The organism is Flavobacterium sp. CG_9.1 (genome assembly GCF_015751645.1).
Lineage (GTDB): Bacteria > Bacteroidota > Bacteroidia > Flavobacteriales > Flavobacteriaceae > Flavobacterium > Flavobacterium xanthum.
The window spans coordinates 1-44799 of record NZ_JADOVC010000031.1; the positions used below are offsets into that span (position 1 = coordinate 1).

Sequence of the window (44799 nt, forward strand, 5' to 3'; positions counted from 1 at the left end):
TCTGATCTAAAGTCCATTTCTTGTATTTCATGTTTCAAATATATAAGTTTGAAATTTAAAATAACACTCCGAACTTATCGGGGGCTAAAATAGGTTCGAACCCTATATTTACTTAATTTTTCCTAAAAATTAGACATAAAAAAAGAGACACATTTCTGTATCTCTTTTAGAGGCATCGTCCGGATTCGAACTATAACTTTACTTCATTTTTATTAAAAATTAGATATAAAATAAGAGACACATTTCTGTATCTCTTTTAGAGGTATCGTCCGGGTTCGAACCCTATATTTACTTAATTTTTCCTAAAAATTTTTCCTAAAAAAAAAGAGACACATTGCTGTATCTCTTTTAGAGGCATCGTCCGGATTCGAACCGGAGTAGGAGCTTTTGCAGAGCCCAGCCTAGCCACTCGGCCACGACGCCATCGTTGAATGGACGGCAAAAGTACTCAAAAAGTTTAGAGTTTTAAAGATTAAAGTTTAAAAATTTTAAAAAATATTTTTAATCTAACTTCTATACTCCTCCATTTCTATAGTAACTGCTTCAACATCACCACCAATAGGTGGGTTCAGTTTAGAAACTGCTACAATAATTCTGGAAATTTCAGGAATTTCTTCAAAAATCCGAGTCACAATTCGGTGTCCTACATGTTCTAATAAATCAGAACGAATAGCCATTTCTTCTACAACAATGGTATTCAAAAGCACATAATCCACTGTATCTTTTAAATCATCCGAAAGGCTGGATTTTCTCAGATCGGTCTTAACTTCTAAATTTACGGTGTAGTCAGAACCAATTTTACCTTCTTCAATTAAACAACCGTGATAGGAGTAGGTTCTGATATTTTTAAGTTTTATAATGCCCATTTCTTAACTGTTTTAGTGAGAGTAATCATTTACTGAATTCAGTTCTAAAGAAAACTGTAAACTGTAAACTGAAAACTGTAAACTTTTTTATCTTTGCTAAAATAAAACAAAAAAATGTCAACTGAAGAAAAATCACTCCATTTTATAGAACAAATTATTGAGGACAGTTTATCCAATGGATTTCCGCAAGATAAATTACGTTTTCGTTTTCCGCCAGAGCCTAATGGGTATTTACACATTGGACATGCTAAATCGATTTGTTTAAATTTTGGTTTAGGATTAAAATACAATGCGCCAGTAAACCTTCGTTTTGATGATACTAATCCAGCGAAAGAAGAGCAGGAATATGTAGACGCAATTAAAGAAGATTTAAAATGGTTGGGTTTTAATTGGACCGAAGAATTGTACTCTTCTGATTATTTTCAACAATTATACGATTGGGCTCTTGCCATGATTAAGAACGGTAAGGCCTACATTGATAGTCAATCGTCAGAAGATATGGCTGTTCAAAAAGGAACACCAACACAACCTGGAGTTGACGGTCCTTATAGAAACCGGTCAGTGGAAGAAAACCTTACCTTGTTCGAAGGAATGAAAAATGGTGATTTTCCGGAAGGAAGTCATGTCTTACGTGCCAAAATTGATATGACTTCGACTAATATGTTGATGCGTGATCCATTGATGTACCGTATTTTACATCGTCATCATCACAGGACAGGCAATCAATGGAATATTTATCCAATGTATGATTATGCACACGGTGAAAGTGATTATATCGAGCAAATTTCACATTCTATTTGTACATTAGAATTTGTAATGCACAGAGAATTGTACAACTGGTTTTTGGACCAAATTTATGATGATTCAAAAGTGAGACCACATCAATACGAATTTGCCCGTTTGAACTTGAATTACACCGTAATGAGCAAGCGAAAACTATTGCAATTGGTTCAAGAAAAAATTGTAAATGGTTGGGATGATCCAAGAATGCCCACAATTTCAGGATTGAGAAGAAGAGGGTATACAGCGAATTCTATTCGTAAATTTTGTGATATTATTGGTGTTGCTAAAAGAGAAAATATCATTGATTTCTCGCTATTGGAATTTTGTTTGCGTGAAGACTTGAATAAAACTGCTCCAAGAGTAATGGCGGTGTTAGATCCAATAAAATTAGTAATCACGAATTATCCTGAAGGTAAAGAAGAATGGCTGGAAGCCGAAAATAATCAGGAAGATGAAAGTGCCGGATTTAGAAAAGTTCCTTTTTCAAGAGAATTATACATTGAAAGAGAAGATTTTTTAGAAGAAGCTCCTCCTAAATTTTTTCGACTGAGTTTAGGACGTGAAGTACGACTTAAAAATGCTTATATAATCAAAGGAGAAAGTGTTATAAAAGATGCTGCGGGAACGATTACGGAGATTCATGTAACCTATGACGAAGACAGTCAAAGTGGGAGTGGGAGTGAAGCGAGTCAACGAAAAGTGGCTGGAACCCTGCATTGGGTTTCAATTCAACACGCTTTAGAAGCCGAAGTGCGTCTTTATGATCGCTTGTTTATTGATGAAGCACCAGACAGTCATAAGGAAAAAAATTTCTTGGAATTTATGAATCCTAACTCGTTACAGATTGTAAATGGATTTGTAGAACCAAGTTTATTTTCGGTACAACCGGGAGACAAATTCCAGTTTCAACGTTTGGGTTACTTCAGTGTGGATAAAGATTCAGCTGAAGGCAAAATTGTCTTTAATAAAACTGTTGGATTGAAAGATGCGTGGGAAGAAAAAGGTAAAAAAGAAGAAAATTTATTGATGAACACTCAAAAAGAAATCAATAAATATGTAAAAGAAAAGGATGAAAACAATGCTAATTTGATTCTCAACAGCATTGTTGCTAACATAAAAAGTATCGACAATTATAGTTTAATTATTCACACCATCGTCAAAAATGTTAAGAATGACAATAACTCCTTGTTGTTTTCTAATTTGATTTTGCATTATTCTGATAAAGTAAAAGTAAAAGATATTGAAGAAGAGGCGTTGACTAAATTATATTCTATGTCATTGAAAAGTCAATTGGCTGCCGTTAGAATTTTGGCCATTGAAAATTTACAAAATGACTTGAATCATTTTAGTCTTTTAGAGCATCAGCTTATAGAGTTAAAAACAAAGGAAAAAAATGAAAAAGTACTGCAATTATTAAACAATCTTAAAATATAAGTTATATGAATAAGTATAGGTTTTATCAATTAAAAGCTCTCTTTTTAGAGGGCTTTTTCTATTATTTAAAATTCTTATAACAATTGGGTTTTTCATATTATTTTCCAATTAAAAACGAAGCGCATAAGTTGGTTTTAAGCTTACTTTTTTGAATTTATATAAGTAAGTATAAAATTAAAATATAGGTTGTTTAGCACGCTTTTATTTGATTTTTGACCTATAAATTTGCACTTTAACGAGTTGTTAACGGGATGTTGTTAATAAATCTGTATCTTTATGAAACAAACTTTTAAACTTTAGAATTATGTCGAATAGTACAGGTAATACATTAGTGGCCGTTTTAACTGGAGTAGTTATTGGAGCTGGATTGGGAATTTTGTATGCACCAGATAAAGGTTCTAAAACCAGAGAAAAAATAAAAGATGGGTATGATGATGCCAAAAACGATTTGCAAAATAAATTTGACACGGTCTCTTCACAATTTAATGATAAGTTGACATCTGCTAAATTTGATTTAGAAGAAACATATGAGGATATGATTTCCAATATGAGTCACAAAACCGAAGAGGTAATTTCTTTTTTAGAAGAAAAATTAGCGGAGTTAAAAAGGCAAAATGCTAAACTTCAAAAATAATATGGTTTAACCCATCTACTAAATCTTAAAACAAACTACATGGCTTTTGAAGAATTAAAAGAGAATACAGAGGAAATTCAAGACCAGATTCATGCTTATATACAAAGTAATGTATCTTATTATAAATTATGGGGTTTTAAAGTGGCGATGAAATCGACCACTATGATTTTCAAATTTTCTTTGATTTTTTTGTGTTTGGGTATGGTTATATTATTTTGCTCCATCGCTGGAGCCATGGCTATAGGTCAATCTTTAGAAAGTTATCCCTTGGGATTTTTAATAATGGGTGGAATCTACTTCGTGGTTACAAGCCTCTTGTTTTTAATCAAAGATAAAGTTATTGAAGGACCAATACTCGAGAAATTTTCTGAAATATTTTTTAACGAATAAATTATGGAAACCAAAAAATATTCCTCTTATGCTCAAATAGATAGAGAATTAGAAATTTTAAAAATTGAAAAAGAGATTAGTTATCAAAAATTAGTTTTTAGTGTAAAGAAAACAAAAGAAAGTTTTACACCTCAAAATATTGTAAGTGACTTAATAGGCAGTTATAGTGCTGCAATTCCTTATGGAGCTCTCGTTTCTACAGCGGTGCCTTTTCTACTAAACAAAGCAGTTCCATTTGTCAAAAATTGGTTTGCAAAAAGAAAAAGAGGCGTTTAAGCCTCTTTTTTTATGATTATTAAAGTATTTATTCCTCATTATCTGGAGTTTCTGGGGTTTGTGGCAATTGATAATCGGTTGTATCTTCTTTTCTAGTACTTCTTTTCCCATTTTTATTTTTCATCATTTCACCTACTTGGTTGGAAGCGCTAAAGGATGCAATCATATTGTTGAGCATGTCACTTCCGGCTTGTGGCGAATTAGGTAACAAAATTAGATTAGAATTGGCATCAGCACCAATAGCTTGTAACGTATCATAATGTTGTGTTACTACAATTAATGCTGAAGCTTCTTGGGAGTTTATACCCACTCTGTTCAAAACATCAACACTTTCTACTAAACCTTTAGCTATTTCTCTTCTTTGGTTCGCAATTCCTTGTCCTTGTAAACGCTTGCTTTCTGCTTCAGCTTCAGCTTTTGCTACAATTCTAATTCGCGATGCTTCTGCTTCAAATTCAGCTACTGTTTTTTCTCTATCAGCAGCATTAATTCTATTCATCGCATTTTTTACTTGAATATCCGGATCGATATCTGTTACCAAAGTATTGATAATCGTGTAGCCATAAGTGGTCATAGCCTCATTTAATTCTCTTTTTACTGCGATGGCTATATCATCTTTTCGTTCAAAGACATCATCTAGTTTTAATTTTGGAACTTCAGCACGTACAACATCAAATACATATGAAGTAATTTGATCGTGTGGATATTCTAATTTATAAAAGGCATCATAAACGGTTTCTTTGATAACCATAAATTGAACGGAAACCTTAAGTTTTACAAAAACATTGTCTTTGGTTTTTGTCTCAATGATAACATCTAATTGTTGGATTTTTAGATTGACGCGCCCAGCAATTCTGTCAATTAAAGGAATCTTTAGATGCAAGCCTGATTGTCTGATACTTAAAAATTTACCAAATCGTTCTACAACTACAGCCGTTTGCTGTTTTACTGTAAAAAAGGAGGATAGTAAGATAAAGAATCCAAAGACCAGTAGGATAATTAACGTAATATTCATAATTTTTTTTGTTTTTAGTTAAAATTTATCTCACAATTTACAAAAAAACTTTAGGTTTGTCTTCGTAAATCTTAATTATATGAGAAAGTTAACACTTGTCTTATTTCTTATTTTAGTATCTGTATCCGCCTTTTCCCAATACACATATAGGGATTCAAATAGGATTGGAATTAGTTTTGGAGGCAATCAATTTTCCTTAAATACTAACAATTTTGAGGCAAAACCAGACTTGGGTTGGAATGCGGGACTTTCTATGCGGGGAAATTTCTATAACAATTTGGAAATGGTTTATTCGATGCAATTTAGTGAGAATAATTTTTCTGTTGCCACAATTAATTCGTCCAGCGGTAGAGAAGATGTTGCTTATAAATTGGCTTCAGGACAAGTAGCTTTATTGGTCAGTTATGTTATTATCCAAAGTCATTTGAGTATTGAGTTTGGACCTATTGTTCAAGTCAATGGCAAATTAAATTTGGATAGTAGTAAAGAGAACAACGTCATTGCTGGAACAACTTTGCTAGCCAAAGATATTAAAGCTATTTCTAATTTTAATTTTTATCCAACAATTGGAATCACATTTGGAGTTCGTCATTTTAGAGCCAATGTTTCGTATCAATATGGAGTCAATAACATGCTGGAAAATTTGAACAAAAAGAATTTAGGAGTCAATTTTAAAGGAAATCCTGGAATACTAAACGGAAATTTGATTATTTATTTATAACCAATCACATAATGAATAAAGTTAGAAGGCTCAAAGTTCACTAAATTTAGTGAACTTTGAGCTTTCTTTGTGAACTTTGTGTTTAAAAACTATAAAGTAGCTATTGCTTTTTGAATTCTGCTAATGGTTTCGTCTTTTCCAATTACTTCAACGATATCAAATAGGTGAGGACCTTTCAGTGCACCAACTAAACTCAAGCGAAAGGGTTGCATTACTTTTCCCATTCCAATTTCGTTTTTTGTCATCCAGTCTTTGACTATCATTTCAATGTTGACAGAAGTAAAATCACTAATTTCCTCCACAACAGAAATTAATTCTTGCATCAAGGCTGGAGTTTCTGCTTTCCAGTTTTTAGTGGCTTTTTCATCGTAAGCGCTTGGAGCTACAAAAAAGAAATCACTCATTTCCCAAAATTCAGAAACAAAATGCGCTCGTTCTTTAATCAAGGAAACGATTTTTATAAGTTTTTCATCTGTCATATCGAGCGCAGTCGAGATACCTTTTTCAGTCAAAATAGGAGCATAGGCTTTCGCCAAAGTGGCGTCTTCTTGCTTGATCAAATACTGATGATTGAACCATTTGTTTTTTTCAGGATCAAATTTGGCTCCAGATTTATGCACTCTATCTAGATCAAATGCTTCCACTAATTCTTCTAATGAAAATATTTCTTTGTCCGTGCCATCATTCCAGCCCAATAAAGCCAAAAAGTTGATCACGGCTTCCGGGAAAAACCCTTTTTCTCTATAGCCTGATGAAACTCCTTCGGCCGTATTCCAATCCAATGGAAATACTGGAAATCCCATTTTATCTCCGTCACGTTTGGATAATTTTCCGTTTCCAACAGGTTTCATAATCAATGGTAAATGTGCAAATTCCGGCGCTTCCCAACCAAATGCTCGGTACAATAAAACGTGCAAAGGCATCGATGGTAACCATTCTTCACCACGAATTACATGAGACGTTTCCATTAAATGATCGTCCACGATATTAGCCAAATGATAGGTTGGCATTCCGTCACTTTTGAATAATACTTTATCATCTAAAAGGCTCGTTTCAAATTTTACATCGCCACGAATGATGTCATGCAAATGCAAGGTTTCGTTCACCGGAGTTTTAAAACGGATTACATAATGTTCTCCAGCAGCTATTCTTTTGGCCGTTTCAGCCTCTGAAACCACTAATGAAGTGTCCAGTTTTTCTCTGTTGGTATGATTGTAAATAAAAGTTTTTCCTTGTTCTTCTTCTAATTTTCTTGCTGCATCTAGATCTTCAGCGGTATCAAATGCATAATAAGCATTACCGGAATTGATTAATTCGGCTGCATATTGTTGGTACAACTCTTTTCTTTCGCTTTGACGGTAGGGACCAAATTTTTCGTTTTTTCCAATGGTTTCATCTGGCGCAATGCCTAACCATTCGAGTGCTTCCATGATGTATGCTTCGGCACCAGGAACAAAACGGTTTTGATCTGTATCTTCAATTCTCAGGAAGAAAACCCCATTGTTTTTTTTGGCAAATAAATAATTGAATAAAGCGGTACGAACGCCGCCAATATGTAAAGGTCCAGTTGGACTTGGTGCAAAACGCACCCGAACTTGTTTAGACATTATTGTTGATTTTTGGCAAATATAATTCTATTTCTATAGATTACTTCATATTTACAGGTATTCGTTTATTCATCACAGCAAACCAAAGGGGTGGAAAAAACGATAAAACCATTGACGTAGGATATCCATAAGGCATTTGGGGTGACACATCATGGTATTCTAGAATTTGGTATTTTTTTTGAGATTTAAAGTGGTGATCGCTATGTCTGGTAAGTTCATATAGTATAATTCGGCCAAGGACATGGTTTGAATTCCAAGAATGTTTTTCGGTCACCCGTTCATATCTACCGGAGGCAAGTTGATTTCTTTTCAAGCCATAATGCTCAATATAATTGATGGTTTCCAGCAGCAGAAATCCCACGATTCCTGAAAATATAGCAAAGAATAATCCAGTAAAGCCGAAGAAATAATAAATAGTAAGTAGGTAAGTTACTTGAATGACAGTAAACCAAAACATATCATTTTTAATAGAAAGTAAAGAGCGATTCTCTATTTTATTTAATTTTTTTTGTATTTGCCATGCTTTTGAATAAGTGCCAGTCACGGTTTGAAACCAAAAAGAATACAGGCTCTGATTGAATTTCGCTGTTGATGGATCTTCGGGGGTGGAAACGTGCAAATGGTGTCCATGATTGTGTTCAATAAAAAAGTGGGTGTAATGACTGGGAATTAAAAGTATTTTCCCCATTATCTTTTCAAACATTGTATTTCTGTGACCTAATTCATGGGCAACATTTATTCCATTTGCGCCCAAAATAATTCCTAAGCTAAGGGTCATTCCTATAATTTCATAAATAGGCAGTTGGTTTTGCGTAATGCGATACAAACTAAAAAGTATCGCTCCATAAACTATAGGGACGTTTAGTAATAGTAAAACGTCAAAAAATTTATTGTGTAAACGTTTTGAGATGGTCTCGGTATCATAATTTCTTTCATCAATGGGCAATATTAATTCTAATAGTGGGATCATGACAAAGGCAAACAATAAGGCAGCATAGGTCCAGAAACCTCCAAAATATATTCCTATCATACCAATAACAGGAATACTATAGGCAAATAAATATTTCATAGTCAGTGTTTTTCCATAAAATTAGTAAAAGGTTTTACATTTCTAATCATAAATAATAACAACATTTATTTAACAAGTAGCACTAAATATAAATTAGTACATTTATTGGTTATTAAAAAGATTTAAAATTTTGGAAAACCAACAGCTTATTTATCAAAAACTAGAAGCGTTTATCAGGAAGTTTTACATTAATGAATTGATTCGGGGAACTATGTTCTTTATCGGTTTAGGATTATTGTATTTTCTTCTAACGCTTTTTGTTGAATATTTTCTTTGGCTCAAGCCAATTGGTAGAACTATTTTATTCTGGACTTTCATTGGAGTAGAAGTATATCTTTTGTTTCGTTTTATTTTGTTTCCATTGTTTAAGATATTTAAGCTGCAAAAAGGAATTGGTTATAATCAAGCATCAGCGATTATAGGAAGTCATTTTGCTGAAGTGAGTGATAAGCTGACTAACTTTTTACAATTAGCTAATTTGAATGAACAGCAAGTCAAATCAGAATTATTAGTGGCATCCATTGAACAAAAAGCTAATACGTTGCAGCCAATCCCTTTTGGAAATGCTATCAATTACACGGGTAACAAAAAGTATTTTCCTTTAGCAGTTATTCCAATACTGCTGTTGGTGTTTTTCTTTGTTTCGGGAAACAGTACTATAATTTCTCAAAGTTTGAATAGGGTAGTACATTTCAATTCTGCTTTTTTGCCACCAGCTCCTTTTAAATTTGTTGTTTTGAATACCAATTTACAAACCGAGCAAAAAGAGGACTTTATTGTACGAATCAAAACCGAAGGTAAAATAGTTCCTGAGAATGCCATGATATTTATTGACAACGAAAGTTACTTTATGGAATCTTCTAAGGTTGGAGAATTTCAATTTAAGATGGTTAAACCAGCTGGAAATATTTTGTTCCACGTGGAGGGGAATTCTATCACTTCGCCAGAGTATGAATTGAAAGTGATTATCGTTCCAACTATTGCTAATTTTGTAATGCAATTGAATTTCCCATCGTATTTGAATAAAAATCCGGAAAGTATCAAAGGAACAGGAAATGCAGTTATTCCAGAAGGAACGCTTGTAACATGGAAAATGAGTACGCAAGCGACTCAAAATGTAATGTGGCAGGATGATCGTGCAAAATTTGCTTTTTCCAAAGCCGAAAATAATTTTTCCTTATCAAAAAGCATTCTGCAAGACACAGATTATCAAATTCTTACTTCAAATGAGAAGGTAAAAAATTACGAAAGACTAAATTATCAGCTTACTATTGTCAAGGATCAGTTCCCAACAATCAATGTAAACCTCCCACCAGATAGTTTGAAGGTGGCCAAGAACTATGTTTTAGGTCAAATTGCTGATGATTACGGTTTGTCTAAACTTCAGATTGTGTATTACGAAAGAGATAAACCACATACTGCTAAACGTGGAACAATTGCTGTTAAGAAAAGTGCTTTTGACCAATTTGTGTTTTCCTTTCCTAGTAATCTTCCGGTAGAGCAAGGTGTATCTTATGATTATTATTTTGAAGTTTTTGATAATGATGCCATCCATAATTTTAAAAGTACGAAGTCTTCTGTTTTCTCTAATCGTGTTTCTACAGATGAAGAAAAAGAAGACCAAATTTTGCAACAGCAAAACGAGAATATTAATGGTCTAGAAAAGTCTTTAAAAAATCAAGACAAGCAAATTTCCGAAATAGAGAAGCTTCAAAAAACCGGTAAAGAAAAGGAAAATTTAGATTTTAAAGATCAGCAAAAAGTAAATGATTTTATCAAGCGTCAAATGAAACAGGATGAGATGATGAAGGAATTTACTAAAAAAATGAACGATAATTTGGAGCAATTCAAAACGGATAAAAAGGATGAATTAAAAGAAGAGCTTCAAAAACGAATGGATAAAGCTGAAAAAGAGTTGGAGAAAAACCAAAAGCTTTTAGACGAGCTGAAAGACCTGAACGATAAAATTCAGAACGAAGAGTTGTTGACTAAGTTAGATAAATTCAAACAAAATAGTAAAAACCAAACTAAGAATTTAGAACAGTTGGTAGAGTTGACCAAGAGGTTTTATGTAGAAAAGAAAGCAGAGCAATTAGGAGATAAACTGGATAAGCTTTCTGAAAAACAAGATGAATTATCTAATGATGAAAAGGAAAATAAACTAGATAAACAGGAAGATATAAATGCGGAGTTTGATAAAATTCAAGAAGATTTAAATGGTTTGGAAAAAGAAAACAAGGAATTAAAATCACCTTTGGATTTACCAAAAGACGATGCTAAAGAAAAAAGTATTGATGAAGATTTAAAGAAAGCATCCGAGGAATTGAAGAAAGACAAAAAAGACAAAGCTAAGCCAAATCAGAAAAACGCTTCCAAAAAGATGAAAGAGATGGCTCAGAAAATGTCTGAAAGTATGGCAGAAGGTGAGATGGAGCAGTTGGAGGAAGATGTTGCGATGTTGCGACAAATCTTAGATAATTTATTAGCTTTTTCATTGTCGCAAGAAGATTTGATGAAGCAGTTTAAAAAGTATAAATCAGGATCTCCTGCTTTTAATAAAAACATCAAAATTCAGCAGGATTTAAAGCAGCAGTTCAAGCATGTGGACGACAGTTTGTTTGCCATGTCATTGCGGAATCCAAAAATTGCAGAGGATATTACTAAGGAAATTGGGAATGTGATCTATAACGTTGACAAGTCGCTGTCGAGTTTAACTGATGCTCAAGTTCCCAAAGGTTTATCACATCAGCAATACACTATTGCGGCTGCCAATAAGCTAGCCGATTTTCTAAGTGACATGCTTAATTCTATGCAAATGCAGATGTCGGGTATGGCCTCTGGCAAGCCTAAACCTGGACAAGGACAAGGTATGCAATTGCCGGACATCTTAAAAAAACAAGAAGGATTGGGTGAGAAAATGAAAGAGGGAATGAAAGGGGAAAAACCAGGCGAAGGTGAAAAAGGTTCAAAAGGCAAGCAAGGAAAATCCGAAGGTGGAAGTCAAGAGGGTGAAGGTGGCGAAGGTGATGCGCAAGCGATACTGGAAATTTATAAAGAGCAAAAGCAATTGCGCGAGGCACTGCAAAACGAATTAAATAAACAAGGATTGGGAGGTAATGGACAAAGTGCTTTGGAACAAATGAAGCAAATTGAAAAGCAATTATTGAACAAGGGTTTCAAGAATGAAACGTTGCAAAATATTCTAAATGTGAAACAAGAGTTACTGAAGTTAAATTCAGCCGTGCAGCAACAGGGAGAGGAAAATAAACGTCAATCTGAGACTAACAAAAAGCAGTTTAACAATCAATCTAATGCATTGCCAGCAGGTTTATTAGATTATTTGAATAGCATAGAAATATTAAATAGACAATCCTTACCTTTGCGCTCGAATTTTAATCAAAAGGTTCAAGAATATTTTAATAAAAAATGATCAATTTTAATTACGAAACCGACTTTAATTTAGACAATGAGGAAGCGATTGCTTCTTGGTTATCTACCGTTATCATTTCAGAAAAGAAGAAAGAAGGGGAGATAAGCTTCATCTTTTGTGACGATGAATACCTTCATAAGATTAATTTAGAATACCTCAATCATGATACCTTAACAGATGTTATCAGTTTTGATTACACAATGGGAGATGAGATAAGTGGTGATGTTTTTATTTCTGTCGAAAGAGTGAAAGATAATGCAGGTGATTTTAATGTATCTTTTGAAGACGAATTGAAGCGGGTTTTAGTTCACGGGATATTACATTACTGTGGCTACAAAGATAAAGGAGAAGCTGAAGAATTGTTAATGCGTACTAAAGAAGATGAAAAAATCGGGCTGTTCCACGTGGAACAGTAACGATTGATATGTCAATGTTTTTCGTTATGTTCCACGTGGAACAGGATGGAATTTTAGTTCATCAAATTATTTGTTGTTTCACGTGGAACAAAATATAGATTACAAAATCAGAACCCATCAAGATGGGTTAAATTATACAAGAAGATGTTTTTAGAGGAATATGATGTGATTGTTGTTGGCGCAGGACATGCGGGTTCTGAGGCTGCCGCTGCTGCTGCAAATTTGGGGTCCAAAACTTTATTGGTAACCATGAGTTTGCAGAATATTGCGCAGATGTCATGCAACCCAGCAATGGGCGGAATTGCCAAAGGACAAATTGTGCGTGAGATTGACGCGCTTGGTGGATACTCGGGAATTGTTTCGGATAGGACTGCAATCCAGTTCAAGATGCTGAACAAATCCAAAGGTCCAGCAATGTGGTCGCCACGTGTTCAAAGTGACCGAATGCGTTTCGCTGAGGAGTGGAGAATGATGTTGGAGGGAACTCCAAATCTTGATTTTTATCAGGAGATGGTGAAAGGGTTGATAATTGAAAATGGAAAAGTATTAGGTATAAAAACCTCGCTTGGGCTTGAAATTCGTTCCAAATCAGTTGTGCTAACGAATGGAACATTTCTAAATGGATTGATTCATATTGGAGAAAAACAATTTGGTGGAGGAAGAGCAGGCGAGAGTGCTTCGCATGGTGTTACCGAAGATCTAGTCGCTGCTGGTTTTGAATCAGGCCGAATGAAAACAGGAACACCTCCTAGAGTGGATGGACGTTCTTTGGATTATTCCAAAATGAACGAAGAAAAAGGAGATGCTAAACCGGATAAGTTTTCTTATTCTGATGTGACTACTCCATTAGTTCACCAGAGATCGTGTCATATGACGTATACTTCTTTGGATGTTCATGATATTTTGAGAGAAGGTTTTGATCGTTCGCCAATGTTTAATGGAAGAATAAAAAGTATTGGACCAAGATATTGTCCCTCTATTGAAGATAAAATTAATCGTTTTGCTGATAAAGAAAGACACCAATTATTTGTGGAGCCTGAAGGATGGAATACGTGTGAGGTTTATGTAAATGGTTTTTCAACTTCGCTTCCTGAGGATATTCAATTTAAAGCGCTGCGTTCTGTTGCAGGATTTGAAAAAGTAAAATTCTTTCGTCCGGGATATGCAATTGAATACGATTATTTTCCGCCGACACAATTGAAACACACTTTGGAAACAAAATTAGTTGAAGGATTGTATTTCGCTGGACAAATAAACGGAACTACTGGATATGAAGAAGCGGCTTCTCAAGGATTGATGGCTGGAATAAATGCGCATTTAAAAGTACATGAAAAAGCGCCATTAATCTTAAAAAGAGATGAAGCTTATATTGGAGTTTTAATTGATGATTTAATCACGAAAGGAACAGAAGAACCTTATCGAATGTTTACGTCACGAGCAGAATACAGAACGTTGTTACGTCAGGATAATGCCGATTTTAGATTGACTCCAATGTCACACGAAATTGGTTTGGCTTCTGAAGCGCGATTGCGCAGAATGGAACACAAATTAAACGAATCTGAAAAAATGGTGGCTTTCTTCAAAGAAACGAGCGTTTCTGTTGCGGAAGCAAATCCTATTTTAGAATCAAAAGATACGGCTTTAATTACGCAAGGAGATAAGATGTTCAAAGTATTCTCGCGTCCGCAAATTGATTTGGAAGACATCATGAAGTTTGAAAAGGTTGTAGATTATATTGCAAACAATCAAGTGGATCAAGAAATTCTGGAACAAGCAGAAATTCAAGTGAAGTATTCAGGTTATATCGAAAAGGAAAGAAATAATGCAGATAAATTGCTTCGATTGGAAGATGTAAAAATCCCTGAGAATTTTGATTATGAAAAAATCAAATCCATGTCCATTGAAGCAAAACAAAAATTAAGCAAGATTCGACCAGTAACAATTTCTCAAGCATCAAGAATTAGTGGAGTATCTCCAAGTGATGTTTCAGTATTGTTGATTTATATGGGACGTTAGGGATTGTAGATTTTTGATTAACGATTTTTGATTGCAGATTTATGAAAGATCTGAAATCAGAAATCGTTAATCTTTATTCTTAAATCAATTTGTTCCACGTGAAACTACGTTGTCAAGCCTTGCTATAATTGAAGAATCATAAAAAATAAATAATTCAGCCCTGAAAGTATCCGTTGGTGTTTTCAGGGTTTAGTTTAAAATTAAAATATAAAAGCACTAGTATTTAATGGATATTTCAAACCAACAGCCTTTTTTAACCGTTAAAGATTATTCTGTTTCTCAGGAAATTTTTGACTTATATCATGATGTCAAATTTGACATGCTGATTACGTCTCCACAACCCAGTTTAGAAAATTTAGGAAAGTACTACGAAAGTGTGGATTATATTTCGCACACGGATAGCAAAAGGTCTTTATTTGAAAAAGCCTATCATTTGGTAAAAAGCATTGCGCTTGAAAATAAGTTGAGTTTAATCAATTCATTACAAACGAATAAAGGAAGTATTTTAGATATTGGAGCCGGAACGGGAGATTTTTTATCTGTGGCCAAAGATAACGGTTGGCACACGATAGGAGTGGAGCCAAGTGAAAAAGCAAAAGCGATTGCGAAAAAGAAAGGGGTTTCATTTGTTGGAGAAACCAGCGAATTAGACAGCCATTCTTTTGATGTGATTTCGATGTGGCATGTTTTGGAACACGTTCCAAATTTGGAAAACCAAATCAAAGAATTGAAACGATTATTAAAACCCGAAGGGACTTTAATTATTGCCGTTCCAAATTTCAAATCGTTCGACGCAAAACATTACGGGAAGTTTTGGGCCGCTTATGATGTGCCGATTCATTTTTGGCATTTTTCTAAAACGGCTATAAAAATGCTTTTCGAAAAAGAAGCAATGAGTTTAGAAAAAGTGCTTCCTATGAAATTCGACTCATTTTACGTGAGCTTACTTTCGGAAAAATACAAAACTGGTAAAATGAATTATATAAAAGCCTTTTTTGTCGGATTGCAGTCGAATTGGGAAGCGAAGAAGAATTTTGAGTATTCTTCACACATTTACATCTTAAAAAACAATCAAAAATCATTTTAAGCGAATTTAAGCGCATTTTTTAATGAAATCGAATGTGATTGTCGGACTATTAAACTAATCCGTTTATTTAAAAGATATGAAGGTCGTTTTTAATAGACATACATTATACATTCATTAATTATAATAATAAAATCTTATATCATAAAAAAGTAGCATTTTTAAAACTTTATGTCAATACTATCTATTTTTTTATATTTTTGTCACCAATACTTAAAACTAGAAATTCATCAAAATGAAATTGAAGATTCACGAATACCAAAAAAGAAATATTAAAAATATGAGTACAAAAGCATTAGTAATTATCGCATTATCAATTTCTCTATTTGCTTGCAACAAACCAGCCGAAGCAGCAAAAGAAGTAAAAACAGCTTACGTAGACACTTCTGAATTAATGAAAGAATATACAGAGGCAAAAGACCTTGAAGCAAAATACAAAACTAAAGCAGAGGAAAAAGGCAGACAGCTAGAAGCAGAAATCGCAAGGTTTAAACAAGAAGCAGCCAGTTTTCAATCGCAAGCACAAGCCAATGGTCAAGAATGGGCACAAAAAAAAGGAGCTGAATTGCAAAAAAGAGAACAACAATTAGGATATGCACAACAAGCATTATCTCAGGAATTACAGGTTGAAAGCGGAAAAGAAATGGATTCTCTAGTAAGTGGAGTGAAAAAATTCATCAAAGCGTACGGAAAAGAAAAAGGATATGCCTACATCTATGGAACAGGTGACGCAGCATCAATATTATACGCTGAAGACAAATTTGATATCACAAAAGAAATCATTAAAGGCTTGAACGATAAATACAAAGCATCTGCTAAAACAGATGAAAAAGCAGAAGCTAAGAAATAATTTATTTTCTATTAATTCAAAAAATTGCCTTCGTCTATCTTTAGATTGAAGGCTTTTTTTTTGAAGCTATTTCCCGATATACACTCTAATCTCTTGGTTAGCAATTGTTTTTTCTACACCATAAAAGGAGCTTCTTGCAGTCGCTCTTTTCTGGCTAGAAAAAAATCACTTGCCAAACCTCGAGGATTTCCGTTGCTATCGTGGCTAAAAAAACCAAATCAGCAGACAAATAGTTTAGTAAACTATAAAATGTATTCCTAAAATTCAATACTTTAGCTTCATATATACACGCCTAATGCAAACTATCTCAGAAGCCGCCGCTTACACCTTACGATTCATCAATCAAACCCAACGATCTGTTTTCCTCACTGGGAAAGCAGGAACTGGAAAAACCACCCTTTTACGGGAAATTATCCAAACCACGCACAAGAATACGGTAGTTGTAGCACCTACGGGAATCGCTGCGTTGAACGCGGGTGGTGTCACGATTCACTCGATGTTTCAGCTGCCTTTTGGTGGATTTATTCCGGATAATTCTTCGCCTCAATTTTCTGAGAGCACCAAGTTTGAAACCAAAGCTACGTTGCGTAGGCATTTCAAAATGAGCGGTTTAAAGAAATCGGTGATTCGCAACATGGAATTATTAATTATAGATGAAGTCAGTATGCTTCGTGCTGATTTACTCGATGCTATGGATTACATGATGCAATCGGTACGTAAAAGAAATACTCCTTTTGGTGGTGTTCAAGTCTTGTATATTGGCGATTTATTGCAGTTGCCTCCGGTAATTAGGGACGAAGAATGGCGCACGCTGAAAACCTATTACAAAGGAAAATTCTTTTTCCATTCGCATGTCGTGCAGCAAAATCCGCCATTGTATATTGAATTGTCCAAGATTTTTCGCCAGACCGATGATACCTTTATTTCGGTTTTGAATAACCTGCGCAACAACCAGATTTCACAGGACGATATCCAAACGTTAAACCAATATGTAAAGCCTGATTTTGATTTAAAAGCTAACAAGGGCTATATCACGTTAACCACACATAACAACAAAGCCGACTCTATGAATGCTCAGGCATTACAAGATTTAGATGGAAAATTAGTATCCTATAATCCTGCAATAACAGGTGATTTTCCAGATAAAATTTTTCCCGTGGAACAAGAGCTGAAGCTAAAAATAGGCGCGCAGGTGATGTTTGTGAAAAATGATCTGTCCCTTGACAAGCACTATTTCAACGGAAAAATGGGTGTGATCAAATCGCTTGGAAGCCAAGAAATTCTAGTGCATTTTCCCGAAGAAAACAAAACCATCGAAGTCGAAAAATACGAATGGCAAAACATTCGCTACAAGGTCGATCAAACTACTAAGGAAATTGAAGAGGAGGTTTTGGGAACTTTTGTACATTACCCAATCAAATTAGCGTGGGCCATTACGGTGCATAAAAGCCAAGGTTTGACATTTGACAAAGCTGCGCTTGATGTTTCGCAAGTTTTTCTGCCGGGTCAAGCATATGTCGCGTTGTCGCGTTTGCGTTCGTTAGAAGGGCTTATTTTGCTTTCGCCGTTGCGCATGAATGGCATTTCAAACGACCAGGATGTGATGGATTATGCGTTGAACAAAGCATCAGATTCGTTTTTAGCCAATGCGTTGCATTTTGAGACCAAAAATTTTATTCATAATTATTTAGTCAACACGTTTGATTGGAGTGACTTAGCGCAAGAGTGGCGCAATCACCGATTCAGTTACAACGAAAGCTCTGAAGTTTCAGGGAAATCCAAGCATGCGGTTTGGGCAAAAAAGCAAGCGGAACAAGTAGATCAGCTTTTGGATCCATCCAGAAAATTCATTTCGCAATTGAACAAACTTTTTGCTCCTGAAACAGTTGATTTAAATCATGTTTCGGAGCGGATTCAAGCGGCTTTTAGTTATTTCTTGAAGCCAATGGACGACTTGGTCTTTGAAATTCTTTGGAAAATTGAAGAAGTAAAACGCATCAAGAAAGTAAAAGCGTTTTATGATGAATTAATTGTTCTGGAAGAGTTGCAAACCAAAGCGGTGCTGCGATTGATGAAAGCCAAATTACTGATAGAAACCGTTGTTGCTGGAGAAACCATTTCAAAAGAAAAATTAACCTCTTCAGAAATAAAGAGATACATAAGCCGAAAAACAGAAGCAATTCAAAATCAATTCAAAGAACTTAACATCACCTTGATTGAAGATGATAAAGACGTGCAACGCTACTCGGCGAAAAAAGCAAAAACAACTGTACCCAAGAAATCAACCGTTCAAGAAACCTATGAATTATGGGTCGAAAAGAAATCTATTACTGATATTGCTACCATCAGAGTCTTGACCAAACAAACCATTTACTCGCATTTTGTCAAGCTGATTCAAACCAAAGCAGTAGCTATCTCAGCCGTTTTACCGGAGGACAAACTACAGGATTTAGCAGCCGCTTTTGCTGGATACCGAGAAGAATCGCTCAATGCATTGATGGAAAAGCACGGACAAAAATTCTCTTGGGAAGAAGCGAGGATGTTTAAAGCGAGTTTGAATTAGGTTGAATTTTTATTTTAAGAGCAGAGTGGTTGTGGTTTTTAAGAACGAATCTTCGCGCTATTTGTTCTAATCTTTTCTTTTTTTAAGAATAATAGAAAAGCGTTTCCACTGCTGTGCCGTTCATCATTATTCCTATTTATTATAACTAGTAGTAGCATACAAAGATATTTTTTCTATATTTGGAATAATGACAAACTAAGGCTTTTTTCAGACCCATCTTTAGGGCGACCTCGTAAACTATGAATTGATAAAAAATCAAACAACTATTTATTCTTATTGTAACGAAAGAATTTTTTGCCTGCAATTATCAGAAAGAAATTGAAAAAATATTAGGTGACTAGATAAAAAGTACTAAAACGAAGCAAATGAAGACTATTAAAAAACAATTCAGAGGTTTTTATTATGCTATGGTGGAAATTGGTTATCGTTATCAAGAATTGTATTAGGGAGGACAAGACCAGAATTGGGACTATGCCAACTATCAATTAGAAAAAATAAAAAGCACAATTGAAAACTGACTTGAACGAAGAGCTAAAAGAGCAAAATTAGCAAAACACTTTTTGACTTATGTATTGCCACAAATGAAAAAATCGTTAGAATGGAAAGACACAGCCCTTTTCAATAAATATTTTCAAACCTTAATAATCAACTGTAATCGTTGCCACGCATTGGAGAAAGTGCCTTTCTTTACTGTAAAAATCCCAACAGACAGACAATCACCAATTTGCAAATAATTATGTTTCAAAAATTTATCCACACAGACAACTCAAAAACAAGTATTTTAATTCGCTTGATGGTTGGCGCTGTTTTTCTCTCTGAAGGCATACAAAAATTTCTTTTCTCTGAAACATTAGGTGCTGGACGCTTTGAAAAAATCGGTTTGCCATCCCCTGAATTCTTAGGAAGTTTTGTGGGCACTGCAGAAATACTTTGTGGTGCATTGCTATTACTTGGACTATTCACTCGTTTTGGAAGTATTTTGTTAATCATTATTATGGTTGTTGCGATAGCAACAACCAAAACCGAAGTTTTAGCCACCGAAGGATTTTGGAGAATGCTTCATGGAAGCCGAACAGACTGGGCTATGCTTTTAGGTAGTGTTTTTCTTTTAATCAAAGGCGGTGGCAGATGGTCAATAGATAACAAGCTAATGAAAAATGGAAAGTAAAGCCGAATTAAAAGAGTTAGCAAAGCTTTTTTTAAAATTAGGCGTTATTGGTTTTGGGGGTCCTGCGGCACATATTGCAATGATGCAAAGCGAAGTAGTTTCAAAAAGGAAATGGTTCACTGAACAACATTTTCTTGACTTAATTGGGGCGACAAATTTAATACCTGGCCCAAATAGCACAGAAATGGCAATTCATATCGGACACGAAAAAGGCGGTTGGAAAGGTCTAATTGTTGCCGGTGTTTGTTTTATTTTACCAGCCGTATTCATCACAGGTATTTTTGCCTGGCTTTACAAACAATATGGACAATTGCCCGAAGTGCAACCATTTATCTACGGAATAAAACCTGCAATTATTGCCATTATACTAGTGGCAATATACCCTTTAGCAAAAAAATCGTTGAAATCCACAGAACTAATAATAATCGGAATGATTGTTTTAATTAGTTCTTTGCTTCACATTAATGAAATTTATCTAATGTTTGGAGCAGGATTGTTTGCCCTTCTTTTGGCTTGTGTGCGTAATAATAAGCAAAACAGTGTAAAAAATTTGCTTCCATTAACAGTATTGCAAATCACAAACACGGAAATAACTGCTGCAATTAATGTAAACTTATTTTGGATTTTCTTAAAAATTGGCGCGATACTTTACGGGAGCGGTTATGTTTTGTTTGCATTTCTTGATACAGAATTAGTATCAACAGGACTTTTAACAAGACAACAACTTATTGATGCGATTGCGGTTGGGCAATTTACGCCTGGACCCGTTTTTTCTTCTGTAACTTTTATTGGTTATCAAATCAACGGTTTGACAGGAGCAATCGTCTCCACAGTCGCAATTTTTTTACCATCATTTGTTTTTGTTGCATTACTCAATCCATTGGTAAATAAAATGCGGAACTCAAAACTATTCTCTGCATTTTTGGATGCTGTTAATGTGGCTTCGGTAGCAATCATTATAGCAGTTTGCTTAGATATGGGGAAAGACACAATTACAGATTGGCGGACAATATTCATTGCGGTTTTAAGTATTGTTTCAACTTTTCGTTTTAAGAAATTGAATAATGCATTTGTTGTTTTAGGTGGTTCACTTATTGGTTATTTACTGTCATTGCTATGAAATCTAGTGCGCTAGAAAAAGAAGGGCAAATGCACAACATCGGTTTGACAAAAGTTGCGGTTTAATAATTGATTGAACAGCTTTGCTTATTATCAATAGTGTAGGAAGTAGCATCGCGTTTACTCTTTTTGTAACAAATTTCTACTTTTATCAAAACTACATAACCTGGCTTTTGCAACGTTGCTTTATAAAGCGAAAAAAGGATTAAATCCTTAGCATTGAAGGACTTTTATAAGAAATACAAAAATGTGTTTTTAATACGCCATTAATCCTTAAAAAAACTTTTCTCTTGGGGAAATATAATCAACTCGCAAGCTACTTAAAAACTCATCAAATAGTACGTAAGACGCTTAAATTAGATCAATTCCCTAGCCCAGATAGTAGCGGCATCCTCTTGTAGTCTCGTTTTTTAACGAGACTACAAGAGATATAACGAATAGCTGGAATTAGCTCCTAAAAAAAATCCCCAAATCGTTTTCACTTTTTGGGGACTGTCTTAATCACGAAGATTTTATGTTTTTATAAAGATTGAATCAGAATCCAAGCTTCGGGATTGTGCTTTTCATTGATTTCTTTTTTGGCTTTCTCCGCTTCGGCAAAAGTAGCGTAGCTTCCGTACAACACCGGAAAATATCCGTTTTTGTTAGGAGCGATGCGTTTGGCATCATATCCTAAGCGGCTTAAAATGCGCAACGTTTTGTTAGCGTTTTTCTCTTCTCTATAAACACCTGCCATAATGTGGTACGGCATTTTTATTTCGGCAGTCGACTTTACAGCGAGAGTTACCGCTGGAACGGGGCTTTCGATAAAGAAAGTAGCTTCTTGAATTTTATTTTGAACTTGTTTTTGAACCGCAGTTTCAACTAGCATCGTTTCTGAGGCGATTTGGTTTTGGTACATTGGATAACCCACACTTCCTGCAATTCCTAATCCCAATACAAAAATAGCGGCGTATTTTAAATAGGAATTGGTTGATTTGGTTTCCTCAGGAACCATTGTTATGGTAGGTTTTTCTTCAATTGCTGCTACTTCTTTTTCAAAGATTTCTCTTTTTACAAGTGGTGAAACAAAAGGAGCTAATCCAAAAGAACTAGTCAAATAATTGGTTTGATCGTACGGAGTAAAAACGATATTTTTATCCGCGTTCAAACGAAGATCTCCAATATTTTTTATTGATATAATTTCGTTTTCTTCAAATGCTTTTTTCCAATTAAAAACTTCATATTGAATTTTACTTACGGCATATTCATACGATGTTTTTTCTGCTAAAGCGATATGATTGGCTAATAAACCATCATTATTTTTCAGATTCGCATTGAAAGCAATCATTTTTTTGGGAGGAGAAAACGAATTGGAGCTTTCGTTTAGTTTAGCCGATTGAATTTCGGTCAAAAAAGCTCCGAAACCCGGAACGGTTACACATTGATAACGGTATAAAAGCTGCGCGATGTATAGTTCGATTTTCATACTTACAAAGTTATACAACCAAAATAGTTATCAAAATTTTATTCACAATTTTTATTAACAATCCGCATAAAAATTTATACATTTCACCTTCAAATAATTAGCATGAAAGAACAGGATTTATTTTATTTATTGGCATTGCAAAGAATAGAAGGCGTGGGCGACATCATGGCCAAAAAACTGCTGACGCATTTTGGCTCTGCAGAAGCCGTTTTTAATACTAAGGCTTCACAACTTGCTGGAATTGATGGAGTGGGTTCCATTTTGCTGAAAAATTTAAAAGATAAATCGGTTTTTGATAAAGCAACATTGGAGCTGGAATTTATAAAAAACAATGAAATTAATGTCGCTTATTTTCAAGACGAAAATTATCCTGAACGACTGAAACATTGTATTGACGGGCCACTTTTATTATTCACCTCAGGGAATATTAATTTAAAAAACAGAAGAATCATCAGCATTGTAGGAACGCGCCAAATCACGTCTTACGGAATGGAGTTTTGTAGAAAACTGATTGAAGATTTAGCGCCACTCGATCCCATAATCGTAAGCGGTTTTGCCTATGGCGTCGATATTGTGGCGCATCAATTGGCAATGGAACATAATTTACAAACGATAGGAGTGGTGGCGCATGGCTTAAACCAAATATACCCGAAAACCCATAAAAAATATGTTGCCAAAGTTGAGCAAAATGGGGGTTTTATGACCGAGTTTTGGAGTTCCTCGTATCCGGATAAAGAAAATTTTGTTCGAAGAAACCGCATTGTAGCAGGTATGTCTGAAGCGACTATCGTAATTGAATCGGCTGATCGTGGTGGTTCGCTCATTACAGCCAATATGGCGAATGATTACAACCGAGATGTTTTTGCGGTTCCAGGTCGTGTAACCGACAAATACAGTCAAGGCTGCAACAACTTAATAAAAACCCAAAAAGCGAATGTGCTCACCAGTGCCGCTGATTTAGTATATATCTTAAATTGGGATATACAAAAAGACGCAAAACCAGTGCAGAAACAGCTGTTTGTTACTTTAGAAGAAGACGAACAAAAAGTATACGATTACCTCCTTAAAACAGGAAAAGAATTGATGGATATTATTGCGTTGCGCTGTGATTTTCCTATTTATAAAATCTCAGGAATGCTGTTAAATATGGAATTGAAAGGTGTGATACGACCGTTGCCGGGAAAATTGTTTGAGGCGATATAGCGTTTACAAAAAACCAAACAATGAGACACTTCTAGCATGACTAATAGTAAAAATAAATTTTTTAGTAATAAATTGAGCACAAACACTTTCTATTTAGTTTGTCACGCTGGAAGCGTCTCGTTTGAGTTGCTCTCAAATGTTGAGACGCTTCCAGCGTGACAAATTTAGTGGGAATTAATAACTGAAATATTGCTATAAATAGTAAGACTATACAACCTCAAATCCTAGTTTTTCTCTTACTCTAGCCAGTACACCATTGGCAACAGCCGAAGCTTTCTCAGCACCAATTTTCAAAAGTGAATCTACTTCAGGGAGGTTATTGATGTAATAGTTATATTTTTCTCTTTCGGTTTTGAAAGTTTCACAAATTAGTTCAAATAAGGCTTGTTTGGCGTGACCGTATCCATAATTTCCGCCAAGATAATTGGCTTTCATCGCAGCGATTTGTTCTTCGGTTGCCAACAAAGAATAAATAGCAAAAGCATTGCACGTATCTGGATTTTTAGGATCTTCAAGCGGCGTACTATCCGTTTCGATGCTCATCACTTGCTTGCGCAAGGCTTTATCGTCTAGAAAAATATTGATTATATTATTGGCTGATTTACTCATTTTTCCACCATTTGTTCCTGGAATTAGTAAGCCGTCTTGTTGTACAATCGCTTCTGGAATTACAAAAGTTTCTCCCATTTGGTGGTTGAAACGGGAAGCGACATCGCGAGTGATTTCTAAATGTTGCAGTTGATCTTTTCCTACGGGCACAAATTCAGCATCATATAATAAAATATCAGCAGCCATCAGCATTGGATAGGAAAACAATCCGGCATTAACGTCCTCTAAACGGTCTGCTTTGTCTTTGAATGAATGCGCTAATGTCAAGCGTTGAAACGGAAAAAAACAACTTAAATACCACGATAATTCCGCCGTTTGTGGCACATCCGATTGTCTGTAGAAAACTACTTTGTTCACATCTAAACCACAAGCCAACCAAGCAGCGGCGGTACTGTACGTATTGTTTCGTAAGGTTTCACCGTTTTTTATTTGTGTGATGGAGTGCAAATCAGCAATGAAAAGAAACGATTCATTTTCAGGTTTATTTGATAATGCTATTGCGGGAATGATTGCGCCAAGTAAGTTTCCTAAATGTGGTGTTCCAGTACTTTGAACGCCTGTAAGTATTTTTGCCATTGTATTTTTTTCTTCCACGCAAAGTTCGTAAAGTTTTTCATTTTTTACCGCAAATTCGTAAATTTTAAAAATCTACGTATTCCAACTAGCATTCGCAAAATTTTCTTTTACACATAAGTCATTTAAGTCGATAAAACTTTAATGAATTTAAATAACGGAATTAAAATTGACAGACAATTTAAAAACTTATATGACTTATATGGTTGAAAAAAACATCGAAAATTTATACTCATGATAACTTCTGATTTCTTACTTTTGAACCTATGAGAGGATTAAAAATTGTTTTTTGGGTACTGTGGCGGGTGTGGTTTTATATTTTAATGACCATTCCCATATTGGTGATGTTTCCCTTTCTGGTATTGTCCATTTTAACGGAAAGCGGCTATCCTTATTTTTTTAAGATGGCTCGTATTTGGGCAAAATTTATTCTTTTCGGGATGGGTTTTTATTATAAAATAGACAAAAACCAAGAGATGGAATACCAAAAAAGTTACATGATTGTTGCCAATCATACTTCTATGGCCGATATTATGTTGATGCTTGCCCTAACAAGAAATCCGTTTGTTTTTGTGGGTAAAAAAGAATTGTCAAAAATTCCTTTGTTTGGATTTTTCTATAAAAGAACCTGTATTTTGGTAGACAGAAGTTCTTCAAAAAGTAAAATGGAAGTGTTTAATCGTGCTCAAAAAAGAATCAATCAAGGATTAAGCATTTGTATTTTCCCCGAAGGTGGCGTTCCTGATGATGAATCGGTTTTGTTAGATACTTTCAAAGACGGTGCTTTTCGCTTGGCGATAGAACACGAAATCCCTATTGTTCCCATTACTTTTGCCGATAATAAAAAGAGATTTTCCTATACTTTCTTCAGCGGAAGCCCAGGAATTATGCGTGTAAAAATGCATTCACACGTAGAGACTTTGGGAAAAACTGGCGTTGACCGCAAAGAAATTCGCGAAGAAGTGCGCGAAATAATATACAATCAACTGATAGATTTCGATTTAGATCCAATTAAAAGCTATAGCTGATTCCAGAGTACAAACCAATGAATAGTGGCTTGAAGTTGCCAGAATCATTTGAAAACGTATTAACTTGGTACTTAAGCATGGGTTCAAAATTGATTTGGAACGATTTTATAATTTTGTATTTAAATCCTAAACCAACATTAGTGCTAAAATGAATTTGATTTAAATTAGTGGCCTCACCTAATTTTAGATTCGTTTCCTCTGATACGAGCGATATTTTATTTTGGTTAAGAAACAAGGTGCTTACTCCTCCAATAATAGTAATTCCAAACTTCTTATCTAAAACGGAATAGGAAAGTTCCAAAGGAACTTCATAATAGCCCATTTTCTGGTTTAATGCACCTGTATTTGTTTTTTGTATATCTTTTTCGAATGCAGATAACATGCTTAAAGTAGCTTCATTATTAATTTCTACTAAAGCAGTTGAAGTGTAAGCAATATTCGCCAGATTGTTGTTAGCCAAGCCTGTTGAGTAGATAACGTTATTTGTGTTATATCCCAATGACAGTTTGTTTATCCCAGAACGCAAGGCTATTTTCTTAGAAACGGCATAATGGATTCCTACGCCAAAACTTAAGCTATTTTCTGCTGTTTTTTGATTTTCTGAAAATTGTGCATCAATAGCGGAACCGCCTGAATTTGAGTTCAGATAAACAGCTGCGATGTTAGGTGTAATCTGCCATTTGTCTTGCTGATGTATCTTAACAACTTCTTTTTTTTGATCTGTTTTCTTTTTAAGAATTTCATCTAATTCGTTTGGAATTGCACTAGCAGTTGAGGGTTCTTTTTTAGTGTCTTGTAAAGCAATTCTAGTGTTTTCAAGGGGATTTATACTTGTTTTTTCTAGAGGTAGTTGTTGGATTTTCTCAAATAGGTCGTCTGTTTTTGCCTCGGTAACAGCTGTAGCTTTTTTGTTTTCAAGCGCTGTTGCGGGATGTTTTAGCGACAAATTATTTGTTTGCAAATAAACAACAGCTTCCTTTTGATTCTTTTCTTTGTTCGAATTAATTTTAAATCCAGTAGAATTTATACTCTCTTTTTGTTCAGATTGCTTTGTTTTACCACTATTTTCGACTACTTGAGGACCTGTTTTAATTTCTAATGAAGGTCGCTCTTTTATGGATTCATTAGGGATAGATTCCTTTTCATTTACGTTGGTTTTTGGAACTTTTGATTCGATAACCACAGGATTATTAGTTTTAACTTTGTCGTTTATAACAGTATGCAAGGCAAATATCCCCACAAGAAAAGCCGCTGCAGTTCCGGAGAATTTTATCCAGGCTGGCAGTACTTCTCGGTTCTTCTTTTCATTCAAAGCTGTTTGGATGTTATTCCAAACTTGCTCATTCGGATGGGATTCAAAATCTTTAAATTGCTCCTGAAAAAACCGGTCTATATTTTTTTTATCGTTCATTTTGTTGCTGACTTTGTTTTAATTCGGGAATAATTTTCAATTTTTTCTTTTAAAATCATCCGAGCTCTGGCCAGATTAGATTTAGTTGTTCCAGTGGTTATTTTAAGCATTTCTGCGACCTCTTTATGGGAATATCCATCCAAGACGTAAAGATTGAAAACCAGGCGGTATTGATCTGGCAATTCCTGAATAATCTGCATTAAATAATCAATAGAGATGTTCTCATCATCGATTTCAACTTCTTCGTCAGCAACAGTGTCATCTACAATCTCCATAAACCGAACGTCTCTAAATTTTTGAAGGGCATTGTTAATTATTATTCTCTTTGCCCAACCTTCGAAAGAGCCTTTAAAATTGAATTGTTTTATTTTGTCATAAATAATTAAAAAACCATCTTGTAAATTGTCTTCTGCGTCGGCATAATTAATGGAGTATTTTAGGCAAACGCCAAATAGTTTTTTAGAAAATAGCTGGTATAGTTGCTCTTGTGCTTTAGGGCAGTTTTTTTTACAGTCAGTAATCAATTGGTCTAACCCCACAATTTTAGTCAAGAATTAGTTAGTAACAGGAACTTCCACTTCCTCAAAAATAGTAACACCATTAGCGTCTTCTCCTTTGTAAAACTTGAAAATATAGGAACCAGTGTTGGTTACGAAAAAATTAAAAGATACTTCTGATTCTGCTGGAAGGACTTGCGTGCACACTTGGTCCTTGTTTACAGCTGACTGAATGGCAATAGTTCGGATATTTAAATTCTTATCGTAATAGATTCCCTGAAAAGAATAACAATCTGAAGGTCTCTGGTACTTCAATTTTATTTCATAGGTTTCTCCTAATTTGAAACTTTGAGGCAATGTATAACTTGCTACAGGAAGTACTTCGTAAGTGTAGTTAGGAAGATCATTGTCCGTACTGCAAGATAAAAGTGTCAATAAAAATAGGGTGAGTGCGATAAATTTTTTCATTGTTTTCATTTTTTAAGTTAATAAAACCCATTTTACAAAAAAGGGGGTAGTAAGATTTATTATTGAGATACAATTTTTTTAAAAGGTTGCGTCAACAATTAATTTTTAGTTAAATGCAGCAGTATTAAAATACTAAATTAGTGTTTTTTAAGGGTTTGATTTTGCAAAAAAAGCTACATTATGTCCTTTTTTTTTAAAGAAGCTGTCAAAGAGGACAGCTTCTACTTATTTTTTAAGTTGCTGAACTTATAACAATTGTTTGTGTGATAAATTCTGTAGCTGATTTTTTAAATTTAAAGATATACGTTCCTGCAACCGAAGATTTAAATTTATAAGTTGTCGTTTTAGTGACCGCTGCTGTACCGCAATCCGTACCTTCAAGGTTAGTTTCTACTTCAATTTCTTTTGTGTTTTCTGTAGTTGTTTCTGAAAATTTATTAAAAACACCACACTTGTTTTCGACATCATAAGCAACTATCAAAGTCAGTTCCTGATTTACTACTCCTGCCGTTGGTCTGGTAACGGCGCTAATAAACGCTTTTTTAGTTGCCATTTGGGGTTGGTCATTATCATTGCTGCACGAAGCAAATCCTGATGCTACTACTAATGCCAAAGCAATCACCTTTAATTTCATTTTTTTCATTTTTTTAAAATTTATTGATTTATATTTATTTTATAAAAGATGATTTAAAATTAGAAAGGTTGCTTGCCGTGGGTTAATTTTAGAGTAAAAAATGAAAGTAAGGGAGAACTTAGAGTTTTTAAAGTTGCTCGTTATATTTAGGAATCATTTTTTTTAATGATTTGATTTTGAATCAAAAAGTGTAAATAATTCTAATTTATTTTTAAGAATATAGCTAAAGGAAGGTTTCATTTTAGGCTATAAAAAATGCCGAAATAATTTATTTCGGCATCGTTTTTTTACAAGTAAATTGGATTTACAAAGCAGCTAATTCTTTGATATGTGCTTTAATTTTCCCTTCTAATTCATCTGCTAATTCTGGATTATCTTTGATTAAAGACTTAACCGCATCACGACCTTGTCCTAATTTGGTTTCACCATAACTGAACCATGATCCTGCTTTTTTGATGATTTCAAATTCGACAGCTAGATCTAGAATCTCTCCAGTTTTTGAAATTCCTTCTCCGTACATAATATCAAATTCAGCGATTTTAAATGGTGGAGCCACTTTGTTTTTTACCACTTTTACTTTGGTTCTGTTTCCAAGTACGTTATCACCATCTTTAATTTGAGTAGAACGACGGATATCTAAACGAACCGAAGCGTAAAACTTTAATGCATTTCCTCCAGTTGTTGTTTCTGGATTACCAAACATAACACCAATTTTTTCTCTTAATTGATTGATAAAGAAAACCGTACAATGTGTTTTGCTTATTGTTCCAGTTAATTTACGTAATGCTTGAGACATCAAACGGGCATGAAGACCCATTTTAGAATCTCCCATTTCACCTTCAATCTCACTTTTTGGAGTCAAAGCCGCAACCGAGTCAATTACAACAATGTCAATGGCTCCGGAACGAATCAAGTTTTCCGCAATTTCTAATGCTTGTTCTCCATTGTCTGGTTGTGAGATGATCAAGTTTTCGATATCTACACCTAATTTCTCTGCATAATTTCTATCGAAAGCGTGTTCTGCATCAATAAAAGCAGCGATTCCACCTGCTTTTTGAGCTTCGGCAATGGCGTGCAATGTAAGGGTTGTTTTTCCAGAGGATTCTGGACCATATATTTCGATGATTCGCCCTCTTGGATAGCCACCTACTCCTAAGGCTAAATCGATACCTAATGAACCTGAAGAAATCGTTTCCACTTCTTCAATGGCTTTATCGCCCATTTTCATTACGGTACCTTTACCGTAAGTTTTGTCTAGTTTATCCAGCGTAAGTTGTAGCGCTTTTAATTTAGATTCTTTTTCTGTACTCATCTTCTCTTTTACCTTTTCTTTCATCTATTTGTATTATTTTATAACTGTAAGAAACTGACAGGATGACTAATTATCCTGAAAATTCCAATTGTGTGAGAATATTTTTTTTCGTAAAAATACTTCTTTTTTTAATGTAAATTTTCTCTTTCAAGAATATTTTAAAATAAAAATAACAAGCTAAAATGTTGCTACATGAACAACGCTTTTAATTCGGTTGCGTCATGCGGATTCATTTTGCCGGCTAAAACTAAACTTAATTGTTTGCGTCGCAGTGCGGCTTCAAAACGTTGTTTTTCCAGTTCGGTTTCTGGAACAATTTGTGGCACTTCAACGGGTCTCCCAGTATCATCCACGGCTACAAAAGTGTAAATCGCTTCATTGGCTTTGGTTTTATTACCAGATTCGCGGTCTTCCACCCAAATATCAATGTATATTTCCATCGAACTTTTGAAAGCGCGCGAAACTTTGGCTTCGACCGTAACCACACTTCCTAGTGGAATGGCTCTGTTAAAGGCGACATGGTTTACAGATGCCGTAACTACAATTCTGCGGGAATGTCTCCTTGCTGCAATGCTGGCTGCACGATCCATACGGGCCAATAATTCGCCACCAAAAAGATTATTCAAAGGATTAGTCTCACTTGGTAAAACCAAATCAGTTAGTGTCGTTAAGGATTCAGAAGGATGTTTTGGAGTCATATTTTTATGTAAGAGGATAGTATTATTTTGTATGCGGAAGCTTTTTATTTTTAATTCAACCAATATACGGCTAGTATCGCAGGGATAAAATAGATGACAATGGTTCTTGCGCCATCATAATCCTTAGCCAATCGTTGACCAAATAGCAACATTAATAGCGTGATACAAGAGAAAACAGCTCCGTAGAAACCAAAAATTCTTCCGTTGTTTACCAGTAATTCGATGCAACCCACTACGCATAAAATTCCGGAAATTAATTCTAAAATTAAAATGTTTAGTAAAGCCAGTGGGACTTGATTCTTTAATGGTGTTTTAGCGAAGTGTCCTTTTAACCAATCTACATTGTCTTTCCAATAAAACAGTTTGTCATATCCGGATTGTAGAAAAGTAATGGCTAGGAAGATTAAAATCAAAATTGAAGTAATGTTGTTCATTTTTTTATTTTTGGTGAATTAAACGGGTTAGTTTTATTGATAAATCGGTTAAAATAATTTTAGGATTTCCGTTGCGCTCAATGTGATACATGGCGTCTGACAGTTCTTTAAAAATAGCATTGATATTATTTCCATTTACAAAAGGCGCAAAATTTTCGAGTTTGAATTTCTCTACTTGCGGTTCCATGTAAACCAAGCTTGTTGTTTGGTAATTTAACAACAACGCCTGACGAAACATCTCAATACAAAAATGTAAAAATTTCTTTTGGGTTTCTCTTCCTAAACCAGCAATTTGCTCGCTCCATTGAATCAAATCCTGAATTGCTGCTGCGTTTCCTTTGGCTCTAAAAGCAGCTCGAACCCAATCGACAAACCATTTTTCAAAAAAAACGGATTCGCTATCCGGTTGCAGTAATTGTAATGCTTTATTGAAATTTCCTTGTGCCTGATGCGCTATTTTTATGGCGGTTTTTGATTCTATATTTTCTTTTGAAACCAAAGCTTCAGCGATTACTTTTTCGCTTAATCCATTAAAATGCAGGACTTGGCATCTAGAACGAATGGTTTGAATAATATCTTCTTCGTTTTCTGAAATCAATATAAAAACTGTTCTGTCCGTAGGTTCTTCCAGTAATTTTAGCAGTTTATTAGATGCAGCGATGTTTAGTTTATCAGCCATCCAAATAATCATTATTTTGTAACCGCCTTCGTAGGATTTCAACGCTAGCGATTTCAAAATCTCCTGCGCATCATCAACCCTAATTTCTCCTTGTTTGTTTTTAACACCCAACATTTGATACCAATCAAACAAACTTCCGTACGGATTATGTTCTAAAAACTGTCGCCATTCTGTGATAAAATCAATGCTTTTGGGTTTCGTCTTTACCTCTTCCGTACTTACCGTTGGGTATATAAAATGCAAGTCCGGATGTGAAGTTTTCTGGAATTTGAGGTTACAGGCTTCATTTGATCCCGAGTTTTCCGAGTTTTGATTCCTGCAAATAATGTACTGCGCATACGCAATCGCCATAGGCAAGGTTCCGCTTCCTTCAGGGCCAACAAACAATTGTGCATGTGGAATTCTACCCAAATCAGCACTTTTTGTCAAATGACTTTTGATGTGTTCTTGTCCTAAAATTTCTGAAAATTGCATGAAGCAAAGATAGTAGAAAATGGTTTAGTCTAAAATTTTAGCAAGCAAAGTTTCAGCACCAGCAAGTGTCGTGAAGTGGTAATTAACGCATTTATTTTTGAAATTTAATTTGTGTTTATTTCGAACAAAAAACACATAAAGTATTAAAAAGAAACATTATTTATTAATTTACAACGATTTCGTTGCTTAAAATTTATTTTATATGGTTTTCTCTAATTTATTAATAATTTAAAAGTTCTATATTTGTTACTCTTTCAAAAATAATAAACTAAAAAACATACTGATGAAAACGTTAAGTGATTTCAATTTTGCAGATAAAAAAGCCATAATCCGTGTTGATTTTAATGTGCCATTGGACGAAAATTTCAATGTAACAGACGCCACTCGTATCGAAGCAGCAAAACCTACTATTGATGCGATTCTTGCTCAAGGCGGAAGCGTGATTTTGATGTCGCATTTAGGCAGACCAAAAGGTGTTGAAGGCAACTATTCATTGAAACACATCCTAAAAACAACTTCAGAAGTGCTTGGAGTTCCAGTTCAATTTGCATCAAACTGCATTGGAGCTGAAGCTAAAGCAGCAGCTGAAAAATTGCAGGCTGGAGAAGTTTTATTATTGGAAAATTTACGTTTTCATACCGAAGAAGAAGCGGGTGATGTTGCTTTTGCAAAAGAATTAGCGTCACTTGGAGATATTTATGTAAACGATGCTTTTGGTACGGCACACAGAGCGCATGCTTCGACTACCATTATTGCTCAGTTTTTTCCAACAGAAAAATGTTTCGGTTTATTATTGGCTAAGGAAATCGAAAGCTTGAACAAAGTATTGAAAAACAGTGAAAAACCAGTAACAGCTGTTCTTGGTGGCTCTAAAGTGTCTTCGAAAATTACGGTGATTGAAAATATTCTTGATAAAGTAGATCACATGATTATTGGTGGTGGAATGACCTTTACTTTCGTAAAAGCATTAGGCGGTAAAATTGGAGATTCTATCTGTGAAGATGACAAACAAGAATTGGCATTGGAAATCTTGCGATTGGCTAAGGAAAAAGGAGTTCAAATTCACATTCCTGTGGATGTTGTTGCTGCCAATGCATTTTCAAATGATGCCGAAACTCAAATTGTTGATGTAAAAGAAATTCCAGATGGATGGCAAGGTTTGGATGCAGGTCCAAAATCATTGGAAAACTTCAAAAAAGTGATCATGGAGTCTAAAACGATCCTTTGGAACGGACCATTAGGCGTTTTTGAAATGGAGAATTTTGCAAACGGAACAATTGCTTTGGGTAATTTTATTGCAGAAGCTACTGCAAAAGGAGCCTTTTCACTAGTAGGAGGAGGAGATTCTGTGGCGGCAGTAAAACAATTTGGATTGGAAGATAAAGTGAGCTACGTTTCCACCGGTGGAGGAGCGATGCTTGAAATGCTGGAAGGTAGAACTTTGCCTGGAATTGCAGCTATTTTAGACTAATGCAGTTGTTGAAAAACAAATACTAACGGTTAGATTTTAATTATTTTAAATTAAAAAAACACTCTCATAATACAATGAAACCTTAGCGATAAACTATTTATTGCTAAGGTTTTTTAATTTAAACTGTTAATTAGAATTATTAAAAACTTCAATTAATATTAAAAAAAATTAACCACATAGAAACACAGAAAAAAGAATCAGAAAGCCCAATTCTTGCATTCACATAACTATGATTTCCTCTAATATAGTGAAACGCCTTCCAGAATTTTAAATCTATGTTTCTATGTGGTTAAAAAATTTAACGAATTGATTCATACCCAATGGATAGACTAATAATTATGAATCTGGATTTATAATTATTTTTATTGTCAATTCAGGTGAAAATTCTTTGTAAATGCATCTAAGATTGCATTTTTAACAATATTTAAAGAAATTTTTAGTTTAAACCTATTAAGTTTGTAAAAACAAGCTTTGTAATCATTTGTAATATAGGTCTTTGATCGTAAAAATATGAATATAAAAAATACCACATTATCACTTTTGCTGCTGTTATCGTCGCAATTGTTTGCTCAAGAAAGTTTCGAAAATAAAGAAATTTATAGATTCGAAACAAAATTATCCTATTTAGATTCCATCAAAAAAACATTCGTAAAAGATGATTTAGCCGCCTGCGTAGATAGCTTGTGGATGAAGGAATTGACTAATTTAGATTTGTACAACACCATTTCGGATGATATTAAGAATGTCAATGTCGATGAGAAAATTGAGTATGAATTGTCAACGGAACTTCTCAAAGAAAGATTGGCTGCAATGGATGCGAAATCGCCTTTCAACATTGAATACAATCAAGGATTAGAAAACATTATCAAATCATTTTTGAAGAATCGAAAAAAATCCTTTGAACGTTTAATGGCGGTTTCTGAGTATTATTTTCCTGTGTTTGAAGAAGCTTTAGCCAAACAAAATGTCCCTTTAGAAATAAAATATTTAGCCGTTGTGGAATCCGCTTTAAATCCTAAAGCAGTTTCTAAAATGGGAGCAACCGGATTGTGGCAATTTATGTATCAAACGGGAAAACAATATGGTTTAAAAATTGATTCTTATATAGATGAACGCAGCGATCCTTTGAAAGCCAGTGCAGCCGCGGCCCAATATATGACTAATATGTACCGAATATTTGGTGACTGGGATTTGGTTTTGGCGTCCTATAATTCAGGTCCTGGAAATGTTTCAAAAGCAATCAGACGTTCCGGAGGTCAGCAAAATTATTGGAACATCAGAAAAAATCTGCCTAAAGAAACACAAGGATATGTTCCGGCTTTCCTGGCAACGATGTACATTTATGAATACCATAAAGAACACGGAATTGTTCCTAACAGAGCCACTGTGCAACATTTTGCTACAGATACCATACTGATTAAAAAGCAAATGACTTTCAAGCAAATATCTGATTTATTAGATGTTCCCGTAGTTCAGTTGCAAGTATTGAACCCATCTTATAAACTCAATGTGATTCCGTTTTATCACGACCAAAATCATTATTTAAGATTACCTCAAGAAAAAATTGCTGTTTTTGCGTCTAATGAGGATCAGATTTATGCTTACACGCAATATGAATTAGACCAACGCGAAAGACCGTACCAAACTTCAAAAGCAGTGGTCAAAAACACTCCAAATACCTTTAGTCAAAGTAGTACAGCTGGTAAAATAGCGTACTATAAAGTAAAACGAGGAGATAATCTAACTAGCATTGCTTTTAAATATGGTGTTTCTATTACCGAACTAAAGAAATGGAATAACCTTAATAGTAATGCGCTTGCTTATGGCAAGAACTTGAAGATTAGTACAGGACAGCCTTTAATTAAATCAACAACAGTAGAACCTAAAGAAAGTAATAGCATCTTAAAAAGCCAAATGATCTTGGCCGCCGAAACAAAAAATAATAAAGAAGAAAAAGTAAATAGTGCTTCAAGCATTTCTGCAACGGAGGAAGCAAAACTTTATTTGGTACAAAAAGGAGATAATCTAGGGAGCATTGCTACTAAATATGATGTTACAGTAGCAGATCTTCAAACCTGGAATGGGCTTACGAGCGATGCAGTTCAAGTAGGGGCTTCCTTGCAAATAGCGAATAACGAACTGGAGGCAAAACCAGCATTAGCTTTGATCCCAGAACGAAAAGATGTTGAATATATAGTCTTAAAAGGAGATAATTTAGGAGCTATTGCAAGTAAATTCGGAGCTTCCGTCGTGGATTTAAAACACTGGAATAAGTTGCCAGATAATACGATTACTATTGGAAAAACATTAATTGTTGCCAAAGATGAAATTGCCATTGTTACTGACAAGGCCACTGTCAATTCCTTCAAGAGTAAATCAAGTATAACGGCCTCCTCTAAAAAAGTACCTTCTAATTATTATGTCAAAAAAGGAGACTCTTTATTTAGCATAGCCAAAAAATATCCTGGCGTTACCACTTCGGATTTAAAAAAATGGAACGGTATTAGCGGTGAAGAAATCAAGCCTGGAATGAAGTTAAAAATTAACGGATAAATCAATTAACTTCTATAAATTTGGGTTTTACTTTATAATCGAATCGTAATGAATAAAGCCCATTTTTTATTTCTTTTTGTTTCTCTGCTTTTATTTTCTTGTAAAAAAGAGAATAATCTAGTAGCACGTAAAACAACTGGTAAAATCAACACGATTTCTGTAATTATCGATGATCAGCTATGGAACGGGGATATTGGTGATAGCATTCGGAACAAGTTTGCATCTCCGGTGATTGGATTACCACAAGAAGAACCTTTATTCAATATCAATCAATATCCAGTCAAGCTTTTAGAAGGATTTATGACGGATACGCGAGCGATTATAGTGGTCAAAAAAGCGGAAGAAAATAAGTTTGAAATTCGAAAAAATCAATACGCTTCCCCTCAAAATGTATTCCATATTTCTGGAAAAACCAATGCCGATATTCTCGCTTGCATTGAAAAAAATGCGCTGCAAATGGTTCAGATGATCAAACAAGCTGAAATTGCCGAGAGCCAACGAATAAACAGCCTGTCCCTAATAGATCCTAAAATTATAGAGAACAAGTTTCACATTGGTCTACAGGTTCCCTCTGGATATGCTTATGTGCTTCAAAAAAGTAATTTTATGTGGCTAAAAAAGGAAATCATAGGCGGGAATACCAGTTTATTGCTCTATCAAGTTCCTTTGAATACCATTAATAAAGACACTGATTTAATTACCAGTATTATAAAAATGCGGGATTCCATAGGTCATCTGTACATAAGCGGAAAAGAACCAGATACTAACATGATGACGGAAGAGGCCTACGCGCCTTATCTATTTAAGATCAATCTTGACGGAAAAGTTACTTATGAAACTAAAGGAACTTGGCAATTAAACAATGATTTTATGTCCGGACCTTTTATTAATTATGCTATTATTGATGCCGATTATAACCGAGTTTTGGTTTTAGAAGGGTTTTGTTACGCGCCTTCAAAAGATAAAAGGGATTTAATGCATGAACTCGAATCCATTATAAAATCAGTGGTAGTTGTTAAAAGAGTGCCTTAAATTTCTTTTATTTGCATTTTATAAAAAATATCTAGGCATGACAATACAATGGGAAATTAAGGCATTTGATGCCCTGACTGTACACGAGCTTTATGATTTATTACGCTTAAGAAGCGAAATTTTTGTGGTAGAGCAGAACTGTGTTTACCTAGATCTCGACGGAAAAGATAAAGTAGCATTGCATCTTATTGGTTCGTTTGAAGGCAAAATTGTCGCTCATTCCAGATTGTTTAAACCGGGAATCAGTTTTGATTATGCTTCTATCGGAAGGGTAACTGTTGATGCAAATTACCGCGACAGAAAATGGGGACATGACCTAATGAGGGAATCAATTGCTGGAATTGCGCATCATTTTGGCGAAAGCAAAATTACTATTGGAGCACAATTGTACCTGAAAAAATTCTATGAAAGCCATGGTTTTGTGCAAACCAGCGAAATGTATCTGGAAGATGATATTCCACATATTGAAATGAAACGAGAATAATCAGATTTTCAGAATTATAAATTCAACTCTGCGATCCAGTGCTTCACCTTGGCCTAAAGGAAATTTGTTTCCGCTTCCCACATAGTGCATTCTAAGGCTGTTTATTCCCTTATTTATCAGATAGCGATAGACGTTTTTGGCCCTATTTAAAGATAGTTTTCGTTCCTGTGTGTCTTTATCTATGGCATCTTGGTAATGACTAGGCGTGCAGCATACATGTCCTCTGATTTCGAATTCCATTGTTTTTTGCTGTTGCAAAAGTAGTGCAATGGCATCCAATTCTTTCTTGGACTGTTCCGTTAATTTACTGCTGCCAAGGGCAAAAAGAATCTTTTCCAGATAAATACGATCTCCCACTTTATGGCTTTCCTGAAATGAAGTATAAATACCCTTCCCAAAACTGTTTTTCTTGACAATAAATAAGTCGACACGCCTATTTTTTGAACGCGTTTCAGACAGGTTTTCCACCCTATCTTTTTGTACAATTACACGTCCTTTGCCTTCAATAATGACAATCTTATTTTTATTAAAACCATTTTCCGTAAGAATATTTTGAACCGTAATGACCCTGTTTTTTGATAATTCAAAATTATAATCGTTGGCGCCTCGATCATCGCAGTAACCATAAATTTGTATCGATTCGATTTTGGTTGTATCGGCTTTTTTTATAAAATCAATTATCGTTTGTACTTGGTCATCGTACAGAGTGAATTTGTCAAATTCAAAATAAACTGTTTCCACAGGTCTTGCTTGAGCGAAAAAATAGCTCGAAAAAAGAAGTAATGCTATGGAAAATGCTTGTTTCATTACATTTTTAAAATCGAGCGATACGCCGCATTAGTACTCAAAATAGAAGTAGCTTTTTTGATTTCTGAATTATTTTTGGTGTAATATTGATACAATCCTTCTTGGTATTGGTATCTCTTAATGATTTCATCAACCATTAATTTTTTGATTTCTTTTTGATTTTTATCCAATAATGCATTTTCACTTTTCTGCAATGCGGTTAATAATTGTTGGTATTCGGCCTGAATAGATTCGTCCAGTTTTTCTTTTTTGGCTACAGCCAAAGTGTTTTTCAAAGCCAATTCCGTTTCGGTGTCAAAAGAAAATTTTTGCGCTTTCAAGAATTGTTTGAAATCTTCATAATCAGCATCAGAGAGGACCGGAATCTGATTCCCTAAACTCGGATTTTTATAGTAATAAGTTGTGGCATAGTTGAAAATTCCGTCGTTACGCAACAAAGCATTTGTGATGGGACTCGATTTTGTTTCTTCCATTTCCACGTCAGGTTGTATTCCGCCACCGTCATAAACGGTTCTGCCTTTTCTGGTTTTAAAAGCATTGAAGTTCTTCTCTTCTGTTTTTAGGGCAATTCCATTTTTGTCTTTTCGAGAATAATCCAAAGCTTGAATACACCTTCCGGACGGCGTGTAGTAGCGAGAAATAGTCACTTTTAGCTGTGTTCCAAACGTCAAATCTACAGGTCTTTGTACCAGTCCTTTTCCAAAACTGCGGCTTCCTACCACCACAGCGCGATCTAAATCCTGTAGTGCGCCAGCGACAATTTCAGATGCCGAAGCACTACGGCCATTTACCAGAATGATCAAAGGAATTTCAGTATCTACAGGATCTTTAGTCGTTTTGTAGGTGCTGTTGTGTTTTTCTATCTTGGATTTTGTTGTAACAATAATTTCGTTTTTTGGAACAAATAAATTACAGATATTAACGGCTTCATTCAAAAGTCCGCCCGGATTGTCTCGTACATCCAGTATAATACGTTCCGCACCTTCTTTTTTGAGTTGTTCCAATGCCTCTTTAGTTTCTACCGATGCTTTTTTATTGAAATGCGACAACACAATGTAGCCTGTTTTATCGTCTACTTTTCCAAAGAACGGAACTGATTTGATTTCGACTTCGTCAAGGACAATCTGAGCAGCAATTACTTTACCCTGACGGATGAATTTGATATCGATTTTTGTATTTTTAGCACCTTTGAAAAGTTGAGAAGCCTCGTCTTTGAAATCAGATAAGAGTACGTCTCCTACTTGAATAATTTCATCACCAGCTTTCAAGCCTGCTTTATCGGCAGGGAAATCTTTATAGGGTTCCTTCACGATTAACTTGTCTTCTTTCCGAGTCAATAAAGCGCCAATTCCAGTATATTCTCCGGTATTGTTGATTTTGAATCGCACCACATCCTGCTCGTTGAAATAGACGGTGTACGGATCTAAATTAGCCAGCATTCCTTTGATGGCCTTGTCCATTAATTCACCGGGATTTGTCTCATCGACATAGTTCCGATTCAATTCCTTGAAAAGTGTGGTAAATATCTCGATTTGCTTGGCAATTTCGAAAAAATCATCTTTAAAACTGGTTCCAATAAACAGAAATGCCGAAGCGACAACGGGAATTATTAATTTTTTTTTAAGAAGGTTCATGGGTTTAGTAGACTTGATTTGAAGCCACTAAAATAAGAATAAATCATGAAATAATAGTGCAGGACAGAATCTAATGGCAAATATGTTTACGTGGTGGAAGTAAAAAAGTTAAATTTTCGAATTAATATCGATTTCTGACTCAGGTTTTTTAATGTTTTGAGCAATAAACTTCTCAAACAGTTGAATAGTTTTGGTGTTGATTTCCTGATAGGACAATCGGTCCTTCGTTTGGTAAAAAAACATAAAGGAATACGGTTGATCCAGATTGTCAATCAATAAGTGTTTGTTCAAGCGATAAGTTTCGCGCAGTACACGTTTGAAATAATTGCGATCTACGGCTTTCTTGAAATTCTTTTTGGAAACTGAAACGCCCATTTTTATTTTTTCACTTTTGTCAAAAGAACCAGCTTTATATACCAATCGCAACGGATATTTAGATACTGATTTCCCTTCGGTAAACAATAATCCAATCGTAATTTTGCTTTTCAGCTTTTCGGTTTTCGGGTAAGTGAAATTCATTTTAATAGAAAAAATTCGTAGTTTTTGACTCGCAAAGTTACGATTAAACGTTGAGTCGGGATATTGTTTCCGATTTAAATAACGCTAAAAATATATTTCTTACTTTTGCCTTAAATTTTTAAGCATGCAAAAACTGATTTCGTATCCCATTTCCGTTATTTATTATTTATGTTTCGGTCTAACTTTGGTTATTTTTCATCCGATACAGTGGGTTTGTTTCCATGGCTTTGGCTATCAAGCCCATAAAAAAAGTGTTGATTATCTGAATTTTTTCTTAGTGAAATGTACAAATCTGTTAGGAACAACATACAAGTTTGAAAATATTGAGAATATTCCAAAGAATGTACCCTTGATTTTTGTCTCTAATCATCAAAGCATGTACGATATTATTGCTATGATTTGGTTTTTTCGCCGTTTTCATTGTAAATTTGTTAGTAAGAAAGAATTAGGAAGTGGTATTCCAAGTGTATCGTTTAATTTGCGTCATGGGGGTTCAGTGCTTATCGATCGTAAAGATCCCAAACAAGCTATTCCTGCCATTAAAGGATTGGCAGAATATATTGAAAAACACAACCGTTCAGCCGTTATCTTTCCAGAAGGAACACGAAGCAAGACCGGAAAGCCAAAAGAGTTTTCTCAAACGGGATTGAAAATATTATGCAAAAATGCTCCTTCAGCTTTCGTGGTTCCAATAAGCATAAACAATTCTTGGAAAATAGTTAAATACGGGTTTTTCCCCTTAGGTCTAGGAAATCGCCTTACCTTTGTAGTACATAAACCGTTAGCGGTTGCAGCGTATGATTTTGCGGAGTTAATGGAAAAGACAGAAGCAGCAGTAGTTCAAGGAATAAAAATTTAATTTATATATAATGTCAATAAAAAACATTCGATTAGAAGTAATGCAGTTTTTGGAAAAAAACGTAGACAGCTTTGTCGATCAGTATCTAATTCCAGTAGAAAAAATATGGCAACCAACTGATTTTTTGCCTAATTCTCAAAGTGATACTTTTTTTGATGAGGTCAAAGAATTGCGTGAAATTGCAAAAGAATTACCATACGATTTCTGGGTAACATTAGTAGGAGATACTATTACTGAGGAAGCGTTGCCAACTTACGAATCCTGGTTAATGGATGTCGAAGGAATTGATAACGTGGAGAGAAATGGTTGGTCTAAATGGATTAGACAATGGACTGGTGAGGAAAATCGTCATGGTGATTTGTTGAACAAGTATTTGTATTTGTCAGGTCGTGTGAACATGCGTGAAGTTGAAATGACAACACAGCACTTGATCAACGATGGTTTTGATATTGGAACGGGAAGAGATCCTTACAAAAACTTTGTTTACACTAGTTTTCAAGAATTAGCAACGTATGTTTCTCATAACAGAGTGGCGCAAATGGCTAAGAAATATGGAGACAACAAATTGTCAAAAATGTGCAAAATGATTGCTGGTGACGAAATGCGTCATCATCATGCGTACAGCGAATTTGTAACTCGTATTTTTCAGGTGGATCCAAGCGAAATGATGCTTGCTTTTCAATACATGATGAAAGCAAAAATTGTGATGCCAGCGCATTTCTTGAGAGAATCTGGTGAAAAAATAAGTACTGCTTTTGAGCAGTTTTCTGATTCAGCTCAACGAATTGGGGTTTATACTGCAGCCGATTATGTAGATATCATGCAAAAACTAATCGAGAAATGGGAAATTGACAAAATTACAGGGTTGACGGATGAAGCAGAAAAAGCACGTGATTACCTGATGAAATTACCAGCTAGAATGGCCAGAATTTCAGAACGATTGGTAATTCCACAAGAATCCCATATTTTCAAATGGGTGGAGCCAGCTTTAATAAGATAGATTTCTGAATTCTAAATAAAGAATAAAAATGTTGGATTTTGAAGTTGAAGAACTTTGAAATTCAACATTTTTTTTAAATAAATATATAATGATTAATCCAGATTTAATACCTAGAACAATTCTTTTTGTAAAAGAAAAATTAGAAAATGCCGAAGGAGGACACGACTGGTTTCATATAGAGCGCGTGTACAAAAACACGTTGTTGATTGCTAAAAATGAAGCTTGTAATACTATAATAGTGCAACTTGGCGCTTTGCTGCACGATATTGCCGATAGTAAGTTTCACAATGGTGACGAAACCGTTGGTCCAAGAGTAGCTCGAGAATTTTTAGAATCTGAAAATGTTGATGAAGAAATAATCGAACATGTGGTAAATATTATTGAAAACATCTCCTACAAAGGTGGGAATTTTGAGAAAAAATTTACTTCGATAGAATTGAATGTGGTTCAGGATGCGGACCGTTTAGACGCCATAGGAGCCATCGGAATCGCCAGAACATTCAATTATGGCGGTTTTAAAAATAGAACGCTGTATGATCCCGAAATAGCGCCAAATTCAAGTATGACCAAGGAAGAATATAAAAAAAATGATTCGCCAACGCTCAATCACTTCTACGAAAAATTATTACTCTTAAAAGACAAGATGAATACCGAGACCGGAAAACAAATCGCACAAGAACGACACCGTTACATGGAAGGATTTCTAGCGCAGTTTTATGCGGAATGGGAAGGGGAGAAGTAGTAGTTCGCGTTCAGTTTTTTAGTTATCGGTTATCTGTTTTCCGCTTAGCAGTGATTTGGTATCCTATTTATCTCACTGGAAGCGTTTCACAGTTTGTTGTTACAGTAAAATCATATTGTTGTCGGGATTCCTTCGGAATGATAAATTAATAATTTTTATTACCTGTTTTTTCGGGCTAATTTTTCCAACACAGTTTTTCCACTCCAGTTTGTCACGCTGGAAGCGTCTCATCACTTGCAGCTAAAGTAAAATCACACAATTGTAGGGATTCCTGCGGAATGACAAAGTTAGTAGGTAGTTTTATGACTTAGTTTTCCTGGTCCAGTTTTCCTAGTCCAGTTTTCCCAGTTCAATTATCCAGTTTAGTTTGTCACGCTGGAAGCGTCTCATCACTTGCAGCTAAAGTAAAATCACACTATTGTAGGGATTCCTGCGGAATGACAAAGTTAGTAGATAGTTTTATGACTGGGTTTTCCTAATCCAATTTTCCTAGTCCAGTTTTCCCAGTCCAATTATCCCAGTCCAATTGTCCAGTTTAGTTTGTCACGCTGGAAGCGTCTCATCACTTGCAGCTAAAGTAAAATCATATTATTGTAGGGATTTCTCAGAAATGACAATGTAAGTAGGTAGTTTTATGACTTGGTTTTCCCAATCCAGTTTTCCCAGTCCAATTATCCAGTTTAGTTTGTCACGCTGGAAGCGTCTCATCACTTGCAGCTAAAGTAAAATCATATTATTGTAGGGATTTCTCAGAAATGACAATGTAAGT

Annotated in this window: 39 protein-coding genes and 1 tRNA gene; 22 read left to right on the plus strand and 18 right to left on the minus strand. The window is 34.9% G+C overall.

The window, feature by feature from the left end; all coding sequences use genetic code 11:
- Nucleotides 1–352 precede the first annotated feature (352 nt).
- A tRNA-Cys gene (locus IWX83_RS14145) sits at nucleotides 353–423 on the minus strand.
- Nucleotides 424–506: 83 nt separating this feature from the next.
- The gene (gene folB, locus IWX83_RS14150) at nucleotides 507–866 is read right to left on the minus strand and encodes a dihydroneopterin aldolase (protein WP_066078942.1); all 360 of its coding nucleotides are present in this window, start codon (nucleotides 864–866) and stop codon (nucleotides 507–509) included.
- Nucleotides 867–980: 114 nt separating this feature from the next.
- On the opposite strand from folB, the gene IWX83_RS14155 reads away from it, so the two are divergent.
- From IWX83_RS14155 to IWX83_RS14170, 4 genes are all read left to right on the plus strand, one after another.
- Nucleotides 981–3083 (plus strand): glutamine--tRNA ligase/YqeY domain fusion protein, encoded by a 2103-nt coding sequence (locus IWX83_RS14155; RefSeq protein WP_196830570.1) that lies wholly within the window; start codon nucleotides 981–983, stop codon nucleotides 3081–3083.
- Between the two features lie 304 nt (nucleotides 3084–3387).
- The gene (locus IWX83_RS14160; RefSeq protein ID WP_073353776.1) at nucleotides 3388–3717 is read left to right on the plus strand and encodes a YtxH domain-containing protein; all 330 of its coding nucleotides are present in this window, start codon (nucleotides 3388–3390) and stop codon (nucleotides 3715–3717) included.
- A 39-nt stretch (nucleotides 3718–3756) separates the two neighbouring features.
- Nucleotides 3757–4107 carry a competence protein gene (locus tag IWX83_RS14165; RefSeq protein ID WP_196830572.1) on the plus strand — a complete coding sequence of 117 codons (351 nt, stop codon included), beginning with the start codon at nucleotides 3757–3759 and terminating at the stop codon, nucleotides 4105–4107.
- A 3-nt stretch (nucleotides 4108–4110) separates the two neighbouring features.
- Nucleotides 4111–4383 carry a DUF6327 family protein gene (locus IWX83_RS14170; protein ID WP_196830574.1) on the plus strand — a complete coding sequence of 91 codons (273 nt, stop codon included), beginning with the start codon at nucleotides 4111–4113 and terminating at the stop codon, nucleotides 4381–4383.
- Nucleotides 4384–4411: 28 nt separating this feature from the next.
- Here the strand turns inward: IWX83_RS14170 and IWX83_RS14175 are convergent, their stop codons facing one another.
- Nucleotides 4412–5398, minus strand: coding sequence for an SPFH domain-containing protein (locus IWX83_RS14175; protein WP_073353771.1), 987 nt, complete (start codon nucleotides 5396–5398; stop codon nucleotides 4412–4414).
- A gap of 79 nt (nucleotides 5399–5477) precedes the next feature.
- On the opposite strand from IWX83_RS14175, the gene IWX83_RS14180 reads away from it, so the two are divergent.
- On the plus strand, nucleotides 5478–6119 hold the full coding sequence (locus tag IWX83_RS14180) for a PorT family protein (protein ID WP_196830576.1): 642 nt from the start codon (nucleotides 5478–5480) through the stop codon (nucleotides 6117–6119).
- An 89-nt stretch (nucleotides 6120–6208) separates the two neighbouring features.
- Here IWX83_RS14180 and gltX read toward each other — a convergent pair whose 3' ends face one another.
- Nucleotides 6209–7726, minus strand: coding sequence for a glutamate--tRNA ligase (gltX, locus tag IWX83_RS14185; protein ID WP_196830578.1), 1518 nt, complete (start codon nucleotides 7724–7726; stop codon nucleotides 6209–6211).
- 40 nt (nucleotides 7727–7766) lie between these two features.
- Entirely contained in the window at nucleotides 7767–8795 is a 1029-nt protein-coding gene (locus IWX83_RS14190; protein ID WP_196830580.1) for an alkane 1-monooxygenase, read from the minus strand.
- Between the two features lie 130 nt (nucleotides 8796–8925).
- Between IWX83_RS14190 and IWX83_RS14195 the strand changes: the two genes are divergently transcribed.
- The 8 genes from IWX83_RS14195 to chrA all read left to right on the plus strand — a co-directional run bounded on the left by IWX83_RS14195 (nucleotide 8926) and on the right by chrA (nucleotide 21442).
- Nucleotides 8926–12225, plus strand: coding sequence for a DUF4175 family protein (locus IWX83_RS14195; protein WP_231380035.1), 3300 nt, complete (start codon nucleotides 8926–8928; stop codon nucleotides 12223–12225).
- Nucleotides 12222–12641: an rRNA maturation RNase YbeY gene (ybeY, locus tag IWX83_RS14200; protein ID WP_073353341.1), complete on the plus strand. Its 420-nt coding sequence runs from the start codon at nucleotides 12222–12224 to the stop codon at nucleotides 12639–12641. Before IWX83_RS14195 ends, ybeY begins: the two co-directional genes overlap by 4 nt.
- A gap of 144 nt (nucleotides 12642–12785) precedes the next feature.
- Nucleotides 12786–14657, plus strand: coding sequence for a tRNA uridine-5-carboxymethylaminomethyl(34) synthesis enzyme MnmG (mnmG, locus tag IWX83_RS14205; RefSeq protein ID WP_196830582.1), 1872 nt, complete (start codon nucleotides 12786–12788; stop codon nucleotides 14655–14657).
- 226 nt (nucleotides 14658–14883) lie between these two features.
- A complete protein-coding gene (locus IWX83_RS14210; RefSeq protein ID WP_196830583.1) occupies nucleotides 14884–15744 on the plus strand; it encodes a bifunctional 2-polyprenyl-6-hydroxyphenol methylase/3-demethylubiquinol 3-O-methyltransferase UbiG in 861 nt (286 codons plus the stop codon).
- Between the two features lie 232 nt (nucleotides 15745–15976).
- Nucleotides 15977–16591 (plus strand): OmpH family outer membrane protein, encoded by a 615-nt coding sequence (locus IWX83_RS14215; RefSeq protein ID WP_231380037.1) that lies wholly within the window; start codon nucleotides 15977–15979, stop codon nucleotides 16589–16591.
- A gap of 295 nt (nucleotides 16592–16886) precedes the next feature.
- Complete coding sequence (locus IWX83_RS14220; RefSeq protein WP_196830585.1) at nucleotides 16887–19154, plus strand: helix-turn-helix domain-containing protein; 2268 nt, start codon at nucleotides 16887–16889, stop codon at nucleotides 19152–19154.
- A gap of 736 nt (nucleotides 19155–19890) precedes the next feature.
- Nucleotides 19891–20322 carry a DoxX family protein gene (locus tag IWX83_RS14225; protein WP_196830587.1) on the plus strand — a complete coding sequence of 144 codons (432 nt, stop codon included), beginning with the start codon at nucleotides 19891–19893 and terminating at the stop codon, nucleotides 20320–20322.
- Entirely contained in the window at nucleotides 20312–21442 is a 1131-nt protein-coding gene (gene chrA, locus IWX83_RS14230; protein WP_196830589.1) for a chromate efflux transporter, read from the plus strand. Before IWX83_RS14225 ends, chrA begins: the two co-directional genes overlap by 11 nt.
- 519 nt (nucleotides 21443–21961) lie before the next feature.
- Here chrA and IWX83_RS14235 read toward each other — a convergent pair.
- Nucleotides 21962–22909: an SPOR domain-containing protein gene (locus IWX83_RS14235; RefSeq protein WP_196830591.1), complete on the minus strand. Its 948-nt coding sequence runs from the start codon at nucleotides 22907–22909 to the stop codon at nucleotides 21962–21964.
- Nucleotides 22910–23011: 102 nt separating this feature from the next.
- Between IWX83_RS14235 and dprA the strand changes: the two genes are divergently transcribed.
- Nucleotides 23012–24112, plus strand: a complete 1101-nt coding sequence (gene dprA / locus IWX83_RS14240; RefSeq protein WP_196830598.1) for a DNA-processing protein DprA — start codon at nucleotides 23012–23014, stop codon at nucleotides 24110–24112.
- A gap of 207 nt (nucleotides 24113–24319) precedes the next feature.
- On the opposite strand, the gene trpS is transcribed toward dprA, so the two are convergent.
- Nucleotides 24320–25297: a tryptophan--tRNA ligase gene (gene trpS / locus IWX83_RS14245; protein WP_196830600.1), complete on the minus strand. Its 978-nt coding sequence runs from the start codon at nucleotides 25295–25297 to the stop codon at nucleotides 24320–24322.
- A 263-nt stretch (nucleotides 25298–25560) separates the two neighbouring features.
- Between trpS and IWX83_RS14250 the strand changes: the two genes are divergently transcribed.
- Nucleotides 25561–26322 carry a 1-acyl-sn-glycerol-3-phosphate acyltransferase gene (locus IWX83_RS14250; RefSeq protein ID WP_073353323.1) on the plus strand — a complete coding sequence of 254 codons (762 nt, stop codon included), beginning with the start codon at nucleotides 25561–25563 and terminating at the stop codon, nucleotides 26320–26322.
- Here IWX83_RS14250 and IWX83_RS14255 read toward each other — a convergent pair.
- The 8 genes from IWX83_RS14255 to IWX83_RS14290 all read right to left on the minus strand — a co-directional run bounded on the left by IWX83_RS14255 (nucleotide 26306) and on the right by IWX83_RS14290 (nucleotide 32929).
- A complete protein-coding gene (locus IWX83_RS14255; protein WP_196830603.1) occupies nucleotides 26306–27733 on the minus strand; it encodes a hypothetical protein in 1428 nt (475 codons plus the stop codon). The two genes, IWX83_RS14250 and IWX83_RS14255, sit on opposite strands and share 17 nt — an antisense overlap.
- On the minus strand, nucleotides 27730–28272 hold the full coding sequence (locus IWX83_RS14260; RefSeq protein WP_073353357.1) for an RNA polymerase sigma factor: 543 nt from the start codon (nucleotides 28270–28272) through the stop codon (nucleotides 27730–27732). The genes IWX83_RS14255 and IWX83_RS14260 overlap by 4 nt, the downstream gene beginning before the upstream one ends.
- 15 nt (nucleotides 28273–28287) lie before the next feature.
- Complete coding sequence (locus IWX83_RS14265; RefSeq protein ID WP_196830605.1) at nucleotides 28288–28698, minus strand: hypothetical protein; 411 nt, start codon at nucleotides 28696–28698, stop codon at nucleotides 28288–28290.
- Nucleotides 28699–28930: 232 nt separating this feature from the next.
- The gene (locus IWX83_RS14270; protein WP_196830607.1) at nucleotides 28931–29341 is read right to left on the minus strand and encodes a hypothetical protein; all 411 of its coding nucleotides are present in this window, start codon (nucleotides 29339–29341) and stop codon (nucleotides 28931–28933) included.
- A 295-nt stretch (nucleotides 29342–29636) separates the two neighbouring features.
- Nucleotides 29637–30644, minus strand: a complete 1008-nt coding sequence (gene recA / locus IWX83_RS14275) for a recombinase RecA (protein WP_073353354.1) — start codon at nucleotides 30642–30644, stop codon at nucleotides 29637–29639.
- A gap of 188 nt (nucleotides 30645–30832) precedes the next feature.
- A complete protein-coding gene (locus IWX83_RS14280; protein ID WP_073353352.1) occupies nucleotides 30833–31342 on the minus strand; it encodes an acyl-CoA thioesterase in 510 nt (169 codons plus the stop codon).
- Nucleotides 31343–31392: 50 nt separating this feature from the next.
- Nucleotides 31393–31776: a DoxX family membrane protein gene (locus IWX83_RS14285; protein ID WP_073353318.1), complete on the minus strand. Its 384-nt coding sequence runs from the start codon at nucleotides 31774–31776 to the stop codon at nucleotides 31393–31395.
- 4 nt (nucleotides 31777–31780) lie between these two features.
- On the minus strand, nucleotides 31781–32929 hold the full coding sequence (locus tag IWX83_RS14290) for a DNA polymerase III subunit delta' (protein WP_196830609.1): 1149 nt from the start codon (nucleotides 32927–32929) through the stop codon (nucleotides 31781–31783).
- A 283-nt stretch (nucleotides 32930–33212) separates the two neighbouring features.
- Here IWX83_RS14290 and pgk point away from each other — a divergent pair, with 283 nt between their 5' ends.
- The 4 genes from pgk to IWX83_RS14310 all read left to right on the plus strand — a co-directional run bounded on the left by pgk (nucleotide 33213) and on the right by IWX83_RS14310 (nucleotide 38469).
- Nucleotides 33213–34400 (plus strand): phosphoglycerate kinase, encoded by a 1188-nt coding sequence (gene pgk / locus IWX83_RS14295; protein ID WP_196830611.1) that lies wholly within the window; start codon nucleotides 33213–33215, stop codon nucleotides 34398–34400.
- 510 nt (nucleotides 34401–34910) lie between these two features.
- On the plus strand, nucleotides 34911–36953 hold the full coding sequence (locus IWX83_RS14300; RefSeq protein WP_196830612.1) for a LysM peptidoglycan-binding domain-containing protein: 2043 nt from the start codon (nucleotides 34911–34913) through the stop codon (nucleotides 36951–36953).
- 48 nt (nucleotides 36954–37001) lie between these two features.
- Nucleotides 37002–37985 carry a DUF4837 family protein gene (locus IWX83_RS14305; protein ID WP_073353309.1) on the plus strand — a complete coding sequence of 328 codons (984 nt, stop codon included), beginning with the start codon at nucleotides 37002–37004 and terminating at the stop codon, nucleotides 37983–37985.
- A gap of 37 nt (nucleotides 37986–38022) precedes the next feature.
- A complete protein-coding gene (locus IWX83_RS14310) occupies nucleotides 38023–38469 on the plus strand; it encodes a GNAT family N-acetyltransferase (RefSeq protein WP_132066050.1) in 447 nt (148 codons plus the stop codon).
- Here IWX83_RS14310 and IWX83_RS14315 read toward each other — a convergent pair whose 3' ends face one another.
- The 3 genes from IWX83_RS14315 to rnpA all read right to left on the minus strand — a co-directional run bounded on the left by IWX83_RS14315 (nucleotide 38470) and on the right by rnpA (nucleotide 41429).
- Nucleotides 38470–39276, minus strand: a complete 807-nt coding sequence (locus IWX83_RS14315) for an OmpA family protein (protein ID WP_196830614.1) — start codon at nucleotides 39274–39276, stop codon at nucleotides 38470–38472.
- Nucleotides 39276–40910 carry a S41 family peptidase gene (locus tag IWX83_RS14320; protein WP_196830616.1) on the minus strand — a complete coding sequence of 545 codons (1635 nt, stop codon included), beginning with the start codon at nucleotides 40908–40910 and terminating at the stop codon, nucleotides 39276–39278. Before IWX83_RS14320 ends, IWX83_RS14315 begins: the two co-directional genes overlap by 1 nt.
- A 108-nt stretch (nucleotides 40911–41018) precedes the next feature.
- Nucleotides 41019–41429, minus strand: a complete 411-nt coding sequence (gene rnpA, locus IWX83_RS14325; protein ID WP_196830618.1) for a ribonuclease P protein component — start codon at nucleotides 41427–41429, stop codon at nucleotides 41019–41021.
- A gap of 124 nt (nucleotides 41430–41553) precedes the next feature.
- Here rnpA and IWX83_RS14330 point away from each other — a divergent pair, with 124 nt between their 5' ends.
- The 3 genes from IWX83_RS14330 (at nucleotide 41554) to IWX83_RS14340 (ending at nucleotide 44030) form a co-directional block, all read left to right on the plus strand.
- The gene (locus IWX83_RS14330) at nucleotides 41554–42288 is read left to right on the plus strand and encodes a 1-acyl-sn-glycerol-3-phosphate acyltransferase (RefSeq protein WP_073353298.1); all 735 of its coding nucleotides are present in this window, start codon (nucleotides 41554–41556) and stop codon (nucleotides 42286–42288) included.
- Between the two features lie 10 nt (nucleotides 42289–42298).
- The gene (locus IWX83_RS14335) at nucleotides 42299–43288 is read left to right on the plus strand and encodes an acyl-ACP desaturase (protein ID WP_091257449.1); all 990 of its coding nucleotides are present in this window, start codon (nucleotides 42299–42301) and stop codon (nucleotides 43286–43288) included.
- 88 nt (nucleotides 43289–43376) lie between these two features.
- The gene (locus IWX83_RS14340) at nucleotides 43377–44030 is read left to right on the plus strand and encodes an HD domain-containing protein (RefSeq protein WP_073353294.1); all 654 of its coding nucleotides are present in this window, start codon (nucleotides 43377–43379) and stop codon (nucleotides 44028–44030) included.
- The last annotated feature ends 769 nt before the right edge of the window (nucleotides 44031–44799 follow it).

What these genes read in the sequence shown, in the direction of transcription:
- IWX83_RS14255 (WP_196830603.1), bottom strand. Translation starts at nt 27,733, where the DNA reads ATGAACGATAAAAAAAATATAGACCGGTTTTTTCAGGAGCAATTTAAA.
- folB (WP_066078942.1), bottom strand. Translation starts at nt 866, where the DNA reads ATGGGCATTATAAAACTTAAAAATATCAGAACCTACTCCTATCACGGT.
- IWX83_RS14190 (WP_196830580.1), bottom strand. Translation starts at nt 8,795, where the DNA reads ATGAAATATTTATTTGCCTATAGTATTCCTGTTATTGGTATGATAGGA.
- IWX83_RS14305 (WP_073353309.1), top strand. Translation starts at nt 37,002, where the DNA reads ATGAATAAAGCCCATTTTTTATTTCTTTTTGTTTCTCTGCTTTTATTT.
- IWX83_RS14320 (WP_196830616.1), bottom strand. Translation starts at nt 40,910, where the DNA reads ATGAACCTTCTTAAAAAAAAATTAATAATTCCCGTTGTCGCTTCGGCA.
- IWX83_RS14335 (WP_091257449.1), top strand. Translation starts at nt 42,299, where the DNA reads ATGTCAATAAAAAACATTCGATTAGAAGTAATGCAGTTTTTGGAAAAA.
- IWX83_RS14210 (WP_196830583.1), top strand. Translation starts at nt 14,884, where the DNA reads ATGGATATTTCAAACCAACAGCCTTTTTTAACCGTTAAAGATTATTCT.
- IWX83_RS14175 (WP_073353771.1), bottom strand. Translation starts at nt 5,398, where the DNA reads ATGAATATTACGTTAATTATCCTACTGGTCTTTGGATTCTTTATCTTA.
- chrA (WP_196830589.1), top strand. Translation starts at nt 20,312, where the DNA reads ATGGAAAGTAAAGCCGAATTAAAAGAGTTAGCAAAGCTTTTTTTAAAA.
- IWX83_RS14290 (WP_196830609.1), bottom strand. Translation starts at nt 32,929, where the DNA reads ATGCAATTTTCAGAAATTTTAGGACAAGAACACATCAAAAGTCATTTG.
- rnpA (WP_196830618.1), bottom strand. Translation starts at nt 41,429, where the DNA reads ATGAATTTCACTTACCCGAAAACCGAAAAGCTGAAAAGCAAAATTACG.
- IWX83_RS14330 (WP_073353298.1), top strand. Translation starts at nt 41,554, where the DNA reads ATGCAAAAACTGATTTCGTATCCCATTTCCGTTATTTATTATTTATGT.
- IWX83_RS14180 (WP_196830576.1), top strand. Translation starts at nt 5,478, where the DNA reads ATGAGAAAGTTAACACTTGTCTTATTTCTTATTTTAGTATCTGTATCC.
- IWX83_RS14310 (WP_132066050.1), top strand. Translation starts at nt 38,023, where the DNA reads ATGACAATACAATGGGAAATTAAGGCATTTGATGCCCTGACTGTACAC.
- IWX83_RS14220 (WP_196830585.1), top strand. Translation starts at nt 16,887, where the DNA reads ATGCAAACTATCTCAGAAGCCGCCGCTTACACCTTACGATTCATCAAT.
- IWX83_RS14340 (WP_073353294.1), top strand. Translation starts at nt 43,377, where the DNA reads ATGATTAATCCAGATTTAATACCTAGAACAATTCTTTTTGTAAAAGAA.
- IWX83_RS14170 (WP_196830574.1), top strand. Translation starts at nt 4,111, where the DNA reads ATGGAAACCAAAAAATATTCCTCTTATGCTCAAATAGATAGAGAATTA.
- IWX83_RS14280 (WP_073353352.1), bottom strand. Translation starts at nt 31,342, where the DNA reads ATGACTCCAAAACATCCTTCTGAATCCTTAACGACACTAACTGATTTG.
- IWX83_RS14165 (WP_196830572.1), top strand. Translation starts at nt 3,757, where the DNA reads ATGGCTTTTGAAGAATTAAAAGAGAATACAGAGGAAATTCAAGACCAG.
- mnmG (WP_196830582.1), top strand. Translation starts at nt 12,786, where the DNA reads ATGTTTTTAGAGGAATATGATGTGATTGTTGTTGGCGCAGGACATGCG.
- IWX83_RS14215 (WP_231380037.1), top strand. Translation starts at nt 15,977, where the DNA reads ATGAAATTGAAGATTCACGAATACCAAAAAAGAAATATTAAAAATATG.
- IWX83_RS14160 (WP_073353776.1), top strand. Translation starts at nt 3,388, where the DNA reads ATGTCGAATAGTACAGGTAATACATTAGTGGCCGTTTTAACTGGAGTA.
- IWX83_RS14155 (WP_196830570.1), top strand. Translation starts at nt 981, where the DNA reads ATGTCAACTGAAGAAAAATCACTCCATTTTATAGAACAAATTATTGAG.
- IWX83_RS14265 (WP_196830605.1), bottom strand. Translation starts at nt 28,698, where the DNA reads ATGAAAAAATTTATCGCACTCACCCTATTTTTATTGACACTTTTATCT.
- IWX83_RS14315 (WP_196830614.1), bottom strand. Translation starts at nt 39,276, where the DNA reads ATGAAACAAGCATTTTCCATAGCATTACTTCTTTTTTCGAGCTATTTT.
- IWX83_RS14300 (WP_196830612.1), top strand. Translation starts at nt 34,911, where the DNA reads ATGAATATAAAAAATACCACATTATCACTTTTGCTGCTGTTATCGTCG.
- ybeY (WP_073353341.1), top strand. Translation starts at nt 12,222, where the DNA reads ATGATCAATTTTAATTACGAAACCGACTTTAATTTAGACAATGAGGAA.
- IWX83_RS14235 (WP_196830591.1), bottom strand. Translation starts at nt 22,909, where the DNA reads ATGAAAATCGAACTATACATCGCGCAGCTTTTATACCGTTATCAATGT.
- IWX83_RS14285 (WP_073353318.1), bottom strand. Translation starts at nt 31,776, where the DNA reads ATGAACAACATTACTTCAATTTTGATTTTAATCTTCCTAGCCATTACT.
- IWX83_RS14225 (WP_196830587.1), top strand. Translation starts at nt 19,891, where the DNA reads ATGTTTCAAAAATTTATCCACACAGACAACTCAAAAACAAGTATTTTA.
- pgk (WP_196830611.1), top strand. Translation starts at nt 33,213, where the DNA reads ATGAAAACGTTAAGTGATTTCAATTTTGCAGATAAAAAAGCCATAATC.
- trpS (WP_196830600.1), bottom strand. Translation starts at nt 25,297, where the DNA reads ATGGCAAAAATACTTACAGGCGTTCAAAGTACTGGAACACCACATTTA.
- recA (WP_073353354.1), bottom strand. Translation starts at nt 30,644, where the DNA reads ATGAGTACAGAAAAAGAATCTAAATTAAAAGCGCTACAACTTACGCTG.
- dprA (WP_196830598.1), top strand. Translation starts at nt 23,012, where the DNA reads ATGAAAGAACAGGATTTATTTTATTTATTGGCATTGCAAAGAATAGAA.
- IWX83_RS14270 (WP_196830607.1), bottom strand. Translation starts at nt 29,341, where the DNA reads ATGAAAAAAATGAAATTAAAGGTGATTGCTTTGGCATTAGTAGTAGCA.
- gltX (WP_196830578.1), bottom strand. Translation starts at nt 7,726, where the DNA reads ATGTCTAAACAAGTTCGGGTGCGTTTTGCACCAAGTCCAACTGGACCT.
- IWX83_RS14250 (WP_073353323.1), top strand. Translation starts at nt 25,561, where the DNA reads ATGAGAGGATTAAAAATTGTTTTTTGGGTACTGTGGCGGGTGTGGTTT.